The organism is Nonomuraea cavernae (assembly GCF_040655715.1).
Lineage (GTDB): Bacteria > Actinomycetota > Actinomycetes > Streptosporangiales > Streptosporangiaceae > Nonomuraea > Nonomuraea cavernae_A.
Genome location: NZ_JBFAKL010000043.1, coordinates 1 through 54215 on the forward strand (window position 1 = coordinate 1; position 54215 = coordinate 54215).

Annotated in this window: 58 protein-coding genes and 3 pseudogenes (1 of these 61 running past the window's edge); 28 read left to right on the plus strand and 33 right to left on the minus strand. The window is 71.8% G+C overall.

The genetic code is table 11. The features are described from left to right. Window positions 1–507: 507 nt before the first annotated feature. Complete coding sequence (locus AB0I38_RS38350) at window positions 508–1002, plus strand: SigE family RNA polymerase sigma factor (protein WP_358494465.1); 495 nt, start codon at window positions 508–510, stop codon at window positions 1000–1002. Continuing rightward, window positions 999–2087, plus strand: a complete 1089-nt coding sequence (locus AB0I38_RS38355) for a hypothetical protein (protein WP_358494470.1) — start codon at window positions 999–1001, stop codon at window positions 2085–2087. The genes AB0I38_RS38350 and AB0I38_RS38355 overlap by 4 nt, the downstream gene beginning before the upstream one ends. Window positions 2088–2473: 386 nt before the next feature. Here AB0I38_RS38355 and AB0I38_RS40470 read toward each other — a convergent pair. Beyond that, a pseudogene (locus AB0I38_RS40470) lies at window positions 2474–2654 on the minus strand (MerR family transcriptional regulator); the annotation flags it as partial. A gap of 58 nt (window positions 2655–2712) precedes the next feature. Here AB0I38_RS40470 and AB0I38_RS38365 point away from each other — a divergent pair. Next, window positions 2713–3906 (plus strand): MFS transporter, encoded by a 1194-nt coding sequence (locus tag AB0I38_RS38365; RefSeq protein WP_358494480.1) that lies wholly within the window; start codon window positions 2713–2715, stop codon window positions 3904–3906. Here the strand turns inward: AB0I38_RS38365 and AB0I38_RS38370 are convergent. From AB0I38_RS38370 to AB0I38_RS40480, 5 genes are all read right to left on the minus strand, one after another. Then, window positions 3892–4284 carry a DUF4180 domain-containing protein gene (locus AB0I38_RS38370; protein ID WP_358494485.1) on the minus strand — a complete coding sequence of 131 codons (393 nt, stop codon included), beginning with the start codon at window positions 4282–4284 and terminating at the stop codon, window positions 3892–3894. The genes AB0I38_RS38365 and AB0I38_RS38370 overlap by 15 nt on opposite strands. A gap of 2 nt (window positions 4285–4286) precedes the next feature. Next, window positions 4287–4685 carry a helix-turn-helix domain-containing protein gene (locus AB0I38_RS38375; protein ID WP_358494490.1) on the minus strand — a complete coding sequence of 133 codons (399 nt, stop codon included), beginning with the start codon at window positions 4683–4685 and terminating at the stop codon, window positions 4287–4289. 137 nt (window positions 4686–4822) lie between these two features. Beyond that, window positions 4823–5152, minus strand: a complete 330-nt coding sequence (locus tag AB0I38_RS38380; protein WP_436838824.1) for a hypothetical protein — start codon at window positions 5150–5152, stop codon at window positions 4823–4825. Between the two features lie 337 nt (window positions 5153–5489). Next, window positions 5490–5666 (minus strand): hypothetical protein, encoded by a 177-nt coding sequence (locus AB0I38_RS40475; RefSeq protein WP_436838825.1) that lies wholly within the window; start codon window positions 5664–5666, stop codon window positions 5490–5492. 99 nt (window positions 5667–5765) lie between these two features. Further along, on the minus strand, window positions 5766–6080 hold the full coding sequence (locus tag AB0I38_RS40480) for a hypothetical protein (protein ID WP_436838826.1): 315 nt from the start codon (window positions 6078–6080) through the stop codon (window positions 5766–5768). A 9-nt stretch (window positions 6081–6089) separates the two neighbouring features. On the opposite strand from AB0I38_RS40480, the pseudogene AB0I38_RS38390 reads away from it, so the two are divergent. After that, window positions 6090–6362 (plus strand): annotated as a pseudogene (locus AB0I38_RS38390) (TetR family transcriptional regulator); the annotation flags it as partial. A gap of 33 nt (window positions 6363–6395) precedes the next feature. Here AB0I38_RS38390 and AB0I38_RS38395 read toward each other — a convergent pair. Continuing rightward, window positions 6396–7628, minus strand: a complete 1233-nt coding sequence (locus AB0I38_RS38395; protein ID WP_358494494.1) for an RNA polymerase sigma factor — start codon at window positions 7626–7628, stop codon at window positions 6396–6398. Further along, window positions 7625–7975 carry a YciI family protein gene (locus AB0I38_RS38400; protein WP_358494497.1) on the minus strand — a complete coding sequence of 117 codons (351 nt, stop codon included), beginning with the start codon at window positions 7973–7975 and terminating at the stop codon, window positions 7625–7627. The genes AB0I38_RS38395 and AB0I38_RS38400 overlap by 4 nt, the downstream gene beginning before the upstream one ends. A 171-nt stretch (window positions 7976–8146) precedes the next feature. Here AB0I38_RS38400 and add point away from each other — a divergent pair, with 171 nt between their 5' ends. Together add and AB0I38_RS38410 are read left to right on the plus strand one after the other, a co-directional pair. Further along, window positions 8147–9085, plus strand: a complete 939-nt coding sequence (gene add / locus AB0I38_RS38405) for an adenosine deaminase (RefSeq protein ID WP_358494502.1) — start codon at window positions 8147–8149, stop codon at window positions 9083–9085. 92 nt (window positions 9086–9177) lie between these two features. Further along, window positions 9178–9312, plus strand: coding sequence for a hypothetical protein (locus tag AB0I38_RS38410; RefSeq protein WP_358494505.1), 135 nt, complete (start codon window positions 9178–9180; stop codon window positions 9310–9312). A 19-nt stretch (window positions 9313–9331) separates the two neighbouring features. On the opposite strand, the gene AB0I38_RS38415 is transcribed toward AB0I38_RS38410, so the two are convergent. Both AB0I38_RS38415 and AB0I38_RS38420 read right to left on the minus strand, forming a co-directional pair. Further along, entirely contained in the window at window positions 9332–10456 is a 1125-nt protein-coding gene (locus AB0I38_RS38415; protein ID WP_358494510.1) for a winged helix DNA-binding domain-containing protein, read from the minus strand. A gap of 62 nt (window positions 10457–10518) precedes the next feature. Beyond that, window positions 10519–11424 (minus strand): annotated as a pseudogene (locus tag AB0I38_RS38420) (RNA polymerase sigma factor); the annotation flags it as partial. 250 nt (window positions 11425–11674) lie between these two features. Here AB0I38_RS38420 and AB0I38_RS38425 point away from each other — a divergent pair. Further along, entirely contained in the window at window positions 11675–12175 is a 501-nt protein-coding gene (locus AB0I38_RS38425; RefSeq protein WP_358494513.1) for a hypothetical protein, read from the plus strand. Here the strand turns inward: AB0I38_RS38425 and AB0I38_RS38430 are convergent. Next, the gene (locus tag AB0I38_RS38430) at window positions 12156–13220 is read right to left on the minus strand and encodes a winged helix DNA-binding domain-containing protein (RefSeq protein WP_358494516.1); all 1065 of its coding nucleotides are present in this window, start codon (window positions 13218–13220) and stop codon (window positions 12156–12158) included. The two genes, AB0I38_RS38425 and AB0I38_RS38430, sit on opposite strands and share 20 nt — an antisense overlap. Before the next feature lie 16 nt (window positions 13221–13236). After that, window positions 13237–14667 (minus strand): WS/DGAT/MGAT family O-acyltransferase, encoded by a 1431-nt coding sequence (locus AB0I38_RS38435; protein WP_358494520.1) that lies wholly within the window; start codon window positions 14665–14667, stop codon window positions 13237–13239. A 158-nt stretch (window positions 14668–14825) separates the two neighbouring features. Here AB0I38_RS38435 and AB0I38_RS38440 point away from each other — a divergent pair, with 158 nt between their 5' ends. After that, window positions 14826–16013, plus strand: a complete 1188-nt coding sequence (locus AB0I38_RS38440) for a cysteine desulfurase-like protein (RefSeq protein WP_358494524.1) — start codon at window positions 14826–14828, stop codon at window positions 16011–16013. A gap of 116 nt (window positions 16014–16129) precedes the next feature. Here the strand turns inward: AB0I38_RS38440 and AB0I38_RS38445 are convergent, their stop codons facing one another. After that, window positions 16130–16729 (minus strand): TetR family transcriptional regulator, encoded by a 600-nt coding sequence (locus tag AB0I38_RS38445; RefSeq protein ID WP_358494526.1) that lies wholly within the window; start codon window positions 16727–16729, stop codon window positions 16130–16132. Window positions 16730–16797: 68 nt separating this feature from the next. Between AB0I38_RS38445 and AB0I38_RS38450 the strand changes: the two genes are divergently transcribed. Further along, window positions 16798–18753 carry a HelD family protein gene (locus AB0I38_RS38450; RefSeq protein WP_358494529.1) on the plus strand — a complete coding sequence of 652 codons (1956 nt, stop codon included), beginning with the start codon at window positions 16798–16800 and terminating at the stop codon, window positions 18751–18753. Between the two features lie 112 nt (window positions 18754–18865). Continuing rightward, window positions 18866–19198: a hypothetical protein gene (locus AB0I38_RS38455; protein ID WP_358494533.1), complete on the plus strand. Its 333-nt coding sequence runs from the start codon at window positions 18866–18868 to the stop codon at window positions 19196–19198. Between the two features lie 64 nt (window positions 19199–19262). Here AB0I38_RS38455 and AB0I38_RS38460 read toward each other — a convergent pair whose 3' ends face one another. The 4 genes from AB0I38_RS38460 to AB0I38_RS38475 are packed head-to-tail and all read right to left on the minus strand — an operon-like array spanning window position 19263 to window position 22834. Further along, window positions 19263–20462, minus strand: a complete 1200-nt coding sequence (locus tag AB0I38_RS38460) for an ABC transporter permease (RefSeq protein ID WP_358494538.1) — start codon at window positions 20460–20462, stop codon at window positions 19263–19265. After that, window positions 20452–21249 carry an ABC transporter ATP-binding protein gene (locus AB0I38_RS38465; RefSeq protein ID WP_358494542.1) on the minus strand — a complete coding sequence of 266 codons (798 nt, stop codon included), beginning with the start codon at window positions 21247–21249 and terminating at the stop codon, window positions 20452–20454. Before AB0I38_RS38465 ends, AB0I38_RS38460 begins: the two co-directional genes overlap by 11 nt. After that, window positions 21246–22304, minus strand: coding sequence for a peptidoglycan-binding domain-containing protein (locus tag AB0I38_RS38470; RefSeq protein WP_358494547.1), 1059 nt, complete (start codon window positions 22302–22304; stop codon window positions 21246–21248). Before AB0I38_RS38470 ends, AB0I38_RS38465 begins: the two co-directional genes overlap by 4 nt. Next, window positions 22301–22834 carry a hypothetical protein gene (locus AB0I38_RS38475; protein ID WP_358494550.1) on the minus strand — a complete coding sequence of 178 codons (534 nt, stop codon included), beginning with the start codon at window positions 22832–22834 and terminating at the stop codon, window positions 22301–22303. The genes AB0I38_RS38470 and AB0I38_RS38475 overlap by 4 nt, the downstream gene beginning before the upstream one ends. Window positions 22835–22988: 154 nt before the next feature. Here AB0I38_RS38475 and AB0I38_RS38480 point away from each other — a divergent pair, with 154 nt between their 5' ends. The 5 genes from AB0I38_RS38480 to AB0I38_RS38500 all read left to right on the plus strand — a co-directional run bounded on the left by AB0I38_RS38480 (window position 22989) and on the right by AB0I38_RS38500 (window position 28038). Next, window positions 22989–23642, plus strand: a complete 654-nt coding sequence (locus tag AB0I38_RS38480; protein WP_358494554.1) for a response regulator transcription factor — start codon at window positions 22989–22991, stop codon at window positions 23640–23642. Next, complete coding sequence (locus AB0I38_RS38485) at window positions 23639–24820, plus strand: sensor histidine kinase (RefSeq protein WP_358494559.1); 1182 nt, start codon at window positions 23639–23641, stop codon at window positions 24818–24820. The genes AB0I38_RS38480 and AB0I38_RS38485 overlap by 4 nt, the downstream gene beginning before the upstream one ends. A gap of 42 nt (window positions 24821–24862) precedes the next feature. Then, on the plus strand, window positions 24863–25459 hold the full coding sequence (locus AB0I38_RS38490) for an NUDIX hydrolase (protein ID WP_358494567.1): 597 nt from the start codon (window positions 24863–24865) through the stop codon (window positions 25457–25459). A 250-nt stretch (window positions 25460–25709) separates the two neighbouring features. Then, complete coding sequence (locus AB0I38_RS38495; protein WP_358494572.1) at window positions 25710–26372, plus strand: lysophospholipid acyltransferase family protein; 663 nt, start codon at window positions 25710–25712, stop codon at window positions 26370–26372. Between the two features lie 91 nt (window positions 26373–26463). Continuing rightward, on the plus strand, window positions 26464–28038 hold the full coding sequence (locus AB0I38_RS38500; RefSeq protein ID WP_358494577.1) for a penicillin-binding transpeptidase domain-containing protein: 1575 nt from the start codon (window positions 26464–26466) through the stop codon (window positions 28036–28038). Window positions 28039–28131: 93 nt separating this feature from the next. Here the strand turns inward: AB0I38_RS38500 and AB0I38_RS38505 are convergent, their stop codons facing one another. From AB0I38_RS38505 to AB0I38_RS38515, 3 genes are all read right to left on the minus strand, one after another. Next, on the minus strand, window positions 28132–28728 hold the full coding sequence (locus tag AB0I38_RS38505; protein ID WP_358494580.1) for an alpha/beta fold hydrolase: 597 nt from the start codon (window positions 28726–28728) through the stop codon (window positions 28132–28134). Window positions 28729–28911: 183 nt separating this feature from the next. Continuing rightward, window positions 28912–29247, minus strand: coding sequence for a hypothetical protein (locus AB0I38_RS38510; RefSeq protein WP_358494584.1), 336 nt, complete (start codon window positions 29245–29247; stop codon window positions 28912–28914). Between the two features lie 45 nt (window positions 29248–29292). After that, window positions 29293–29565 carry a DUF3040 domain-containing protein gene (locus AB0I38_RS38515; protein WP_358494587.1) on the minus strand — a complete coding sequence of 91 codons (273 nt, stop codon included), beginning with the start codon at window positions 29563–29565 and terminating at the stop codon, window positions 29293–29295. A 133-nt stretch (window positions 29566–29698) separates the two neighbouring features. On the opposite strand from AB0I38_RS38515, the gene AB0I38_RS38520 reads away from it, so the two are divergent. From AB0I38_RS38520 to AB0I38_RS38530, 3 genes are all read left to right on the plus strand, one after another. Further along, window positions 29699–30736: an Rv2578c family radical SAM protein gene (locus AB0I38_RS38520; RefSeq protein WP_358494592.1), complete on the plus strand. Its 1038-nt coding sequence runs from the start codon at window positions 29699–29701 to the stop codon at window positions 30734–30736. Between the two features lie 487 nt (window positions 30737–31223). After that, window positions 31224–32516 (plus strand): glycosyltransferase family 4 protein, encoded by a 1293-nt coding sequence (locus tag AB0I38_RS38525; RefSeq protein ID WP_358494597.1) that lies wholly within the window; start codon window positions 31224–31226, stop codon window positions 32514–32516. Window positions 32517–32747: 231 nt separating this feature from the next. Next, window positions 32748–33461, plus strand: a complete 714-nt coding sequence (locus AB0I38_RS38530; protein WP_358494600.1) for a GmrSD restriction endonuclease domain-containing protein — start codon at window positions 32748–32750, stop codon at window positions 33459–33461. Here AB0I38_RS38530 and AB0I38_RS38535 read toward each other — a convergent pair. Continuing rightward, window positions 33458–34291: an SGNH/GDSL hydrolase family protein gene (locus tag AB0I38_RS38535; RefSeq protein WP_358494605.1), complete on the minus strand. Its 834-nt coding sequence runs from the start codon at window positions 34289–34291 to the stop codon at window positions 33458–33460. The genes AB0I38_RS38530 and AB0I38_RS38535 overlap by 4 nt on opposite strands. 216 nt (window positions 34292–34507) lie before the next feature. Between AB0I38_RS38535 and AB0I38_RS38540 the strand changes: the two genes are divergently transcribed. Further along, window positions 34508–35737 carry an isochorismate synthase gene (locus tag AB0I38_RS38540; RefSeq protein ID WP_358494610.1) on the plus strand — a complete coding sequence of 410 codons (1230 nt, stop codon included), beginning with the start codon at window positions 34508–34510 and terminating at the stop codon, window positions 35735–35737. Between the two features lie 39 nt (window positions 35738–35776). Here AB0I38_RS38540 and AB0I38_RS38545 read toward each other — a convergent pair whose 3' ends face one another. After that, window positions 35777–36403, minus strand: a complete 627-nt coding sequence (locus AB0I38_RS38545; RefSeq protein WP_358494616.1) for an IMPACT family protein — start codon at window positions 36401–36403, stop codon at window positions 35777–35779. Window positions 36404–36575: 172 nt separating this feature from the next. Between AB0I38_RS38545 and AB0I38_RS38550 the strand changes: the two genes are divergently transcribed. Further along, entirely contained in the window at window positions 36576–37718 is a 1143-nt protein-coding gene (locus AB0I38_RS38550) for an epoxide hydrolase family protein (RefSeq protein ID WP_358494619.1), read from the plus strand. A 220-nt stretch (window positions 37719–37938) separates the two neighbouring features. After that, complete coding sequence (locus tag AB0I38_RS38555; RefSeq protein WP_358494624.1) at window positions 37939–38526, plus strand: TetR/AcrR family transcriptional regulator; 588 nt, start codon at window positions 37939–37941, stop codon at window positions 38524–38526. Here AB0I38_RS38555 and AB0I38_RS38560 read toward each other — a convergent pair. The 5 genes from AB0I38_RS38560 to AB0I38_RS38580 all read right to left on the minus strand — a co-directional run bounded on the left by AB0I38_RS38560 (window position 38523) and on the right by AB0I38_RS38580 (window position 43549). Continuing rightward, complete coding sequence (locus AB0I38_RS38560; RefSeq protein ID WP_358494634.1) at window positions 38523–39281, minus strand: ATP-binding cassette domain-containing protein; 759 nt, start codon at window positions 39279–39281, stop codon at window positions 38523–38525. The two genes, AB0I38_RS38555 and AB0I38_RS38560, sit on opposite strands and share 4 nt — an antisense overlap. Next, window positions 39278–40318, minus strand: a complete 1041-nt coding sequence (locus AB0I38_RS38565) for an ABC transporter permease (RefSeq protein ID WP_358494643.1) — start codon at window positions 40316–40318, stop codon at window positions 39278–39280. Before AB0I38_RS38565 ends, AB0I38_RS38560 begins: the two co-directional genes overlap by 4 nt. Before the next feature lie 19 nt (window positions 40319–40337). Next, complete coding sequence (locus AB0I38_RS38570) at window positions 40338–41315, minus strand: sugar ABC transporter substrate-binding protein (protein WP_358494647.1); 978 nt, start codon at window positions 41313–41315, stop codon at window positions 40338–40340. A 201-nt stretch (window positions 41316–41516) separates the two neighbouring features. Then, complete coding sequence (locus AB0I38_RS38575) at window positions 41517–42365, minus strand: HpcH/HpaI aldolase/citrate lyase family protein (RefSeq protein WP_358494651.1); 849 nt, start codon at window positions 42363–42365, stop codon at window positions 41517–41519. After that, the gene (locus AB0I38_RS38580; protein ID WP_358494657.1) at window positions 42362–43549 is read right to left on the minus strand and encodes a CaiB/BaiF CoA transferase family protein; all 1188 of its coding nucleotides are present in this window, start codon (window positions 43547–43549) and stop codon (window positions 42362–42364) included. Before AB0I38_RS38580 ends, AB0I38_RS38575 begins: the two co-directional genes overlap by 4 nt. 63 nt (window positions 43550–43612) lie before the next feature. On the opposite strand from AB0I38_RS38580, the gene AB0I38_RS38585 reads away from it, so the two are divergent. Then, the gene (locus tag AB0I38_RS38585) at window positions 43613–44266 is read left to right on the plus strand and encodes a GntR family transcriptional regulator (protein WP_358494662.1); all 654 of its coding nucleotides are present in this window, start codon (window positions 43613–43615) and stop codon (window positions 44264–44266) included. Window positions 44267–44328: 62 nt separating this feature from the next. Here AB0I38_RS38585 and AB0I38_RS38590 read toward each other — a convergent pair whose 3' ends face one another. After that, complete coding sequence (locus tag AB0I38_RS38590; protein ID WP_358494665.1) at window positions 44329–45171, minus strand: helix-turn-helix domain-containing protein; 843 nt, start codon at window positions 45169–45171, stop codon at window positions 44329–44331. Window positions 45172–45304: 133 nt separating this feature from the next. Here AB0I38_RS38590 and AB0I38_RS38595 point away from each other — a divergent pair, with 133 nt between their 5' ends. Next, window positions 45305–45985, plus strand: a complete 681-nt coding sequence (locus tag AB0I38_RS38595; protein WP_358494669.1) for an HAD family hydrolase — start codon at window positions 45305–45307, stop codon at window positions 45983–45985. A 102-nt stretch (window positions 45986–46087) separates the two neighbouring features. Beyond that, on the plus strand, window positions 46088–46828 hold the full coding sequence (locus AB0I38_RS38600; protein WP_358494676.1) for a GntR family transcriptional regulator: 741 nt from the start codon (window positions 46088–46090) through the stop codon (window positions 46826–46828). On the opposite strand, the gene AB0I38_RS38605 is transcribed toward AB0I38_RS38600, so the two are convergent. From AB0I38_RS38605 to AB0I38_RS38615, 3 genes are all read right to left on the minus strand, one after another. Beyond that, window positions 46772–47704, minus strand: a complete 933-nt coding sequence (locus AB0I38_RS38605; RefSeq protein WP_358494682.1) for a GNAT family N-acetyltransferase — start codon at window positions 47702–47704, stop codon at window positions 46772–46774. The two genes, AB0I38_RS38600 and AB0I38_RS38605, sit on opposite strands and share 57 nt — an antisense overlap. Before the next feature lie 73 nt (window positions 47705–47777). Then, complete coding sequence (gene menD / locus AB0I38_RS38610) at window positions 47778–49436, minus strand: 2-succinyl-5-enolpyruvyl-6-hydroxy-3-cyclohexene-1-carboxylic-acid synthase (RefSeq protein ID WP_358494687.1); 1659 nt, start codon at window positions 49434–49436, stop codon at window positions 47778–47780. Continuing rightward, complete coding sequence (locus AB0I38_RS38615; protein WP_436838827.1) at window positions 49433–50326, minus strand: o-succinylbenzoate synthase; 894 nt, start codon at window positions 50324–50326, stop codon at window positions 49433–49435. The genes menD and AB0I38_RS38615 overlap by 4 nt, the downstream gene beginning before the upstream one ends. A gap of 82 nt (window positions 50327–50408) precedes the next feature. Between AB0I38_RS38615 and AB0I38_RS38620 the strand changes: the two genes are divergently transcribed. The 3 genes from AB0I38_RS38620 to AB0I38_RS38630 all read left to right on the plus strand — a co-directional run bounded on the left by AB0I38_RS38620 (window position 50409) and on the right by AB0I38_RS38630 (window position 53427). Next, the gene (locus tag AB0I38_RS38620; RefSeq protein WP_358494697.1) at window positions 50409–51554 is read left to right on the plus strand and encodes an AMP-binding protein; all 1146 of its coding nucleotides are present in this window, start codon (window positions 50409–50411) and stop codon (window positions 51552–51554) included. A 46-nt stretch (window positions 51555–51600) separates the two neighbouring features. Next, on the plus strand, window positions 51601–51942 hold the full coding sequence (locus AB0I38_RS38625) for a hypothetical protein (protein WP_358494701.1): 342 nt from the start codon (window positions 51601–51603) through the stop codon (window positions 51940–51942). 159 nt (window positions 51943–52101) lie between these two features. Then, complete coding sequence (locus tag AB0I38_RS38630) at window positions 52102–53427, plus strand: RNA polymerase sigma factor (RefSeq protein WP_358494704.1); 1326 nt, start codon at window positions 52102–52104, stop codon at window positions 53425–53427. Between the two features lie 60 nt (window positions 53428–53487). On the opposite strand, the gene AB0I38_RS38635 is transcribed toward AB0I38_RS38630, so the two are convergent. Together AB0I38_RS38635 and AB0I38_RS38640 are read right to left on the minus strand one after the other, a co-directional pair. Next, entirely contained in the window at window positions 53488–53790 is a 303-nt protein-coding gene (locus tag AB0I38_RS38635; protein ID WP_358494724.1) for a hypothetical protein, read from the minus strand. Further along, complete coding sequence (locus tag AB0I38_RS38640; protein WP_358494708.1) at window positions 53691–54125, minus strand: hypothetical protein; 435 nt, start codon at window positions 54123–54125, stop codon at window positions 53691–53693. Before AB0I38_RS38640 ends, AB0I38_RS38635 begins: the two co-directional genes overlap by 100 nt. A 79-nt stretch (window positions 54126–54204) precedes the next feature. On the opposite strand from AB0I38_RS38640, the gene AB0I38_RS38645 reads away from it, so the two are divergent. Then, window positions 54205–54215 carry the start of a TetR/AcrR family transcriptional regulator C-terminal domain-containing protein gene (locus AB0I38_RS38645; RefSeq protein ID WP_358494711.1) on the plus strand. 550 nt of this gene lie beyond the right edge of the window, so only the first 11 of its 561 coding nucleotides appear in the window; it begins with the start codon at window positions 54205–54207; its stop codon lies beyond the right edge, outside the window.

Consider the following 54215-nt stretch of genomic DNA (forward strand, 5'->3'; position numbering starts at 1 on the left):
GCCGGAGTGGCGAAGCCCCAGCCGAAGGTCTTGTCCAGGAACGCCCACAGGAAGACCCAGCCGAGCGAGATCCGGGCGATGGCCCAGACGTAGTCGACGGGGCGGCGGATGGCGATGGCACCGGTCTCCGTGGCGGGGGTGTGGACCATGGTGGCCATGACTGCTTCCTCTCCTTGGGGGTCGTTCTGCTCGCACCCCAAGTACATCGTTTCGCGCACCCCATGATCAGGGCCACAGGACCCCGGCGCGCCGGGACCTTGGTCACTTCAGGGTCCCGGTAGCAATGAAGAAATTTCCGATCCGGCCCGGTGTGCTCATTCTGGCCAGGGCGAGGCGGTCCACTCGTCAAACGTGCGGTGCCCCCTTGGTCTCGTTCCTCTTTCTCTGCCCTTGGTAAGGGTGTCTCTATTCCCTCTCAGCGATCTTGGCGGGAGCCCGAACCCTTGTCTGCTGGGGACTACGTTGGGCATTCCAACCTGGAGCCCCTCGCCGGAGTTAATTCGATACATGGACCGTTACGAGGGGTTCCATGAGTTCGTACGCACACGTCAGCAGTCGCTGATGCGGACGGCGTATCTGCTCACCGGGAACCCCCATCTCGCTGAGGACCTGTTGCAGACGGTCCTCACCCGTGTCGCTTCGCACTGGACGAAGCTCGCCAAGGGCGGCAACCCCGAGGCCTACGCTCGTAAGGCTCTGGTGAATCAGACCATCTCGTGGCGCAGGCGCAAGCAGGTCGAGTTACCGGGGGCCGAGCTGCCGGAGCCGGCCGAGCCGGGGCAGCCACACGACGAGGCGACCGTGCGCCGTCTCGTCCTGCGCACCGCTCTGGCGCAGCTCACGCCGAAGCAGCGGGCCGTGATCGTGCTGCGCTTCTACGAGGACCGCTCAGAGCACGAGACCGCGCAGCTCATGGGCGTCTCGATTGGCACCGTCAAGAGCCAGACCAGCTACGCGCTGTCCAAGCTGCGCGCGCTCGCCCCGAAGGAGGTGTACCGATGAATCGCACGTTGCGCGAGGACCTGCACGCGCTGGCCGAGCAGGCGCCCACCGTCGATCTGGCGGCACAGGCGGTGCGGGGCGCGCGCAGGAGGCGCGCCGCCCGGCGGGCCGTGGTAGCCGCCGCCGTTACCTGCCTGGTCGCGCTCGGCGGCGGAGCCATGCTGCTGCAGGTACGGCCTACGCCCCCGATCGTGCTCGTACCGCCGGAGACCAAGGCCCTCCCGTTGCCCGCGAAGGGAGTCGGGCCGGTGGAGCAGGCCTTCCGACCGGGCTGCGTCGGTAGCTCGTGCACCGGCAGTCCTTGGCAGATCGTGACGCGCCAGGGCGACACCTACCAGCTGGGCAAGGAAGCGACCGGGCCGCTGGAGGTCACGGCAGACGGCCGCAGGATCGCGTACTACAGCTCGAAGCATCGCGGCATCGTCGTACGCGATCTGGCGAGCGGCAAGACGTGGCAGGCGCCGCTGAAGCAGCCCGCGAAAGACTTCGCGGTTGAGTACGCGCTGCGGCTGTCGCCTAACGGGCTGCGGTTCGTCGTCTCGGGGTTGGGCGACCGGCGGGAGCCGAACAAGCTGGTGGACGTGGAGCGCGGGACGGTGACCAACCTCAAGCGGGGATGGTGGCCGGTGAGCGTTTCGGACGGTTCGGGACCCGTCGTGCTGGCCAAGCCCTACGACATGACCAGCCAGGTGTGGGTGCTCGGCCATAACCCGATCACCATCCGGGACTTCACGTACTACTACAGCAGCCTCGCACCTGACGGGCAGACGCTCGCCCGGCTGGGACAGACCGTCGACCGGAATCGGCAACCGATGGTGCAGCGGGACGGGTCTCTCGTGACCTTCAGTGCGATGCGGGCCGATCGGGAGAACCGTACTTCGATCTCCGGGCTGCCGGAAGGGCTCCATCCTTCGAGGCTCGGGAGCTGGTTGAACGCCACAGAGGTAACCGTGCTGGCCGTCCCCGAGTCTCCGGGCGGGACTGGGCCGGTGGTCTACGCAGTGGATGTGCGGACGGGCAAGAGCAGGGAACTGTTCGCAGTGCGCAAGGACGGCCTGAACGTGGTGCCGGGGCTGGTGCGCTGAGCGCGGTCCCGCCCCGCCGCCACGACGACTCGGCCAGTCACATCACCTCCCAGGAGGACGCCCGTGCCCGTCGTGGTCCGCGGTGACGGCGCCATCCCGCGCACCCGGTTGGAGACGCCGTTCACCGACCCTGTGCACGCCCTGCGGGAACGACTGCTGTGGCGGCTCCTCTACGACAGGGCCACCGGGCGGGGGCGGCGCCGGGTCGCCGTCCCGTTGGACGGCGGCGAGGTAGGCGAAGATGGCGTCGCGGTTGCGGCTCAGGCACTCGACGCGTTGCTGGATCCGATCGGCCTCCTCCTTCAGCAGCGCGGCGACCTCGTCGCTCAGACAGCCCGGGTGGATCTCGCCGGGACGGTCGAGGTAGGGCAGGATCCTGCGGATGATCTCCGTGGTGAGGCCGGAGTCGAGCAGCCCGCGGATCTGCTGGACCCGGTAGACCGCGGCGGCGTCGTACAGGCGGTAGCCGTTGGCGGCCCGCTCGGGGTGCAGCAGGTCCTGCTCCTCGTAGTAGCGCAGCATCCTGGCCGGCACACCGGTGCGCCGGGAGAGCTCGCCGATGCGCATGAACACTCCGTCCGGAGGATTTGCCTTCACATCGATGTGAAGGTTTGACCATGGTCGCATGCCTGTCACCTCCACCCCGCCCGCCCCCGCCGCCGAGACCGCCAAGCTGCCGCTGGGCGGGCTGCTGGCCCTGTTCGCCGCCGCGTTCACCGCGGTGATGACCGAGTTGCTCCCGGCCGGACTGCTGCCCCAGATGAGCCAGGCCCTGAGCGTGCCGCAGGGCGCCGTCGGGTTCCTGGTGACCGGCTACGCCGTCGCCTCGTTCCTGGCCGCGATCCCGGTCACCGCGGCGCTGCGCGGCCTGCGCCGCCGCCCGGTGCTGGTCGGCGTACTGACCGGCTTCGCGCTGCTGAACGCCGTCACCGCCCTGTCGTCGTCCTACCCGCTGACGTTCGGGGCCCGGCTGCTGGCCGGCGTCATGGGCGGCACGCTGTGGGCGATGCTCGTCGGCTACGCGGCGCGCATGGTCGCTCCGGAGCGGCGCGGCCGGGCCATCGCCATCGTCTCGGCCGGCATCACGGTCGCGCTCTGCCTGGGCATCCCGGCCGGCACCGCGCTGGCCACCGCCGCCGGCTGGCGGGCCGCGTTCGCCGTTCTGGCCGCCGGGGCGCTCGTCCTGGTGGCCTGGGTGTGCTGGAAGGTGCCCGACTTTCCCGGCGAGCCCGCCGCCGAGCGGCTGCCGCTGCGCCGCGTGACCACGCTGCCCGGCATCCGGACCGTCCTGGCCGTCACCCTGGTCGTGCTGCTCGCCCACCAGGCGGTCTACACCTACCTCGCGCCGCTCGCGGGCGGCGTCGCGCGGACGAGCGTGGTGCTGCTCGTGTTCGGCGTCGCCACGGTGGCCGGCGTCTGGGTCACCGGCGTCCTGGTGGACCGGCGGCCACGGGCGACGCTGCTGGCCGCACTCGTCCTGGTCGCGGCCGCGATGCTCGCCCTGGGCCTGGCCGGGCGCTCCGCCGCGGTGCTGCTCGTGGCGGCGGCCCTGTGGGGAGCCGCCTTCGGCGGGGTGCCGACCCTGCTGCAGTCGGCCCTGATCGGCGCCTCCGGTCCGGCCAACGCGGACGTGGCCACCTCGCTGCAGACCACCGTCTACAACGCCGGCATCGCGGCCGGCTCCCTGACCGGCGGCATCGTGCTGGAGACGGCCGGCGCGGGGGCCCTGCCGTGGACCGCGCTCCCCCTGGCCGCCGCCGCTCTCGTCGTCGTGGCCACGCGCCGGCACGCCTTCCCCACGGTCTCACCGGCCGGGTGAGCGCTCCTCCAGCCGACGGCCCAGCTCGTCCAGGTCGTCGACGAACCAGATCTGGGCGCCCCGGTTGGACTCGCGCACCCAGTCCTGGAGGGCGGTGCTGGCGGCGGTGTGGCGGGATATGTCGCCCACGATGGCCACGCCGATCCGGTAGTTGGCGAACTTCTGCACGAGGTCGCCGGCCACACGGGTGCGCAGCCGGTAGAAGTCGTCGTGCAGCCGCCCGGCCGGGATGGCGACCCAGCGGGCACCCTGGTAGCCGGCATCGCCGATGAGGTCGAGGGCGTCCCTCTCCTCGCGCAGGGGTGTCCCCTCCGGCTCGCAGAGGAGGACCTGTCCATACGTGAGCGCGGCGGGCGGGTCCTCGGGCGGTGGGTTCACGGCTACTCCCTCGTCAACGCGTCGATGATCCTGAGCAACTGGGCGCTCGGCTCCAGATCTCCCAGGATGATGATCTTCAAATGGGCGCGGTCCTCGTCGTACACGATCTGGACGTTCACCCCGTGCGGGCGACTCGCGACGGAGCCGATGACCATGGTGCTCAGCCGGTCCATCTCGGCCCGGCCGATCCCGTCGATCTGCACGATGGAGGACGCCTCCGCGCGGCGGCTCGGCTCCGGCGACTGCGGGAGCCCGGCGAACGCCTCCAGGTCGCGGCGGGCGATCCGGTAGCGCCTGCCGACCTTGACCGCCTTGAGCCGCCCGTCGCGTACGTACGCGCGGACGGTCTTGACGTGCAGGCCCAGCCGCTCGGCCGCCTGATCCACGGTGTATTGCTCCATAACCTTCCCTAGTATGGCGTATCGAGGGAAGCACAGGGAAGTTCGGGCTTCCCTTCGCGGACATGGAGTCGTCGGCCCCTTCGGCGACCGGCGGCGCGCCGGCCAGGGCGCGCCGCCGATCAGCGCTTGGTGAAGCCTCACTTGGATTCGATGCGACCCAGTGGATCGGCGCTCTCCGTCAAGGCCGTGCGCGCCGCCGGCCAGCCGGAGTCCCCGGGATCGAGCGCGGTGCGCAGGTAAGCCGAGGTGAGCCGCTGGATCAGGGCGACTCGTTCGGGGTTCTCGTCCGTCGTTTCCGTGACGGCGTGGCCGGGGATTCCGCCGAGCGAGTGTTCGGCGCCGAACAGCGTGAGCAGGCTCTTGCCGCCCGGACTCAAGACGTACGGGTCGGTGAACCAGTCCGGGCCCCTGACGGACAGGGGGGACTGATCCCGGTCCCCCGCGACCACGAGGGCCAGCGTCGTCATGGTGGCGAAGCTCGGATTCATCGGGACCTCCGAGGAGACCCCCGCCTTCGGGCGGGGGAGGAATCGGACCCCTGCGGAGCAGGGCAGGGGCAGGCGATTCGCCGCCAGGCGGACCGCCGTCAAAACGCCGCACGACACCGCACGGTTCGGTAGTGTGTTCGACGGTGGCGATGACCAAGCCACCGGATGAACGATCGGAAACACCCTCGCCGCAGGGCTTGCGGAGAGGCGAAACGCCTGTGGAGCCGGTGTAAGACCTCAACGAGAGTCCTCTCTCGGGCGGGCGACCGGCAGTGAAGCAGGAAGCCCAACCGGCGACGGTTGGAATCCCGGCCCTTCAGAGCCGGGAGGATGTCAAGAAGGGGAAGTGCTCGGCCGCCGCGAACCGAGTCAGGTCGGCACCATCCAGGCCGGGCGGGGCGAGCAGCACGCCTGCCTTGATCCGAGGGTCGGACAGGTCCTCTCCCGTTCCGCCGTCGGGATCGAGGACCCGCGCGCCCAGCAGCATGCTCACCGTCTGGGCGTCCGGCTGCGGCGATGCGGCTCCGATCGAGGCGCCCGCCGAGGCAGGGAACGGAGGCTTCGACGAGATCGAGCCGGTCGAGGACGCGCTTCAGGTCCTCGACCCGGAAACGCCAGAGCAGGGGGTACGAGGGTCGTCAGGAGGAAGGTTCAGCGTCCTCGAGTCGAGATGAGCGGGTTGGATCAACGCGAAGCCGTGGGCGGCCCAGAAGTCGGCCAACGGGCCGCAGCCGTCCATCGACCAGCCGAAGCCATGCGAGAAAACGATGATCGGCAACTCGCGTCCACGGGTGGGCGCGGACACTCGTACCCGCAGATCCTCACCGCGGCCGGGGGCCGGCAGCACGACCGGCTTCGCCGAGATGACCGGAGTGGGCGCACTCATGATCACGTCCGTGATCGCCAAGGCTGATTCGACTTCCTGGCCACCAAGCACGGACTCGCCGCCGTGCTGCAGTCCGACAACGCCGGCTTCGAGACGTTGCACGCCTGCTTTCTCGACCGGCTCGTTCCCGTGTGCGCCCAGTTGCTCGACGCGGCGGCCGGTTCCGGCGAGATCCGCTCCGACCTAAAGGCCTACGAGCTCATGCGCGGCGTCGGAAACCTCTGCATCGGCGCCGGCCACGATCCCCGCTACGACGCGCGCCGCCTGGTCGGACTCGTCATCGCAGGACTGCGCCTGCCCTGAGCAGAGAGCGAGTGGCGAGGTGATCGGGGGCCGTCACGACAGGCGGGCGGCCCGGCCCTCCAGGTAGCGCTGCTCGGGCAGGCTGGTGGTGAGCCGGGCGGCCTCGCGGTAGCCGGCCACGGCCGCGTCCACGTCGCCGGCCATCTCCAGCAGGTGGGCGCGGACCGACGCCAGCCGGTGGTGCCCGGAGATCCGCGCGTCGCCGGCCAGGGCGTCGAGCAGGTCCAGCCCGGCCCGGGGCCCGCGCACCATGGCGACGGCGACCGCGTGGTTGAGCCTGACGACCGGGTTGTCGTCCAGCCCGGTCAGCACGCCGTACAGGGCGACGATCTGCCGCCAGTCGGTGTCCTCGGCCTTCGCCGCCTCGTCGTGCACGGCCGCGATCGCCGCCTGCAACTGGTACGGCCCTACGGGCGAGGTGGACAGCGCCTCGGTGACGAGCGCCACGCCCTCGGCGATGGCCCGCCGGTCCCACAGCGCCCGGTCCTGCTCGGCGAGCGGGATCAGCCGCCCGCCGGGACCGGTGCGGGCGGGGCGGCGCGCGTCGGTGAGCAGCATGAGCGCCAGCAGCCCGGCCACCTCTCCGTCCGCCGGCAGCAGCCGCCGCAGGGCCCGGGCCAGCCGGATCGCCTCGCGGGTCAGCTCGGTGCGGTGCAACTCGGGGCCGCTCGTGGCGGTGTAGCCCTCGTTGAAGATCAGATACAGCACGTGCAGCACGACCCGCAGCCGGTCGGCCCGCTCGGGCTCGGGCGGCAGCCGGAACGGCACGCCGGTCGCCCTGACGCGCTGCTTGGCCCGGCTGATGCGCTGCGCCATCGTCGCCTCCGGCACCAGGAACGCGCTGGCGATCTGCGCCGTCGTCAGTCCGCCGACGGCCCGCAGGGTGAGCGCCAGCTGCGAGGCCCGCGACAGCGCCGGATGGCAGCACAGGAACAGCAGGGTCAGCGTGTCGTCCTGGTCGGAGGCCCGCTCGTCGCCGGGCGCGGGCAGCACCGACTCGTCGGCGGGCGCGCGGGCCGCCGCCGTCTCCTCCCTGCGCCGGCGGGCGTGCTCGCTGCGCACCAGGTCGGTCATCCTGCGCCCGGCGACCGTGATCAGCCAGGCCCGCGGGCTGTCGGGCAGGCCTTGCTCGGGCCATTGCACGGCCGCGTCGAGCAGCGCCTCCTGCACGGCGTCCTCGCACGCGTCGAACTGGCCGAAGCGGCGGACGAGGACGCCGAGCACCTGAGGCGCCAGCTCGCGCAGCAGTGGCTCGATGGTGTTCACCCGGCGTCGGTGATGATCGGCCGCACCTCCATCGCGCACAGCCGCGCGTCCGGCCAGCGCGCCGCGATCTCGGTCGCCCGCTCGACGCTGTCGCAGTCGACGATCAGGTAGCCGGCCAGGTGCTCCTTCGCCTCCAGGAACGGCCCGTCGGTGACGGCGGGGACGCCGTCGTGCACGCGCACCGTCCTGGAGCTCGCCGGATCGGCCAGCGCCTGCCCGCCGGCCCACTCGCCCGACTCGTTCAGCTCCTTCATCAGCGCGTCGACCTCGGCCATCACCGCGTCGACGTTGGCCGCGACGGCCTCCTGGGAGGCGGGGTTGCTGTAGATCAGCAGCATGTACTTCATCAGATCTCCTTTTGCCGGTCTGTTCCTTGGGGCCGCACACGGGGAGGTCGGTGCCGTCGCCGCTTTCTCGACGTCCCGGGCCTGCCATTTTGTCGTCTCTTTCCGGCCACGCGCCCCTCCCGGCCGAAACCGGGGTGCGCGCGCCGCTCCGGGCTCTCTAGGTTTGAGTACGTGAGAGACATCGCTCAGCTGCCCAAGGCACATCTGCACGTCCACCTGGAGGCGACCGTACGGCCCGAGACCGTGCGCGAGCTGGGCGGGCCGGCCGAGCCGCAGGGGCCGTTCGCGAGCTTCCGCGAGTTCGCCGACCAGCGGGCCCGGGTGCGCGAACGGCTGCGCACGGCGGAGCACTTCAGGCGGATCGCGCTGGAGTTCTGCGAGGACGAGGCCGCGCAGGGCACCCGCTACGCGGAGGTGACGTTCACCGCGGCCTCCCACGGCGAGCGGCTCGGGGCGCTGGAGATGCCGCTGGAGGCGGTCCTCGACGGCCTGGCCGAGGGGGCGAAGTACGGGATCGAGTGCCGGGTGCTGCTCGACCACTCGCGACGGCGGTCCACCGAGCGGCTCTGGCGCACGCTGAAGCTGGCGACCCGCTACGACGCGGTGGTCGGCATCGGCCTGGCCGGCGACGAGAGCCACCCGATGGCGCCGTTCGCCGAGGTGCTCGACCAGGCCCGGGACACCGGCCTGCACCTGGTGCACCACGCCGGCGAGGCGGCGGGGGCGGCCAGCATCCGCGAGGCGCTCACGCTCGGCCACGCCGAGCGGCTCGGCCACGGCATCCGCGTCCTCGACGACGACACGCTGGTGGAGGAGGTGCGGGAGCGCCGGATCCCGCTGGAGGTCTGCCCGACTTCCAATGTCCTGCTTGGGTTCGTCCCCTCGCTGCGCGAGCATCCGCTGCCCCTCCTGCACGCGGCCGGGCTGGTCGTGACGGTCAACACCGACGGGGAGACGGCGCTGGCCGGCGAATACACCCGGTTGCGCGAGGTGTTCGGCTACGGCGACGCGGAGCTGGCCGGGTTCGCCCGGGCCTCGATCGACGCGTCGTTCGCCGACGAGGCGATCAAGGAGCGGCTGCGGGCCGAGGTGGACCGCTGGCTCGACTGACGCACCCTCGCGCCTACCTGCCCGGCCGGCTTCAGGCGCCCGCCGATGACGGGCGCACCGACTCCTACTGCGCCTGCACCGACCTGTCCGGTGTGCGCCTGGCCACCAAGAAGTTCGGGCCGGGCCAGACGCGGGAGTTCTGGGGCCTGTTCGCGCTGCCCGCCGACGCCACCACGCTGAAGGTCAAGATCGCCACCTTCCGCGAGCTGGGAGTGCCCGTCCAGTGATCTCGGCGGGCCGGCCCCGTCAGGCATGGGCGCCCACGGTGACGGGGCCGACGGTCAGCTCCGGCTCGCCTTCCAGGATCTCGCCGACCCGGGCCACCTGCTCGTCGAGCTCGCGCAGCCGGGCCGAGGTGAGCGTGCGCAGCGGCTCGACGGTGACGCGGATCTTCCGGCCGGAGCGGCGCTGGTGCCAGACGCCCGCCACCGTGCCGTCGACCAGCAGCACCGGGAAGTTGCCCGCCTGGCCGCCCGCCAGCGCCCGCGCCGCCGCCTGGCCCGGGTAGAGCAGCTCACGCGGCCTGCCCGCCACGACATAGGCGTCGAAGTACGGCAGCAACCGCACGCCACGCGGCGGGTCGCCGGGTACGCCGGTGTCACCGGCCACGACCCAGGCGGGCTCGCCCTCGAACAGCACCTCCTCCAGGTCCGCCGACTCGAACAGCCGCGCCGCCCAAGCCTTCGGCGCCCCCAGCCACTGGGCGAACTGCCCGGGCGTGGCGGGACCGTAGGCCGTCAGATAGCGCCTGACCAGCTCGGCCCGCCCGTCGACCGGCTGGAACCCGTCCGGCGGGCTGGTGTAGGTGACCTTGCGCCCACGGGCGGGCCCGAAGACGAACGCGCCCCGGTGAGCGGCGGTGGCCATCGCCTGCCGCCAGCGCGGCCACATGGTCTGGAAGGCGGGCATGACCAGATCCCCGGCCCATGAGCCCGTGACGCCGACGACCGCGTCGCCCAGCTCCTCGATGGTCAGCGCGTCGCCGTCGAGCACGGCGCGAATCGCCTCGATCACCTCGTCGGCCTGCGCGGGCGTCAGCCTGACGTCGTCGGGGAAGGCGCTGCGCCCGACCGGCAGCCGCGACATCGCGCCGACCCACATCGCCAGGTCACGGGCGGCCAGCACATGCACGGTGCCGCGCGGGCCGTGGGTCTTGACCAGACTGCGTTCGCCCCACAGCGCCTCGCGCACGCCGGTCCGGGTGACGCCGGCGAGGCGTGATCCGATCGACAGCTCGGCCGCCGACATGACCTGGGCGTGCGCCCCGCACATGGCGCTCGCCATGTCGGCCGGAGTGCCGCCGGCCGGGGCGGCCAGCCCCTGCCTCGCCAGCCGCCTCGCGCTGACCTCAGGCCATGACAACTTGATCACATCGTCCTCCTCGGTGAGTCGGCACCCACGCTAGAGAACCATGCGGAAAGATTCGTTCCGCGTCAGCCGAGATAGTCGCGCAGGGCCATCGCCCGCGACGGGTGACGCAGCTTGGACATGGTCTTGGCCTCGATCTGCCGGATCCGCTCGCGGGTCACGCCGTAGACGCGGCCGATCTCGTCGAGCGTCATCGGCTTGCCGTCCCTGAGGCCGTACCTCATGGAGATCACGCCCGCCTCGCGCTCGGTGAGCTCGTCGAGCAGCGAGCGCAACTGCTGCTGCAGCAGGGTGAAGGAGACCGCCTCCGCCGGGGAGACCGCCTCGGTGTCCTCGATGAGGTCGCCGAACTCGCTGTCGCCCTGCTCGCCGAGCGGGGTGTGCAGGGAGATCGGCTCGCGGCCGTAGGCCTGCACCTCGGCGACCCGTTCGGGCGGCAGGTCGGCCTCGGTGGCGATCTCCTCGGGCGTGGGCTCGCGGCCGAGCTCGGACTGCAGGCGGCGCTGCACCCTGGCGACCTTGTTGATCAGCTCCACCATGTGGACCGGGATGCGGATGGTGCGCGCCTGGTCGGCCATGGCCCTGGTGATTGCCTGCTTGATCCACCAGGTGGCGTAGGTGGAGAACTTGAAGCCGAGACGGTAGTCGAACTTCTCGATGGTGCGAATGAGGCCCAGGTTGCCTTCCTGGATCAGATCGAGGAAGAGCATGCCGCGGCCGGTGTAGCGCTTGGCGATCGAGACCACCAGCCGCAGGTTGGCCTCCAGCATGCGCTGCTTGGCCCGTGTCCCCTCCTCGGCGATCCACGCGAGATCGTCATACAGCTCACGGGGCAGGCCGGGCTCGGTCTCCAGGCGCTCGGCCGCGAACAGCCCGGCCTCGATGCGCTTGGCCAGATCGATCTCCTGCTCGGCCGAGAGCAGCGGCACCCGGCCGATCTCCTTCAGATAGGTCTTGACCGAGTCGGTGCTCATGGCTGGAGAACCGTCGCCGATCTCGTCAAGCTCGAGAACCTCTGCTGCTTGGGACAAGACACCCTCCTCGCAGGCCTGCTCTTAAGCTACCCAACGGTTCGCGCTGCTCGGGTCGGGCGAGACCACGATCTTCAGACCGCGACGGCTGAGACCATCCTGACCGGCTTGTTCCCCCTGGGACGACGACCTACCCCTCGCGCCACCGCAAGCCCTGTCTCCGCCGCGATCCGGATGGGAGGCTCGCCCCGTGACGTACGGAACTCCGGGCGGCCGTCAGGCGAAGAGCAGCCCGACCATCATCCTGCTCTGCTCGGGCCTGGCGGCGGCGCTGGGCTTCCTGGCCTGGCTGGTCGTAGGGATGACGTCCACGGACGAGAGCGTGGCGCGCGCCCCCTTGCCCTCGGTGGCCGCCACCACCGGCGGGACCCTGCCCACCCCCGGCGGCACCGCCGGCGGCACACCGGCGGCGCTGCGTACACAGCCGCGGGCAGAGCCGGGCGACGACTGGTCGGTGCACATGCTCATCGTGGGCGAGGACATCGAGCCCGGTACGTACACGTCGAGATCGAGGGACGGAAATCCCATGGTCAGCTGCTTCTGGGCCCGGTTCAGTTCCACCGCCGGGCTGCCCGCCGACGAGATCGAGTCCAACAAGGTCACCGGCCCGGTGACGGTCACCATCCAGCCCACGGACCGCGGGTTCGCGACCGGCGGTTGCGAGGAGTGGGTCAAGGTCCGATCCAGCTGACGGCGCCCGGGGCGCCGGCGAAGGCGAGCAGCCGGCGGCCCTCGTCGGCCAGCTCGGCCATGACCGGCTCGGGCAGCGGGTCGAACGGCTCGACGACGAGGTCGCCGTCCCTGAGATCCCACCTGCCGGCGACGAAGCCGTCGACCAGGAAGGTCGGGTAGACGATGGCGCCGACGCACACGACCCGGCGCTGCTCGACGGTCATCAGCCGGGTCCGGTCGGCGTAGGCGACGATGAGGTTGTCGTAGTACGGCAGGAAGCGCACGGGCGCGGGCATGTCCTCGGGGGCGAGCGGGGCGTCGGGCAGGTCGTACAGAACCCGCCCCTCCGTATCCTGATATTTCCGTAAAGGCATGGCCGACATCACCGCGCCCAGCCGCGTCAGCCCCGACCACGCCTGCACGTCCATCATCGAGGCCGGGCCGAAGGCGGCCAGATAGCGGGTGATCAGCCGCTCCACCGGCGGCGCCGGGTCCAGCGGCCGCCCCAGCCACTCCTCGGCCAGCGTGAACGGGGTGCCGCCGCCCCGGTTCCAGACGCCGCTCGGCGGCGTGTGGACGACGGGCAGCAGGGTTTGGGCCGACCAGCCGAGGGCGGGAGCCTCCGCCTGAGGCCACCGCTCGGCGAGCAGGTCGCGCAGCTGGGAGCGGGTCAGCGTGCGCCCGGTCAGGTGGCCCCGGGCGAGCATGGCCAGCTCCTCCAGGTCGACACTGCGGGTGCCCCTGCCGAACCCCGCCTGCCGGACCCTGGACAGCGGCGCCTGCATGAGCGGACGCAGCCAAAGGTAGTCGCCGGCCAGGGTGAGGTGCTGGGTGCCGCGCAGCAGCGAACTGCGGACGACCCGCCTGCCGTACAGCAGGGACGTCAGGTCGTCCTGAGTGAAGGAGGCGAGCCGCGACCACAGCCCGAAGTAGGGCGGGTTGGCGTCCTGGCCCTGGAGGGCGACCAGGCGCTCGATCGCCTGCGACGCGGACAGGGCGGCACGGCCGAGCAGGAGCTGGCGGTTGAGCGTCGTGCGGTTGAGAACCCGGAGAGTCAGGCGCATGGCGGCAGGCTAGACGCTATCGCGGCACGTTCCCTTCCGCGTTGAGCAGTTCGTCGAGCGCGTCCCTCAGGTAGCCGGCCAGCTCCCAGGCGTCGGGGACCATGGTCCGGTCGGTGACGACGCCGATGTCGAGCGAGCCGTCGTAGGAGAAGGCGGTGATGTTCACCCCGCCGCTCACGTCGGTGATCACCGAGACCGGGTAGTGACCGAGCAGCCGGGCCCCGCACACGTACAACGGCAGCTGCGGCCCGGGCACGTTGGAGACGGCCACGTTGACGGGCGGCGCGGTCTGCCCGAGCAGCCCGAACGCCGACCGCGAGGCCAGCCCCATGAGCGCGGCCGGCATCGACTCGCTGAGCTCGCTCAGCCACGGCGCGGGGGCGAGCGCGAACCTCTCCTTGATGCGCCGCATGGCGTGGCTCACCTGGCGCAGCCGGACGAGGGGATCGTCCAGGTGCACGCCCAGCGGCGCGGTCATGAACGACACCTGGTTGCCGGTGCCCTCGATCCCGGCGGCCCGCAGCGAGAACGGCACCCCGGCCACCAGCGGCCGGCGCGGCACGCCGCCGTGCGCGGCCAGCCAGTGGCGCAGCGCTCCGGCGCACACGGCCATGACGACGTCGTTGACCGTCACCTCGTGCGCCTTGCGGACCTGCTTGACCTCGTCCAGCGGCAGCGACACGAACGCGAAGCGGCGGTGCTCGGAGACGGGTCCGCTGAACGGCGTCCTCGGCGCGGGCAGCGAGGGCAGTCCGGGCGCCCGTCCCGACCCGGCCAGCCTGCGGGCCAGCCCGGACACCGTGCCGCTGCCCGGGATCCGGGACACGACGGGGATCTCGTCCAGGTGGGGCACCGCGCGGGCGGCGAACCGGACGGCCTGCGCCGGGTTGCCGGCGAGCCGGGCCAGACCGCGGGCGAGCATCTCCACCGCCCCCGGCGGGGCTGGGTCGTGCTCGGGCGGCTCGGCGGGGGGCGGCGCGGGCACCGGCCCGGTGTCGAGCAGCGCGGCCAGTACGTCGGCGCCGCCGATCCCGTCGACGGCCGCGTGATGGATCTTGGTGTAGAGGCCCGTGTGCCCGCCGGCCAGGCCGTGGATCAGGTAGATCTCCCACAGCGGCCGGGCGCGGTCGAGGCGGCGGGAGTGCAGCCGGGAGACCTGCTCGGCCAGCTGCGCGTCGTCACCCGGCGACGGCAGGCCGAGCTCGCGCACGTGGTAGTCGAGGTCGAGCTCGTCCTCCTGCGCCCAGTAGGGGTGGTCCAGGCCGAGCGGGACGCGGGCGAGCCTGCGGCGCAGCGCGGGCACGTACGGCAGCCGGGCCTCCAGCAGGGCCAGCAGGCCGGCGCGGTCGAGCTCGCCTTCGACGATCCCCAGGCCGGCGATGTTGGCGATGTTGGTGGCCGTCTCGAACTGGAGGAACTGCGCGTCCAGGGCGGTCAGCTGCGGCATGACTCATACCTCCGACCCCGAACAAATCAGACTCCGCCCACCACTTCAAGGGAGCGGGGGCGCGTGTCCCGGCCTCACCTCGACGCGTGTCCGCCTCACCCCGATGCGTGTCCGCCTCACCCTGATTGAGGACACGCCCGGTTGAGCATGAACGCATCATGCTCTTCCCTCTCGAAAACGTACGTTCCGCCTATCCCGCGCTGACCGACGGCTACGCCTACCTCGACGGTGCCGCCGGCACCCAGACGCCCCAGGCGGTGATCGACGCCGTCTCCGGCGCCTACCGCACGGGCATCGGCAACGTCGGGGGCGCCTTCCCCGCCAGCCACCGCTCCGACGCCATCGTGGCCGGCTGCCGCGCCGCCGTCGCCGACCTGGTCGGCGGCCACCCCGGCGGCGTGATCCTCGGCCCCAACATGACGACCCTGACCTACCGGCTGTCGGCCGCCCTGGCCAAGGACTGGCGGCCGGGCGACGAGGTGGTGCTGTCGCGGCTGGACCACGACGCGAACGTCCGGCCGTGGACCCAGGTCGGCGCCACGGTCCGCTGGGCCGAGGTGGACCCGGTCACCGGCGAGCTGCCGGTGGAGCAGTACCGGGAGCTGATCGGCGAGCGGACCCGCCTGGTGGCGGTGACCGCGGCCAGCAACGTGCTCGGCACCCGCCCCGACGTGGCCGCGATCTGCGCGCTCGCGCACGAGGCCGGCGCCCTGACGTACGTGGACGGGGTGCACGCCACCGCGCACGGCCCGGTCGACATGCGGGCGCTGGGCGCCGACTTCTACGCCACCAGCGCCTACAAGTGGTCCGGCCCGCACATCGGCGCGGTCGTGGCCGATCCCGCGCTGCTGGAGCGGATCAGGCCGGACAAGCTGGCCTCCTCGGCCGACACCGTCCCCGAGCGGTTCGAGCTCGGCACCGCGGCCTTCGCGGACCTCGCCGGGGTGAGCGCCGCCGTGGACCACCTGGCCGCGATGGTGCCGGGCACGGGCGGCCGCCGCGAGCGGGTGCTGGCCTCGATGGCCGCGGCCGAGGCGCACGAGCTGGAGCTGTTCGCCGTGCTCGTCGAAGGGCTGGAGACGATGCCGCACGTCACCGTCTACGGCAAGCCCGCCAGGCGCACCGCGACCGCCTACTTCACGGTGGCCGGGCTGAGCCCCCAGGAGGTCGCCGAACGGCTGGCCGCGGCCCGGGTCAACGTGTGGAACGGCCACAACTACGCCTGGGAGCTGACCGCCGCGCTGGGCATCCGCGACGCGGGCAGCGCGGTGCGCGCGGGCCTGGTCCACTACAACGACCGTTCCGACGTCGACCGCCTCCTGGAGGGGGTGGCCGCCATGCGGTGATGAGACCGTTTCGCCGATCGGGGCGGCGGAACGTCGCGGTCGTGCGCCGGTTGACGCGGTGAGATGTCGCGGCCGTCAGGATCGGCGCGGTCTCCGACCGCCGGACGCGTAAGCCGCTATCCCCTCAGCAGGGAGAAGGCGTGGTCGGCGGCGCGCACGGCCTCGGCCTCCACCTCGGCGAGCGGGCGCCCGTCGGCGAGGGCCTGCCAGGTGCGCCGGGCGAGGACCCGCTGGACGGCGAGCACCTGGCCGGCCAGGAGGCTCGCGGTCAGCTCGTCGGTGGTCTCGGCCAGCGCCTCGGCGAGCGCCCCCTCGTCCCGCGACATGTAATGGAACACCCGCGCGGCCAGGCTGGGCGTGGAGAACACCATCCGGTGGTAGCCGAGCACCTGGACGTGGTCGTTGAGCCCGGTGACCGGGTCGTGGCGGGCCAGGCCGTCGAGGAAGTGGCGGTGCAGCGCGGTCACCGGGTCCACCTCCGGAGCGCGCTCCCTGACGACCCGCGCCGCCTCGCCCTGGTGGTCGGCGATGCGGTGCAGGACGAGGTCCTCCTTGGTCGGGAAGTACTTGAAGAGCGTCGGCTTCGACACCCGCGCGGCGGCGGCCACCTCCGTCACGGGCACCTCGTCGAAGCCGCGCTCCAGGAAGAGCGAGATGGCCGCGGCCGAGATGGCCTCACGCACGCGCTGCCGTTGCAGTTGTCGCAGTCCCGTCATGAGTCCCACCCTAACAAAGTGTTAACCTGGTCAATACATTGACCGAGTTAACGATTTCAGGGGGTGCCGTGGAAGGGCTCGAGGATGAGCGGGCGTACGTCGAGCGGTGCCGGGCCGGGCTGCGCAGGATGCTCGACTCCGCACGCGACACGGTCATCACCGGCGAGACGGTGGCCGCCGACCGCTACAGCGCCGAGCGGCTCGGGCGCCATCTCAAGAGCCTGGCCAAGGAGCTGAGCGAGATGCCGGAGGGCCCGCCGTTCTTCGGCAGGCTCGACTTCGGCCATGCCTCGGCCGAGCACCCGGGGCGCGCGTACCACATCGGCAGGCGGCACATCTCCGGCGAGCACGGCGGCCCGCCGGTCGTGGTCGACTGGCGGGCGCCCGTCTCGCGCGCCTTCTACCGGGCCAGCGCCCGCGACCCGCAGGACGTCGCGGTACGCCGCCGCTTCGGCTGGTCCGGCAGCACGCTCACCTCGTTCGAGGACGAACGGCTCGCGCTCGGCGAGCAGGGCGAGAGCCGGATCCTGGCCGCCGAGATCGAACGTCCCCGCGTCGGCCCCATGCGCGACATCGTCGCCACCATCCAGCCCGAACAGGACGATCTGGTGCGCGCCGGCCTGGAGGAGTCGATCTGCGTGCAGGGCGCTCCCGGCACCGGCAAGACCGCCGTCGGCCTGCACCGGGCCGCCTACCTGCTGTACGCGCACCGGCAGCGGCTGCGGCGCGGCGGCGTGCTGGTCCTGGGTCCCAACCGGGCCTTCCTCGGCTACATCTCGGCCGTGCTGCCCGCCCTCGGCGAGGTCGACGTCGAGCAGACCACCCTGGAGGGGCTGCTGGGCACCGTGCCCGTGACGGCGGCCGACACCCCGGCCGCCGCCGCCGTCAAGCACGACGCGCGAATGGCCGACGTGCTGCGCGCGGCCCTGTTCCGCCGCGTCCGGCGGCCGGTCGAGCCGGTCGTGGTGACCGACGGCTCCTACCGGTGGCGGGTCGGTGAGAGCGAGCTGCGCCGCGTCGTCGACGACACCCGGCGCGAGGGCCTGCCGTACGCGATCGGGCGCGAACGCGTACGGGCCAGGGTGGTCTCACTGGCCGAACGGCAGGCCGAGGCGCGCGGCCGGACGATCGACGCGGCCTGGACCCGCCGGGCCGGCCGGGCCGTCACTCCCTGCCTGGACGCCGTCTGGCCGGCCGTACGACCCGAGGAGGTGCTGTTCGAGGTGCTGACCGGCAGGGCCGGCGACGGTGTCCTCACCCCCGGCGAGCGGGCCGCCATCACCTGGGCCAGGCCGCCGCGCACCTACAAGAGCGCGAAGTGGTCGCCCGCCGACCTGGTGCTGCTCGACGAGATCGCCGGCCTGCTCGAACGGCCACGCGGCTACGGCCATGTCATCGTCGACGAGGCGCAGGACCTGTCCCCGATGGAGTGCCGGGCGGTCGCCAGGCGCACCGAGCACGGCTCGGTCACCGTGCTGGGCGACCTGGCGCAGGGCACCACCCCCTGGGCCGCCAGCTCCTGGCCCGCGGTGATGGAGCGGCTCGGCAAGCCGGAGGCCCAGGTCGTGGCGTTGACCACGGGTTTCCGGGTGCCCGGCGCGGTGGTCCGGTTGGCCAACCGGCTGCTGGCCACGCTCGACGCCGACGTGCCCGTCACCCGCTCCTACCGCTCAGACGGGCGGCTGCGCGTCACCCCCGTGACCGGCCTGGAGCGGGGCGTCGTCGCGGCGGCGCGCGACGCCCTGACCTTCGAGGGGTCGGTCGGCGTGATCGCGGCCGACGCCGACGCCGAGACGCTGACGGCCGCACTGTGGGACGCCGGCCTCGACGTGGGTGACCGGCTCAGCGTGCTGCCCGCCTCGCTGGCCAAGGGGCTGGAGTACGACCATGTGGTGGTGGCCGAGCCCGCCGCGATCGTCGAGGCCGAGCCGCGCGGGAGGAACCGGCTGTACGTGGCGCTCACCCGGGCGGTCTCCCGGCTGGACGTGGTGCACGCCCGGCCGCTGCCGCCGGGGCTTTCCTGACCGCGATGGGGGTCTTTGCGGCATTCGGTCGACATGGAAGTAGATTCGGTATGTGATGTGAATCACGTGAGGAACGGGCCGCCACCTGGTGCGTTTCGAGAGGAGACAGGTCATGACCTCCCCGCAGAACCCGCCCACAGGCGACGATCCGCGCGCCGGCGACCCCCAGTGGTCGCAGGCACCACCACCGCCGCCTCCGGCCTACAGTTCGCCCTACCCGCAGCCCCAGGCCCGATCGACGCCGATCCTGTCGATCATCGCGTTCGTCTGCGCGGCGGTGGCCCTGCTGTTCATTCCCATCCTGTTCGGCCTGGCCGGCATCGTGCTGGGCATCGTCGGTCACACCCGGGGCGAGTCCCTGGGCAAGTGGGCGGCCATCACCTCCGGCGTGACCATGATCATCGGTTTCATCCTCGGCTGGCTCGTGGTCAGCAACATGATGTGATGACCGTACGCCGCCCCGACCGGAGTGCCTGGCCGGGGCGGCCTGTGGCGGCGGGCCGTCCGGGTCAGGTGGTGGTCAGCGCCACCGTGGGTGACAGCCGGGCGGCGCGCATCGCCGGGTAGATTCCGGCGATGGTGCCGATGAGCAGCGTCGCGCCGATGGCCCCGCCGATCGCCCAAGGCGGCACCACGGGCGGCCAGTCGCGCGCCAGCGCGTAGCCGGTGGTGGCCAGCGCCCCGAAGACCGACCCGACCACGCCCCCCAGCGCCGACAGCAGCAGCGACTCCGACAGGAACTGGACGCGCACCTGCCCCCGCGTGGCGCCCAGTGACCGGCGCAGCCCGATCTCCCGGCACCGCTCCAGCACTGAGATCACCATCGTGTTGGCCACCCCGACCCCGCCGACCAGCAGCGCGACCGCGCCCAGCCCGAGCAGCAGGTTCGTGAACGCGCCCGCGGCCGCCGCCTTGGCGGCCAGCGCGTCCGACGGCCGGCTGACCGTGACCTCCTCCGGGTTCTCCGGGTTGACCGTGCGCGGCAGCACCGCCCGCACCGCCTCCACGGACTCGTCGGCCGACCGCTCGTAGAGCGTCGTGGGATGCCCGTCGAAGCCGAGGAACTCCTCCGCCGCGGGGAAGCCGACCAGCGCCGACCGCTCGATCTCCGGCGCAAGGGGCATCGGGCCGAGGATGCCGATGACGGTGAACCACCGCCCGCCCATCCACACCTGGACCCCGGTGCGGGCCAGGCCGAGCCGCCGGGCGGACTCGGCGCCAAGGACGACGGCGGGCCGGCGTTCGGTGGCGGCGTTCAGCCAGGCGCCCTTCACCACCGCGCCCTCCAGCGTCGAGAGCAGGCCGGTGGTGGTGGCCTGGACGGCGATGCCGCCGGTGACGGCCTCGGGGATGTGCCGGGTGCGCCGGACGGTGGCGTCCGTCCCGCCGGTGGCGGCGGCGGTGCGGACCGGGCCGATGCGCTCGACCATGGCCAGCGCGCTGGTGGGCAGCTTGGCCTCCTCGCCGAACATGGTCTGGCCGGGCGTGACCGTCAGCAGGTTGGTGCCGAGCCGGTCGAGCTGGCGCAGCAGCTGCTCGCGGGAGGAGGACGAGATGCCGACCACCGCGATCATGGTGGCGATGCCGATCGCGATGCCCAGTGCCGACAGCACCACCCGGGTGGGACGCGCGCGCAGCCCCGATGCGCCGACCCGCAGCACGTCGGCGACGGCGAGCCGGGCGGGCGCCGGCCCTCGCTCACGCTTCACGACCGCCCCCCTCACCGATCGTGACACCGGCCTCAGCACGGGCCTCAGCGCCCATCTCGGCGTCCGTCTCGGCGTCCGTCTCGGCGTCCGTCTCGGCGTCCGTCTCGGCGTCCGTCTCGGCGACGATCCGCCCGTCGCGGACGCGGACCTGACGCGGGCACCAGGCGGCGATCTCCGTGTCGTGGGTGATGATCGCGATCGTGGTGCCGGCCGCGTGCAGCTCGCCCAGGATGGCGAGCACCTCCGTGCCCGCGGCCGAGTCCAGGTTGCCGGTGGGCTCGTCGGCCAGCAGCAGGGGCGGGTCCCCGGCGACCGCGCGGGCGACCGCGACCCGCTGCTGCTCGCCCCCGGACAGCTGGGACGGCCTGTGGGTCAGCCGGTGGCCGAGTCCGACCCGTTCCAGCGCCGCGGCGGCGCGCTCGCGGCGGACGCGCCGGCCGGTGCCCGTGTAGAGCAGCCCGTCGGCCACGTTGTCCAGCGCGCTGAGGCCGGGAGCCAGGTGGAACTGCTGGAAGACGAAGCCCAGATGACGGGCGCGCAACGCGGACAGCTCACGGTCGGACAATCCCGCGACGTCGTACCCGGCGATCCGTACGGTGCCACTGGTGGGGCGGTCCAGAGTGCCGATCATGTGCAGCATGGTGGACTTGCCGGACCCCGACGGCCCGACGATGCCCAGCAGCTCGCCCGGCTGCACGGTCAGATCCACCCCGCGCAGCGCGTGCACCCGCCCCGGATACACCTTCGACACCCCGCGCAGCTCCACGACGGGGAAGGGACCGTTCATGAGGCGGGCACCCCGACCTTCATGCCCTCGGCCAGCCCGTCGCCCTCGATCTCGACCAGCCCGCCGCCGAACGCACCGGTCTTCACGGACACGATCCGGGTGGCGGCGCCCTCGACCACCTCGACGCCGAAGCCGCCCTCGCGCAGCGCGAGCAGCGCCTCCACAGGCACCGCCAGCACGTTCTCGTGCCGCTCGCTCTGCATCTCGACCTCCACGGGAGCCTGGTCGAGCTTGGTCTTGGGAGTCTTGCCCAGCGTGATGTCCACGTCGATGGTGGTGGTGCCGTCCCGCTCGTCGCCGGAGCTCTCGGCCACGGTGCCCACCGAGGTGATGGTCCCGGCGGCCCGCTCGCCACCGGGCAGTTCGACGGCCACCTTGGCGCCCCGGCGGGCCATGGCCTGGTCGCCGGTGCCGAGGTCGACGTGCACCAGCCGCCGGACGCCGCTGACCGTGAGGACCGGCCGTCCGGGGCCGGCCTTGCCGCCGACCTTCGCCTTGACGTCGGTCACGCGGGCCACCCCGGGCAGGAAGACCACCTGCGCGGCGTCCAGCCGGCCGGTCTCCGGCAGGCCCCGGTCGTCCTGCCAGCGCTGGACCGCCAGGTGGGTGGCGTAGCTGAAGTGGTCGTCCACCGTCAGGTACTCGCCGTGGCCGAGCGCCTTGAGGTTGCGCTCCAGCTGCTTCACGTCCGGACCGTCGGAGACGCCCTGCCGCAGCTCCCGGTAGAGCGGCAGCTTGCCGTACATGAGGACGACCGGTTTCCGGTCGACCCTGAGCAGCGGGCGCCCGCGGCGGATGAGCGCGCCCTGCGCGGGCACCCACGTGACCGTGCCGGAGGCGTCGGTGCCCACCTCGCGTTCACCGGAGTAGGTGAGCGAGCCGTCGACCGTCTTGGTGTCCACCAGGTCCTGCCGGGTGATCTGCGCCGTGGCCGGGACGGCCGGCGGGGCGGGCTCCGCCGCGCCGGTGCCGGACTCGCCGAGCAGAACCATCCCCGTCCAGGCCGCGGCGACGGCCAGCAGGCCGCCGCCCGCCAGGGTGAGGGCCTTCTTCATCGCGGGCCACCGGCCATCTTGAACTCCTTGCACGCCTCGTGGGCCGCGTTGATCTTCTCCTCCGGCGTTCCGGCCGGGATGTTGATCTTGAACTTGCCGTCGGAGCTCGGGTCCTCCATCTGGATGCCGTGCTCGCGCATGCACTGGGCGAACTTGAGCGCCCGGTCCTGCGCCTTCTGGTCAGGCTTGCCCATGCGGTCGCCGATGGCGGCGTCCATGAAGTGCTTGCACGCCTGCTGGGCCTCGTTGACCTGCTGCTCCATCCCCTCCTTCGCCTTGATCCTGATGGCGCCGTTGGGCTCGGGGTCGTCCATGGGCACGCCGTGCTCGCGCATGCACTGGGCGAACTTGAGCTGGGCCTCCCTCGGATCGGTGGGCGCCGAGGCGCCGGGCGTCGCCGTGGCGGCCGTCGTGGGCATGGCGGAGCCGCTGGCCGCGCTGGCCACCCCGTCCTGCTTCGCGGGAGCACCTCCGCACGCGGCCAGCGCCAGGATCAGGGGCAACGCGGCCAGTACCGGTCGGACGTTCATGACTGTCACTCCTTCGCGCCACGGGTCGTTCGCCCGGGGCGCGATGCACACTTCACCGGTCCTGGTGCTAAAAGCGGATAAGCCGGTGATCTCCTTATTCGCGGCTAACACCTGATCCGCCACGCTCGACAGCGGAACGGGAAAGGGGTGGCCGATGCGGGTGCTCGTCGTGGAGGACGAGGAGGAGCTGGCCGACGCCGTCGCGCGGGGCCTGCGGCTGCACGCCATGGCGGTCGACGTCGTGTACGACGGGCAGGAGGCACTGGACCTGGCCGGCTACGTCGACTACGACGTCGTCGTCCTGGACCGCGACCTGCCCGAGGTGCACGGCGACGACGTGTGCGCCGAGCTGGCCGCCGCCGCGCCGGCCAGCCGGATCCTCATGCTGACGGCGGCCGGGCGGGTGAGCGAGCGGGTCGGCGGGCTGTCGCTGGGCGCGGACGACTATCTGGTCAAGCCGTTCGTGTTCGCCGAACTGGTGGCCCGGATCCGGACGCTGGCCCGCCGTTCCCCCCGGGCGCGGCCGGCCGCGCTGGAGCGGGCCGGGATCAGGCTCGACCCCGGCCGCCGCACGGTGACCCGCGACGGGCGGCAGATCACCCTGAACCGCAAGGAGTTCGACGTGCTGCGCGAGCTGCTGCGCGCCGACGGCGGCCTGGTCGCCGCGGCGGAGCTGCGCAGGAGCGCGTGGGACGAGTACGCCGACCCCGCCAGCGGCGTGCTGCGCGTCACCCTCACCTCACTGCGCAAGAAGCTCGGCGCACCCCCGATGATCGAGAACGTGCCCGGCCGCGGGTACCGGTTGTGAGACGCGCCGCGCCGCCGTGGAAGAGGCTGGGCCTGCGGATGCGGCTCACCCTCCTGTACGGCGGCCTGTTCTTCGTGGCCGGCTCGCTGCTGCTGTGGTCGACCTACCTGCTGACCGGGCGGGCACTCAACGAGCGGTTCGCGGTCAAGTCGACGATGATCGGCCCGGCGGCCACTCCGGGAGCCGGCGGCTCGCCCCTCCAGCACGACGTCATGTTCCGGCGGCTGGAGACGGACGTAAGACAGCGGGCCGACGGCGTGCTCGACGAGATGCTGCGCTCCTCCGTGGTCATCATGATGCTGATCGGGATCGTGGCGGTGGTCCTCGGCTATCTCGTGGCCGACCGGGCGCTGCGCCCCCTCGACCGGGTGACCGAGACGGCGCGGCGGCTGTCGGAGAGCACACTGCACGAGCGGATCGCGCTGAACGGCCCGCCGGACGAGGTCAAACGGCTGGCCGACACGTTCGACGCGATGCTGGACCGGCTGCACCGGGTGTTCGACGGCCAGCGGCGGTTCATCGCCAACGCCTCCCACGAGCTGCGCACCCCGCTGGCGATCAACCGTACGGTGCTGGAGGTGTCGCTGGAGGAGCCCGAGGCCTCGCCGGACCTGAAGGCGCTGGCACGGGCGCTGCTGGGCACCAACGCCCGCTACGAACGGCTCATCGAGGGGCTGCTGCTGCTGGCCGAGTCGGAGCAGGAGCTCGCCGTGCACCGCACCGTCGACGCCGAGCAGGTCGTACGGGCCGCGCTGGAACAACTCGACCTGCATCCCCGCAGACGGCGGGTCACCCTCCGCGACGACCTGCGGCCGGCTCTCGTCGTGGGCGACCCGCTGCTGCTGGAGCGGTGCGTGTTCAACCTGCTGGAGAACGCGGTCAAGTACAACGTGCGCGACGGCGAGGTGGCGGTGAGCCTGCGTGTGGACGGCGACGCCGCGGTCCTGACCGTGGACAACACCGGCCATCCGATCCCGGCGTACGAGGTGGAGGATCTGTTCGAGCCGTTCCGGCGGCTGCAGGGCGACCGGGTGCGGTCGGCGCGCGGCTCCGGGCTCGGCCTGTCGATCGTGCGCGCGATCGTCGACGCGCACGGCGGCACGGTCACCGCCCGGGCACGCCCGGCGGGCGGCCTGAGCGTCGTCGTGCGGCTGCCGGGGGCCGGGCGCGACGGGTGACCGCGTCCCGGCCTGCGGGCGGGCGCATGAGAAGCTGGGCGGGTGCTTCCCCCGATCGACGAGCTGCGCGAGCTGATCAGCGCCAACCTGGCCGCCTTCGACCGCAGGCAGGTGCCGCCCGCCGAGGGGATCCGCCGCGCGGCCGTCACCGTGTGCGTGCTCGAGGACACCGACCACCGGCCCTACACGATCCTCATCAGGCGCGCGCCGCACGGCCGCAACCCCGGGCAGTGGGCGCTGCCCGGCGGCCGGCTCGACGACGGAGAGCAGCCGGTCGAGGCGGCGCTACGGGAGCTGGCCGAGGAGACCGCGGTCACCGGGGTCGAGGTGGCGGGGCTGCTCGACGACTTCGTCACCGACTCGGGGTTCGTCATCACGCCGGTGGTGGCCTTCGGCGGCAGGCAGCAGCCGGTGCCCGACCCGCGAGAGGTGGCCTCCGTGCACGACGTGCCGCTGGAGTGGTTCCTGGCGCCGGGGGTGCCGCGCTGGCGGGGCGAGCTGCTGCAGATGCCGCTGGGGCCGTCGATCGTCATCCACGCGCCGACCGGGGCGATTTTGTGGCAGTTCGCCGAGGTCGCGTTGCGTGGCCGTGAGCTGCGGGTCTTCGACGTGGTCCAGCCGCACTGGACCAGAACGTGACCGATTCTTTGGGGCAGGTGGAATACGCCCTGCCGGATGTCCGTTAGAGTCGAATGGCCGATGTGGTCTGTGTCCCCCGGGCCGCAAATTACCGCCTTCACGGAATACCGTTCGGCTGGAGCCGTGTTGTGCATCTCGCCGAGGAGGCGACCGCCACATCGGCCTTAACGTGTTTTTTTGCAGGCGCTCCGGTCCCAGCCGGGGCGCCTGCTTTATGGTGGGGTGGCCGACCGACGATCATCAGGAGCGCATGTTGCTGTACCAAGTGGTCAAGTTCGCCGCCACGCCGCTCGCGCATGTGATGTGCCGCCCGCACATCTCCGGCGCGACGCACGTGCCTCGGACGGGGCCGGCGATCCTGGCCGCCAACCACCTGTCGGTGCTCGACTCGTTCCTGCTTCCCGCGCTGTTGCCACGGCACGTCACGTTCGCCGCCAAGAACGAGTACTTCTCCGGCAACCCGGTCTCCAGCTGGTTCATGCGGCTCGGCGGCAGCCTGCCCACCGACCGCGACAGCGCGCACGCCGCGCAGGCGCTGCTGGACGCCGCGGCCGACCTGCTGGAGCGGGGCGAGCTGTTCGGCATCCATCCCGAGGGCACCCGCTCCCCCGACGGCCGCCTCTACCGCGGCAAGATCGGCGTGGCCTGGCTGGCGCTCAAGACCGGCGCGCCGGTGCTGCCGGTCGCGCTCTCCGGCACCGAGAAGGTGCTGCCCGTGGGCGCCAAGGTGCCGCGCCCGGCCAGCATCGGCATCCGGATCGGCGCGCCGCTGACGTTCAAGGGCGACCATGCCAACGCTCGCGACCGCCGGCGCGTCACCGACGAGATCATGTCGGCGATCCAGAAGGAGTCCGGGCAGGAGTACGTGCCCACTTACGCCGCCAGTTTCAAAGCCGCCAGCGGTATGTCCTGATTCATCCCCACTAAGCTCGGGGACCCATCCGAGGAAACGCTGCCGACGACCAGGGGGCTGACCAGTGGCGCGTGGCCGCACCATCGCAATCGTGTCCGGCGTCTCCCTGCTGGCGGCGGGCGCCGCCGGCGGGGGCGCCTACTACCTGCTGCACACCCGGGGCACTCCCGCCGAGACCGCGCAGCGGTTCGTCGCCGCCTGGCAGGCGGGTGACAAGACGGCCATGACCGCCGAGCTCGCCACCCCCCAGCCGCTGACCGCCTACGACCAGATGAGCACCGGCCTGGGCGTCGAGTCGACCACCGTCGAGCTCGGCCAGGTCAGCCCGGGCGACGACCGGGCCACCGTCCCCTACACCGCCACCGTCAAGCTGAAGAACGTCGGGGAGTGGACCTACCAGGGCCGGCTCGACCTGACCGTGGCCGACCGTGCCTGGAAGGTCGCCTGGACTCCCGCGACCCTGCACCCGTCGCTGACCTCGGGCGCGTCGTTCGCCCTGAAGACACGCTGGCCGGACCGGGCCGAGATCACCGACGCCGGCGGCGAGCGCATCGACACCGGCGCCGTCGGCGGGTCCGTCCAGCAGCTCGTCGGCTACCTCGACAAGGCGACCAAGAAGGACGTGGGCAAGCTCGGCGCCGCCTACAAGACCGGCCAGGCGGTCGGGCGCGGCGGGCTGCAGGAGACGTTCGAGAAGCGGCTGGCGGGCACCCCGACCACCGAGATCCAGGTCGGCGGCAAGAAACTCGCGACCATCGACGGCACCGACGGCGAACCCGTGCGCACCACCCTCGACGCCGCCACCCAGGCCGCCGCGGTCGCCGCCGTCAAGGACGTCGACAAGCCCACCTCCCTGGTCGCCATCAGGCCGAGCACCGGCGAGATCCTGTCCGTCGTCAACAACCAGGGCGGCTTCAACCGGGCGCTGGACGGCCGCTACCCGCCCGGGTCGACCTTCAAGGCCGTCACCGCCGTCGGGCTGCTGGCCGCCGGGCTGTCGCCCAAGGACACGGTCACCTGCCCGCAGTACGCGACCGTGGGCGGCCTGAAGATCCGCAACTCCGAGAAGGAGCACTTCGGGTCGCTGTCGTTCCTCGACTCCTTCGCCCACTCGTGCAACACCACGTTCGCCCCGCTGGCCAAGCAGCACCTCGGCGCCGCCAAGCTGCTGGAGACGGCTGAGCAGGTCGGCTTCAACCAGCCACTGAACATCGGCGTGCCCGCCACCAAGGCGAGCTTCCCCCGCGCCCAGTCCGACGCCGAGCTGGCCGCCGAGGCGTTCGGGCAGGCCCGGATCACCGCCAGCCCGCTGTCGATGGCGTCGGTCGCCGCGGCCATCGCCGACGGCACCTGGCGGCCGCCCACCCTGGTGCCCGACCTGAAGCAGAAGGCCACCCAGCAGCCGCTGCCCGACGGCGTCAAGTCCCAGTTGCACGCCATGATGGCCGCCGTCGTGACCAAGGGCACCGCCAAGTCCGCCGGCCTGCCGGCCGGCACCCGCGGCAAGACGGGCACCGCCGAGTACGGCACGGGCGAGAAGCTCGACTCGCACGCCTGGTTCATGGGCTTCAAGGGGGACGTCGCGTTCGCGGTCGTGGTGGAAGGCGGCGGCGGGGGCGGCAAGGTGGCCGCCCCCATCGCGGCCGCCTTCCTCCGCGGCCTCTGACCCTTCATCGCATGCCCGCGGTCTCCGCCCCTCCCCGCGGCCTCGGGCATCCAGGCTCGGGCACGCGGCGCCAGGGTCAGGACAGGAAGCGCCTCACCTCGTCGGCCGCCACAGCGGGCCGGCCGCCCATGGCGGCGTTACAGGTGACCTGATGGTCCGCGCCGGGCAGCTCGACCCGGCGAGCGGAGGGCAGGACGGGCTCCAGGGCGGCCAGCGCGCCCTTGAGGTGGGCGGGACTCCGTGAGCCGCCCAGCAGCAGCACCTCGGCGCGCACCGCCCGATACGCGTCCAGTGCCCCGGCCGTCTCGGCCACCAGCAGCGCGTCCTGGTGCAGCGTGGGCGCCAGCGCCCGGAACGTCGGCTCCTCCCCCTCCGGGCGATGATGGCGCCCGAGCTGATCCCGATCACGTCACGGGCGCCGGTCGCGGTGAGCAGGGCGTCGAGGTCCTCGACCTCCTTGCGGACGCCGTAGTCGTCACCGCCGGGGGCACTGCTGCCCCGGCCGCGCCGGTCGGGCACGTAGCAGGTGTGCTCCTTGGACAGTTCCCGGGCGAACTCGATGTTGCTGTACCCGGACTGCATGGCGCCGTGCAGCAGCACGAGACCCGGCCCCTCGCCCAGACGGCGGTAGGCGATGGTGGTGCCGTCTTCGGACGTCACGGTCGCGGTGGTGGTCCGCAGATCTGTCATGGTCGTTCTCCTGTGGGCGGATCGGCCCGCGGCGGAGAACCCCGGCTATCCTTGCGAGTGCCATCTCGTGGCCGGAGCCCGTTCCCGCGGGTGTCGGTTCGAGGTCGAGGCCCCTGGCGACGGTGTTCCCGCACCTGCGCCGGGGGCCTTTTCAGTGGGTTTCCCTTGTCAGGGACTTCGCTTTCAGAGGGTGTCGGTGCCCCTCTCGGCGATGGCCGCCACGTCCGGGGGGACGTGGCCCGTCTCGTGGAAGTCGCGCCACTGCTCCAGTCCGGGGAAGGCACCGGTGACCAGCTCGTCGAACAGCGACCTGGTCCAGGCGGTCTCGGCCTCCCCGGCGGCCAGGGCGTACTCCGACTCGACGAGGAACAGGCGCGGAACCTCGGCGCGCTCGCGCTCCAGTGCCTCACGCTGACCGGCGAGCCGGCGCTCCAGGCTTTCGAGCCGTTCGCGGAGCAGGGCTATCACCTCGTCCGGCGGCAGGCCGGCCATCACCGACAGCCCCAAATAACCGGCCACAAGGCGGATGGAAAATCAGCCGCGAGGACGAAGAGCGGCAGGCCGTCAGAGGGTGGCGGCCAGGGTGGCCGCCTCGTGCTGGAGAACCATGATCAGGAGCGTGGCGACCAAGGTCGCGATGAGCAGCCAGCTGATCAGGATGATGATCGTGGAGCGGCGCGGCCCTCGCCTGCCGCCGCCGTCGGCGCCGTCCTTCGCCTCGCTGCGGCGCACTCGCTCGTTGAACGACTCCAGCCGGGCGACGAGCCGGGGGTCGTCATCGACCAGATGCCGCTCGATCTGCGCGAGCATCCGCTCCTCATCCTGCGACCAGGCCATAGGCGCACCTCCGGAACGCAAGCTCTGTCAGGGTTTCCTGCCCAACCCTGAAGATCATTAGCCCCGGCCTGGGCAGGTAATTGCCGTCACTTTGCGTTTGCGATCACTGTCGAATCTTTGTTCTAATCATGGGATGCGCTGGGACAACCTGCGCCTGACCGCCACGGACGGTCAGGACGATCCGGCCGTGCCGCTGTTCGCCGGTGGCGCGGTCACCCGTACCTTCGACACCCCCGAGTTCAGGGGCAGCACCTTCTACGAGATCCGGGCTCGCTCGATCATCAACCGGGTTCCGGCGGCCAGCCGGGTCCCGTTCACCCACACGATCAATCCCTACCGGGGCTGCGGGCACCGGTGCGTCTACTGTTTTGCCCGCAAAACGCATGAATACCTCGACCTCGACGCCGGAGCCGACTTCGACTCCAAGATCGTCGTCAAGGTCAACGCGGCCGAGCTGGCCCGCAAGGAGCTGACCGCGCCGAGCTGGCACGGCGGGCACGTGGCGATGGGCACCAACGTCGACTGCTACCAGCGCGCCGAGGGCCGCTACCAGCTGATGCGCGGCATCCTGGCCGCGCTGCGCGACGCCGCCAACCCGTTCTCCGTCCTCACCAAGGGCACGCTCATCCTGCGCGACCTCGACCTGCTCACCGAGGCGGCCGACGTCACCGAGGTCGGCGCCAACGTGTCGGCCGGTTTCCTCGACCCCGACGTCTGGCGCGCGGTCGAGCCCGGCACTCCCGCCCCGCACCGGCGGCTGGAGGTGTGCGCCACGCTCAACGACCACGGCATCGGCTGCGGCGTGCTGATGGCGCCGATCCTGCCCTACCTCACCGACTCCCCCGCCCAGTTGGAGCGCACGGTCAGGGAGATCGCCGCGTCCGGCGCCACCCATATCGCGCCGATCGTGCTGCACCTGCGTCCGGGGGCGCGCGAGTGGTGGCTGACGTGGCTCTCACGCGAGCACCCGCGACTGGTGCCGCGCTATCTCGAGCTGTACGGCAGAGGCGCCTACGCCCCCAAGGCCTATCAGCAGCGCGTCACCGGCCAGGTCAAGGAGCTGGCCGCGCGCCACGGGGTCGGCCGGGCGACCCCGGCCCGGGCCCGCCGGCCGCCGTCCCGGCCCACCGGTCAGCCACGGCCTCAGCCGCAACAGCTGACCCTGCTGTGACATTCCGGAGTGGTTATTGATGCTATGTCGGGTTTCAGTGCCAAACGGGTATTAAGCGACTTAGTGTGCCAATCGGCACCAGAATCCACAGGGGGAAACCATGGCAGAGATCAAGAAGAAACCGTCCGCCAAGTCCGGCAAGGCCAAGAAGCAGGCGATGAAGGCGGATCGCCAGGCCAAAGAGATCAAGAAGGAAACCAGGAAGCCCGACGAGGCGTGACCCGGTGACATGACCGGACGGCCGGGCCGGCGTCCCGGCCGTCTGGTTCACCCTGTTCGTCCCACGCTCTCCTCGCCCTGGGACCCCGCATCTGTCGCGCATGCAACCTTAAGACCCTTTGTGGCGTCTAATGATCATAGGTGGGGATAGTGCCACGGGGACTGATGGCGCACTCCACCGCAGCCAATACGAAGCGCCGGTGGCGAGCACGTCTCGCCACCGGCCACGTGTGTTGTGACGCTCTCACGAGAAGGAGGGACCCCACAGGTGCGCGCACTGGCACGCAAGGGCAAGTCAGCGATGGTCCGGCTGTACAGGGGATACAACCGGCGCAAGAAGCGCGACGCGCCGCCTGCGTCGACCGACCGGGTCCGCATCCTCCTCCTGCACGCCAACGGCATGGGCGGCACGATCAGGACCGTGTTCAACGTCGCCGGCTACCTGGCGCGCGAACACGACGTCGAGATCGTCAGCGTTTTGAAGGAGGCCGAGGAGCCGTTCTTCCCCGTCGATCCGCGGGTCAAGTTCCGCTATCTGGACGACCGGGTCAGTCCGGGTCTCGACCCGATGCGCGCGATGCTGTCCAAGCTGCCCAGCAAGCTGATCCCCCCGGATGAGTCGGCGTACCACCGCTTCTCCCTGTGGACCGACCTCAAGCTGGCCCGCTACATTCGCTCGCTCGACACCGGCGTGCTCATGGCCACCCGGCCCGGGCTCAACCTCGCCATGGCCCAGTTAGCCCTGCCCGGCGTCATCACCATCGGCCAGGAGCACGTCGCCCTGCGCACCCAGCCCGACTCCATGCAGGCGCTCATCAAGTGGCGCTACCGCCGCCTCGACGCGCTCGTCACCCTCACCAAGGCCGACCTGCGCGACTACCGCGCCACCCTGACCAAGAAGCCCAGGAAGCTGACCCGCATCCCCAACGCCGTGCCGCCCCTGACCGGTGACGTGGCCAAGCTCGACGCCAAGGTCGTCATCGCCGTCGGCCGGCTGACCCGGCTCAAGGGCTTCCACCGGCTCATCACCGCCTGGGAAGAGGTCGCCCGGAGCCATCCCGACTGGAAACTGCGCATCTTCGGCGCCGGGCCCCAGGAGGACAACCTGCGCGCCCAGATCACCGAAGCCGGCCTCGACGGCAAGGTCGAGATGCCGGGAGCCACCTCCGACATCGGCGCCGAGTTGGAGAAGGCCTCCGTCTTCGTGCTCAGCTCCCGCCACGAGGGCTTCCCCATGACCATCCTCGAAGCCATGGCCAAGGGGCTCGCGATCGTCAGCTTCAACAGCCCTCACGGCCCCAAGGAAATGATCACCCACGAGGCCGATGGGCTGCTGGTCAAGCCGCGCACCAACGCCAACCTCGCGGCCGCCATCCTGCGGGTCATCGAGGACGAGCCGCTGCGACGCAGACTCGCCGCCGGCGGCTTGGAGACCGCACGCGGCTACGACGCCGACGTCATCGGCGCCCAGTGGGAGGAACTGCTGCGCGAGCTGCTCGCCCGCCGTGACGGCACCTGGGTCAAACCCCCGGCCCCCTCAGCTCCACAGGCTCAGCTCTGACCTTCTCACCTCGGTCGACCTCTCCATCGTGAACCTCCCCCTCGTCAACCTCTTCTTATGAACGAGGGGGATCCCATGTGAGGTTTTCGAGCCCTTGAGGCAGAGGAAGGCTTCGCCAGACGAAACGGTCACATCCTCCTCCCCTCACCGCCCACAAGGCCTTACCGTGTCAAAGCAGACCATGCCGGGGAAATCTCTCTAGAGAACCTCCCCCACCCCCCGGAGGCGTGCTTGAGCACCAAGGACGCGGTCGCCATCCTGGCGGGAGCCGCACTCGTCGCAGCGATTCTCGGCTCCGGAAAATCCACCGCCGCCACCGCGGCCAGCCCGCTCGGCAACGCCAGCGGCACCCTGCCCGGCCTGGCGCCCATCACCACCGCCGCCGACAAGGCCACCGCCCGCCGGCTCATCCAGCGGTTACGCGTCAAGGGCCGCGGTCCCGCCACCGGCTACACCCGCACCCGCTACGGCGCCAACTGGGCCGACGACGCCACCGGAGTCCCCTACGCCCGCAACGGCTGCCGCACCCGCGACGACCTGCTCGCCCGCGACGGACAGGACATCAGATACCGCGACGGCTCCCGCTGCGTGGTCGTCGCGATGCGCCTGGCCGACCCCTACACCGGCCGGACCATCCACTGGCACAAGGAGCGTGCCGACGAGGTCCAGGTCGACCACGTCGTGCCGCTCGGCTACGGCTGGCGCATGGGCGCGCCCCGCTGGCCGATGTCCAAACGCCTCGACTTCGCCAACGACCCGCTCAACCTGCTGCCGGTCGACGGCGCGGCCAACGAGCAGAAGGACGCCTCCGGCCCGGCCGGCTGGCTCCCGCCGCAACGCCGCGTCCGCTGCGCCTACGTCACCCGCTTCGCCCAGGTGGCGCTCAAGTACGGCCTGCCCGTGACCAGGGCCGACAAGACCGCCATGCTCGCCCAGTGCCGCTAACGCGGATCCAGCCAGTCGAACCCTCGCTTGAACGTCTGCTCCGCCAGCACCCGCTGCCCCGCCGCGTTCGGATGGAAGTAGTCCCACCGGCTGATCTGGTCCAGCGTGTAGCGGTAGGAGAACACCGCGCCCCCGTCCGTACGGCAGGACTCTCCCAGGGACGCGCAGGCCTCGGCCGCCTCCCGGTTGTAGGCCATCACCCGCGCCCGCACCCGCGCCCGCCGCTCCACGTCCGCCCGCTTGACCGACGTCGGCTCGGCCAGCATGGCCGGGCAGATCCGCCCCAGCGCCCAGAACGTGCGCGCGATCGCGTTGTCCTTGCCCACCTGCCACAGCCGCCGCAGGTCGGGGACGCTCGACACGAACACCCGCACCCCCGGCACCCCTTCGTGCAACGCCGTCAACGCCTGGTCCAGCCGCTGCCGGTAGACGGCCACCGGCGTCATCTCCCGCTCGGTGCGCACGCACGCGTCCTGGGCGCCGATCAGCACCGTCACGTAGCCGGGCTTGAGGTCGATGGCCCGCCGCACCTGCCCCATCAGGTCGGCACTCGTCGCACCCGGCGCCGCCAGGTTGCTGTTGTGCCCCTTGATGTCGCGGTCCATCCGCAGCAACCGCAGGTAGTGGCTGGATACCTCGAGGTTGTCCCCGGCCGACCACGAACGCGAGGTGCACGACACGTACCAGCCGCACGCGTTGAAGCCCGACGAGATGGAATCGCCCAGGGCCACCATCGTCGCCGGCACCGGAGGGGCCGACGTGGCCTGCGCCGCTCCGGAACCGAGAACCACCACCACAGCGCCGAGCAACGGCGACAGACGACCGATCATGGGCTCAAGGTAGGGAGCCGGCCAACGGCCCACCATGACCTCACGGCAAGGACTGCCATCTCAGGACCGACTTCATATCGCGGCTTGACAGTGCCGCCCTGGCCGCGTGCGCCCGAAACCCTGCCGGATGCGCACCTTTCCCTGTCGAACGACCGTAACCCGTCATTAGCCGGGGTCCCAGTCGAACGTGTTCAGTTCACGCATAGAGTGTCTCGGGTGAGTGTCGCGCTCGGAACCACCCGCCCACTACCGGTTCGCACCACCCCCGTTGGCGACCCGGGTGACCTGCTGGCGTCCCTGCCCAGGTCCGCGCCCTACGCGTGGATCAGGCACGGCGAGGGGCTCGTGGGCTGGGGAGAGGCCGCTCGCGTCGCGGTGCCTCCCGGCCCCCACCGGTTCGCGTGGGCCCGCGAATGGCTCGCGGACATCCTGGGCGAGGCCCACGTCGACGACGCGGTCAACACTCCCGGCTCCGGTCCCGTCGCCTTCGGCAGTTTCACCTTCGACGAGAATTCCCCCGGCTCCGTGCTCACCGTCCCGCAGGCGATCCTCGCCCGCCGCGGTGGCCGCGCCTGGCTCACCACCATCGGTGACACGCCCCTGGAGACCTTCACCCCGGTCCGCGATCCCGGCCGCGTCAGCTATGGCGACGGCAGCCTGACCGCTCCCGAGTGGGAGCACGTGGTGGCCCACGCCGCCAAGCGCATCCGCGAAGGCGAGCTGGAGAAGGTCGTCCTCGCCCGCGATCTGCTCGCCACGGCCGAGCACCCCATCGACATCCGCCTGCTGCTCACCCGGCTGGCGCACCGCTACCCCGACTGCTACACGTTCTCCGTCGCCGGCCTCGTCGGCGCCACCCCCGAGCTGCTCATCCGCCGCACCGGCCAGGAGATCGAGTCGCTCGTCCTGGCCGGCACCACCCCGCGCGGCACCAGCGCCGCCGACGATCTCGCCCGGGGCGCCGCCCTGTTCGCCTCCGAGAAGGACCGCCACGAGCACGAGTGCGCCATCGCCTCCGTGCGCCAGACCCTGGCGCCGCTCTGCTCCTCCCTGCACACCCCCGACGAGCCCGAACTGCTGGTCCTGCCCAACGTCCAGCACCTGGCCAGCCACGTCGTCGGCCGCCTGGCCGACGGAGCCTCCGTCCTCGACGTCGTCGCCGCCATGCATCCCACCGCCGCCGTCGGCGGCACCCCCACCCCCACCGCCATCGACGTCATCCGCGAGCTCGAGGGCATGGACCGCGCCGGTTACGCCGGGCCCGTCGGCTGGATCGACGCCCACGGCGACGGCGAGTGGGGCATCGCGCTGCGTTCCGGGCTGATCAGCGGCCGGCGCGCCCGGCTGTTCGCCGGCGGCGGCATCATGGGCAACTCCGACCCGGCGTCCGAGCTGGCCGAGGCCCAGGCGAAGTTCCGGGTCATGCAGTACGCGCTCGAAGGCTGATCCCGCTAAGGCTGATCCCGCTAAGGCTGCCCCCGCCGGTCACACGGGCTCGGGCACATGAATGTCGGCGGCGACCACGACCGTGGCCCGGCCTGAGGTCAGGGTCGCCACCCAGTCCGCGAAGGCGTCGAGCTCGTCGTCGGCCACCGCGACCGAGAAGTCCACGGCCTGGCCGTAGCCGACCTCGTGGACGGGGTGGCGGGAGGCGCGCAGGTCGTTCTCCACCCGGCCGGCCTGGTCGTGGTCCACCGAGACGCGCACCAGCTTGGCCGGGACCATCCGCACCGGGTCGGCCCGGTCCAGGGTCTCGGTCACCGCCGAGCCGTAGGCCCGCACCAGGCCGCCCGCCCCGAGCAGGATGCCGCCGAAGTAGCGGGTGACCACGGCCACCACGTCATCGAACCCCCTGCCTGCCAGGGCCTGAACCATCGGCGTGCCGGCGGTGCCGCCCGGCTCGCCGTCGTCGTCGCCCTTCCGCAGGCGCTGCCCGATCAGGTAGGCCGTGCAGTTGTGGGTGGCGCCCGGGTGCAGGCGGCGCCGCTCGGCGATGAAGGCCGCCGCCTCCTCGACGGTCCGGGCGGGCGCCACCGCGCAGATGAAGCGCGACCGCCGCGCCTCCGTCTCGTGCTCGATGCCGGTGGTGAGGGTGAGGAACGAGGCGGCCATGTCTCACAAGCTACCGCCTTTACATCGTAGATCAACGGTCGGGCCGCTTTCGCGATCGCCCGCGCCCGCTCGGAGCCTCAAGCTCCGCTCATCGCCGGTTCGGAACCAGGTTGGTACGCATGAACCGTATGCTGTACGGTACAGCGTACCGAACCGAGCTGGAGGCATACCCTTGACCGCGAACGACATCCGGCCCTTCCGCTTCGAAGCGTCCCCGAGCGACCTCGACGACCTGCGCGACCGGCTCGACCGGGTGCGCTGGCCGGACGAGGTGCCCGGCCTCGGCTGGCGCCACGGCGTCCCGCTCGCCCATCTCAAGGAGCTGGTCCACCACTGGCGCACCGGCTACGACTGGCACCGCGCCCAGGCCGAGCTCGACCGGCACGACCAGTTCGTCACCGAGATCGACGGCCAGAACATCCACTTCCTGCACGTCCGCTCCGCCCGCCGGGACGCGTTGCCGCTGCTCATCACGCACGGCTGGCCCAGCTCCCCCGTCGAGTACCTCGACGTGATCGGCCCGCTCAGCGAGGACTTCCATCTGGTCATCCCGTCGCTGCCCGGCTACGGCCTGTCCGGCCCCACCCGCGAGCTCGGCTGGGGCTCGACCCGCGTCGCCAGGGCCTGGCTGGAGCTGATGACCAGGCTCGGCTACGACCGCTTCGGCACCCAGGGCGGCGACTGGGGCACCTGGATCTCCCGCGAGGTCGGGGTGCTCGCCCCCGAACGCGTCGTCGGCATGCACGGCAACGGCATCATCTGCTTTCCCATCGGCGCCCCCGGCGAACTCGACGACCTCTCGGAGGTCGAACAGGACCGGATGGCCTTCCGCGAGCGTTACCTGACCGAGCAGTACGGCTACAAGCTCATCCAGTCGGCCCGGCCGCAGACCTTCGCCTACGGAATGGCCGACTCCCCCGTCGCGCTGCTCGCCTGGTTCGCCGGGGTCTTCCACGAGTGGAGCGACGACGCCGTGGACACCGACCGGCTGCTCACCACCGTCATGCTCTACTGGCTCACCAACACCGCCGGCTCGGCCGCCCGCTCCTTCGTCGAGACCCCCGACACCGACCAGGACACCAGCGTCGAGTGGGAGCTCGAACCGGCCACCGTGCCCACGTCCATCTCGGTGTTCCCCAAGGACATCCTGCGGCCGATCCGCCGCTTCGCCGAGCGCGACAACAACATCGTCGGCTGGGTGGAGCACGAGCGCGGCGGCACGTTCGCCGCCCTGGAACAGCCCGGCACCTTCGTCACCGACATCCGCGCGTTCTTCACCTCCTTGACGTCACTTCCGTCAGCTTCTCAGCCCTGAAGGGCTGAGCTTGCAGGTCCTCGCCGTCGGTGGTTTCGACGGTCCGGTCCGCGTCAGGCAGCGTGACTCACCGCCCAGCTGATGACACCGCGTGCGGGCCGCCTTGTAAGCGTCTTTACTATGTAGATTCAGCACAGCAGCCAATTTCGGTCCTCCCTTACCGTGGAGATTCACGGCATACCTTCACAAAAGAACCGCTCTGAGGCTTACTCTGGAAGTCATGTCGGTGACGCCCCTGCGAGGAGGGGCCGCGCGTGAGGCGGAGTTGCTCGGCGCGGTGCTCGACGTGCTGCGCGAAAGCGGCTACGACCGGTTGACCGTCGACGCCGTCGCGGCACGCGCCAAGGCCGGCCGCCAGACCGTCTACCGCCGCTGGCCGACCAAGGCCGACCTGGTGGTGGCCGCGTTCGTCAACGCCGTGTCGGCGCCGCCGAGCGTGCCCGACACCGGGGAGCTGCGCGGCGACCTGCTGGTCCTGATGGAGTCGCTGCTCGACGAGGTCGTACGCCTCGGCGACGTCATCGCCGGCCTGCTCGGCGAGATCCGGCACAATCCCGAGCTGGCGGTCGCGATGGAGCAGCACTACGTCGCGACCCGCCGCCGCGCCGTCCTGGCCGTCTTCGAACGGGCGTGGGAGCGGGGTGAGCTGTCCGGCAGCGCCGACACCGACCTGCTCTGGGAGGTGGGCCCGGCCACGCTGTTCTTCCGGGCGGTGGCCAGCGGCGAGACCGTCGACTCCGAGCTGACCCGGCGGATCGTCGACCACATCGTGCTGCCGCTCGCCACCGCCGGCCGGCAGACCGGCTAGAGCTCGCGTCCCAGCTCGTGCGCGAGCTCGTCCAGCTCCGCGCCCCCGGCCATCAGCGTGGTGAGCTCCTCCCTGGTGATGTCGGCCTTGCCGTACTCGCCGAGGCTCGTCCCCCGGTTGAGCAGCAGGAACCGGTCGCCCACCGGGTAGGCGTGATGCGGGTTGTGGGTGATGAACACGACCCCGAGGCCGCGGTCGCGGGCCCTGGCGATGTAGCGCAGCACCACGCCCGCCTGCTTGACGCCCAGCGCCGAGGTGGGCTCGTCGAGGATCAGCACACGGGCGCCGAAATGGACGGCTCGCGCGATCGCCACCGACTGCCGTTCGCCGCCTGACAGCGTGCCGACCGGCTGGTCGACGTCGCGGATGTCGATGCCCATCGCCCGCAGCTCCTCGCGGGCCACCTTCTTGGCCTTGGCCACGTCGAAGGACAGGCCCTTGCGCGGCTCGGAACCGAGGAAGAAGTTACGCCACACCGACATCAGCGGGATCATCGCCAGGTCCTGGTAGACCGTGGCGATCCCGCGGTCCAGCGCCTCGCGGGGGCTGGCGAACCTCACCTCGGCGCCGTCGACCAGGAACGTGCCGGCGTCGTGCTGGTGCACTCCGGACAGGATCTTGATGAGGGTCGACTTGCCCGCGCCGTTGTCGCCGAGCACGCAGGTGACCTGGCCCTGCTCGACGCCCATCGACACCTCACGCAACGCCAGCACCGAACCGAACGTCTTGCCGATGCCCCGCGTTTCGATGATCAATGCTTCACCTCCTCCGCGTAGCGCCGCACCAGCCGGTTGGCGAGCGTGGCCAGCAGCAGCATGGCGCCCAGGAAGAACTTGAACCAGTCGGCGTCCCAGCCGAGGAACACGATGCCCTTGTCTGCCATGCCGAAGATGACCGCGCCGATCGCGGCCCCGATGGCGGAGCCGTACCCGCCAGTGAGCAGGCAGCCGCCGATGACGGCGGCGATGATGTAGATGAACTCCTGCCCGATGCCGATGTTGGCCTGCACGGACGTGTAGCGCAGCGCCAGGATCGAGCCGACCAGCCAGGCCGCGAACGCGGTCGTCATGAACAGCGCGATCTTCGTGCGGGCGGCGGGCACGCCGACCGCGCGGGCCGCCTGCTCGTTGCCGCCGACGGCGAAGATCCAGTTGCCGGCCCGCGAGCGCATCAGCACCCAGGTGGCCACGGCGGTGACCAGCAGCCACCACAGGATCGCCACCCGGAACGAGGTGCCCCCGATCTGCACGCTGCCCGCGAAGATCGTGCGGGCGCCCTCGTAGCCCGCGGCCTGACGCAGGCCGCTGACCTGCACCGTGCCGGTCAGCGCCTTGGTGACGCCGAGGTTGAGGCCCTGCAGCATGAGGAACGTGCCGAGCGTGACGATGAAGCTCGGCAGCTTGGTCCTGGTCACGATCAGGCCGTTGAGGAATCCGACGGCCAGCGCCACGACGAGCCCGACGAGCATCGCGGTCCACACGTCGAAGCCGTAGCGGGTGGCCAGCGTGACCAGGATGAGCCCGGTGGTGCCGGTGAGCACGCCGGCCGACAGGTCGAACTCCCCGCCGATCATCAGCAGCGCGATGGCGACCGCCATGATGCCGAGCGTGGCGGCCGGGTCGAGCCAGTTGGCGACGCCGTCGAGCGAGCGGAAGACCGCCGACTGGCTCGCGAAGAACGTGAAGACCACGACCATCCCGACGACCGCGCCCAGTTCGGGACGGATGAGCAGCCGGCGCAGCAGGCCGACTCCGGCCACCCGTTCGTCGGCCCGCTCGGCGACGCCGGTCACGCCGCCTCTCCGGCGCCGCTCATCGGGTGCCCGCCTCGGCCAGCTTGGCCACCTGGTCGGCGGTCTCTTTGGTGACGAAGCCGGGCCCGGTGTTGACCGGCAGGCCGCCGCCGACGGTGTTGAGGTTGGTCCTGTACAGGTTCAGGAACGTGATGGGCAGCCAGCCCTGCAGGTACTGCTGCTGGTCCACGGCGAACAGGATGTCGCCGTCCTTGATCGCGGTCACCACGTCGGCCGACAGGTCGAAGGTGGCGAGCTTGGCCTGCGACCCCGAGTCCTTGATGGCGTCCCTGGCGGCCACGGCGATCGCCGGGTTGAGCGCGAGCACGCCGTTGACCTGCTTGTCCGTCTGCAGCTTGGCGGTGACCTTGGAGGTCACGTCCGCCAGGTTGCTGACGTCGACCTGGAGCCGCTCGACCGTGCCGCCGAGGCCCTCCTCGGCGCCCTTGCACCGCTGGTCGAGGCCGATGTTGCCGGCCTCGTGGATCACGCACAGCAGCTTGGTGACGCCTCCGGCCTTGAGCTGCTCGCCCGCGCCCCGCCCGGCCACGTCCTCGGACTGGCCCACGTGGGTGATCGCGCCGAGCTCCTTGGAGGAGTCGGCACCGGAGTTGATCGTCACCACGGGGATCTTCGCGGCGACGGCCTTGCCGATGGCCTCCTTCAGGGCGTCGGGGTTGGCCAGGGAGACCACGATGCCGCCCACCTTCTCCGACACTGCCTGGTCGATGAGCTGCGACTGCTTGCCCGGGTCGCCGTCGCCCTGGTAGGTGACCGTGGCGCCGTACTGCTTGCCCGCGGCCTCCGCGCCGTTCTTGACCACGTCCCAGAAGGCGTCGCCAGGCGCGCCGTGGGTGATGACGGCAAAGGTGGCCGCGCCTGCCGAGGCCGGACCGGCGGCCGGCGCGCTCTCGGTTCCCGGCTCTCCTGAGGAGGAGGAGCAGCCGCCCAGGGTCAGGGCGCCCAGCAGGGCCAGCACGATCGGGGTTCGTCTCATCGGGATACCTCCAAGGCCGACGGGCTCGCCCCAGGTTTACCCCACATGAGTATTATTTGTATAGACATACGGACCAATGCCGGAGATCTCGATCGGGTTGCGCGTCAGGACATGGCTACGTCCAGGTGTCGCGCCACAGAACTCCGGCAGGGCCGCCGAGCTCGCCGAGGAGCCGCAGGCCCGCTGGGTTCCGTGACCCGGCTATCCGGCGCCGAGCTGATCGGCAAGGGCCACGGTGCGCCGGGCCCTGGCGACGATCGGCGCGTCCACGAAGCGCCCGTCGGGCAGGGCGACGACTCCCCTGCCGGCCTTCTCGGCCTCCTCGGCGGCCTCGACGATCTCGGCGGCCCGGGCCGCCTCCTCCGCCGTGGGGGTGAACGCCCGCCTGATCGCCGGAAGCTGACGGGGGTGGATCGCGGTCCGGCCGAACATACCGAGCCCCCGGCCCGCCTGGCACGAGGCGATCAGCCCCTCCTCGTCCCTCAGGTCCGGGTAGACCGACATGGGCACCGGCGGCAGGCCCGCGGCGGCCGCGGCGAGCACGACGTCCAGCCTGATCTGGTTCATCGCCGACTCGGCGCTGATCGACAGCTCGGCCACCAGGTCCTGCTCGCCCAGCGCGACGCCGGCGACGCTCGGATGCGCGGCGATCTCGGCCACGGCGACGACGCCCGCGGCCGACTCCAGCAACGCGTGCACCGGGACCCGCAGCCCTTCCAGCACGCCGAGGCCCGCGGCGGACTCGACCTTCGGCAGGCGGACCGCGTCGAGACCGGGCAGCCCGCCGAGTTCGGCCACGTCCGCCAGACCCCGCGGTGTGGCCAGATCGTTGACCCGCACGTGCACCGCCACCCCCTCCCGGTCCGTACGCTCGCGCAGGAAGGCGGCCGCGTTGGCCCGGGCCTCGTCCTTGCGGGCGGGCACCACCGCGTCCTCCAGGTCGATGATCACCACGTCCGCGCCGGAGCCGGCGGCCTTGGCGAACCGCTCGGGCCGATCGCCGGGAACGTAGAGCCAGGTGACGGGCACCCGGGTGACGGTCGCCGTCATGCCACGACTCCCTTCTCGCGCAGCGCGGCGATCTCCGCCGGGCCGTAGGACAGCTCAGCGAGCACCTCGTCGGTGTCGCGGCCGAGGGCGCGGCCGGGCCAGCGCACCTCCCCGGGCGTGTCCGACAGGCGGAACAGCACGTTCTGCATGGTGACCTCACCGAGTTCCTCGTCGGGCACCTCGACGAAGGTGCCCAGAGCGGCGTACTGCGGGTCCTGGGCGATGTCGCGCACGTCGTAGATGGGGGCGACCGCGGCCTGGACCTCCTCGAAGCGGGCGATGACCTCCGCGGCGTCGCGTTCGGCGATCCAGGTGGCGACCGCCTCGTCGAGCTCGTCGACGTGCCGCACGCGGCCGGCGCCGGTGCCGAACCAGGGCTGCTCGACCAGGTCGGGGCGGCCGACGAGGGTGACCACCCGCTCGGCGATGGGCTGGGCGCTGGTGGAGATGGCCAGCCAGCGGCCGTCACGGGTGCGGTAGGTGTTGCGGGGCGCGTTGCTGCTCGACCGGTTGCCGGTGCGCTCGGGCACCACGCCGAGCGCCCGGTAGGCGGTCATCTGCGGGCCGAGCAGGCCGAGAATGGGCTCGATGATCGCCATGTCGACGACCTGGCCGCGTCCGGTCGCCTCACGGGCCCGCAGCGCCACCATGATCGCGTACGACATCGCCAGTCCGGCGATGCCGTCGGCCAGGGCGAGCGGCGGCAGCGTCGGCGGCCCGTCGGGCTGACCGGTCATGGCCGCGAACCCGCTCATGGCCTCGGCCAGCGTGCCGAACCCCGGCTGCCCGGACATCGGGCCGAACTGCCCGAACCCCGTCATCCGCGCCACGATCAGCCGGGGATTGAGCTCCAGCAGGTCCTCGGGCGCCAGATCCCACCGTTCCAGGGTGCCGGGGCGGAAGTTCTCGATCAGCACGTCGGAGCGCCCGGCCAGGCGGCGCAGGACGTCCTGCCCCTCGGCGCGCGACAGGTCGACCGCGGCGGCGCGCTTGTTACGGCTCAGCGTCTTCCACCACAGGCCCACCCCGTCGGCGGCGGCGCCGTGGCCGCGCGAGGGGTCGCCGCGCCTGGGATGCTCGATCTTGACGACGTCGGCGCCGAAGTCGCCGAGCATCATCGCGGCGGAGGGGCCGGCGAACAGCGTCGCGGCGTCGATGACGCGAAGGCCGGCGAGACTCATCATGAGTATGTAACTTATAAGAAATATGTCATAGGTCAATCCCGGACATACGGAACATTGGACGACATGCCGACCAACGAGCCCAGGCCGCCGATGAGCAAGGCCGACTACGTCTACACCGTGCTGCTCGACGAGATCCGCACGGCCCGGATCCCCGGCGGGACGGCGCTGCGGGCCGGCGCGGTCGCCCGCAGGCTCGGGGTCTCGGTGACGCCGGTCCGCGAGGCGCTGCGCCGGCTGGAGAAGGACCGCCTGATCAGCTACGAGGCCCACCACGGCGCGACCGTGATCGATCTCGGCGACGACGCGCTGGAGGAGTTCTACGGCCTGCGCGCCGTGGTCGAGGGCCTGGCCGCCCGGCTGGCCGCCGCCCGCGTCACCGCCGCCGACCTCGACTGGCTGCGCGAGCTGCACGCCTCGATGGCCGAGGACGCCCGGCAGGGCAGGTACGACCGGCTCGCCGAGCAGAGCAGGCACTTCCACCTGCGCATCGCCGACATCGGCGGCCCCGCCTTCCTCGGCCAGCACGCCAGAGCGGTGCGCAACAGCGTCCCGGTGCCCCCCACGGCCTCACTCTGGCTCGACGGCGAGCAGGCCCGGCTGCAGTTGGAGGCCCACGAGCGCATCCTCGCCGCGCTGGCGGACTCCGACGGCCCCGCCGCCGAACGCCTCATGATCGAGCACGTCCGCCGAGCCGGTGAGCACCGCAGAACCCACTGATCGCGTACACCTCCCCTGGCAGAGGCACACGTCCTCGTCACCGATCGGGGGGATCCAGCCGCTCAGGCGCGGAGGCTCGCCCGGACGTCGCTCAGGACGTCTGAGGTGAAGTCGATCCGGAAGGACGCCAGCGCCAGCCGCGCGAACGCCTGATGGTGCTCCTCGGCCAGGCGGGGATCAGCGACCAGCACCGGCTCCTGGAGCAGGTCAAGCACCAGCAGGTCGGGCCGGTCGCGCTCGGGGAAGCGCAGCAGCGTGAACGGCGGTCCGTGGTAGAGGAAGCCGGTCTCGGCGGCGGGCCGGGCCACCTGCACGGCGACGTTCGGCTGCCTGGCGGCCAGGGTGAGCGCGTCGAGCTGCTCCAGCCGGTCCTCCGTCCGGGGCAGTGGCGGGTCCTCGATCGCCCCCCGGTCGAGCACCGCCCACAGGCGCGGCCCGCCCGCCCGGCCGAGCAGCCGTTGCCTGCGCATGACGAGGCCGGCGCCGCCGGCGACCTGTTCGGGTGTGGCTCTGGGCCCCCGGGACGCGCGCACGGCGGCCTCGGCGTAGGCGCGGGTCTGCAGCAGCGCGGGGACGCCTCGGGGACGGTAGGTGTAGATGACCTCGGCGTCGTCCTCCTGCGCGAGGAACCCGGCCAGCGTCAGCGGCACCTCGGGCGCGTCGAACCAGCCCGGGTCCCGTTCGCCCCGCAACAGGGAGAGCACGTGCGCCTGCTGCGCCCGCTCGCGCACGCCGTACAGCTCCAGCAGGGCCCGCGCGGTCGACTCGCGCGCCGCGACGAGGCCGTGCTCGATGCGGTAGATCGTCGACGTGTTGAGCCCGGCTGCCCGCGCGGCCGCCTGCATGGACAGGCCGCGGGCCCGCCGCAGGGCCGCGAGCCGGGCCGCCACCGAGATCGTATGCATACGCGCGCCCACCATGGTGAATGAAAGAAAACTCCGCCTTGACCAGGAATGTCGCAAGTTATTGACCAGTGATGCACGATGTCATCTTGCGATCCAGAAAGCTTAGTGCAGACGCGGCTGGCAGTATGGAACGGTGATCAGAGGCATCCTGTTCGACCTCGACGGCACCCTGCTCGACCACCGCTCGGCCGCCGACGGCGCGATCACCGCCTGGGTGTCCGGGCGGGCTCCGGGCCATCCCCGGCTGGCTGAGGCGGCCCGGTTGTGGAGGGAGCTGGAGGAGCCCCATCTGGGGGCGTGGCAGCGCGGCGAGTGCTCGCTGGAGGAGCAGCGCCGCCGCCGCATCCACGCACTGTGCCTGGAGCTCGCGATCGCCGTGCCCGGTGACCTCGACACGGCGTTCGACGCCTTCGCCGAACACTACCAGCGCGGCTGGGTCGCCTACCCCGACGCGGCGCGGGCGGTGAAGACCCTCGACGGGTTCCGGCTGGGGGTGCTGACCAACGGCACCCAGGAGATGCAGGAGGCGAAGGTCGCGGCGATCGGCCTCGGCGGGCTGGTCGGGCCGGTGCTGACCGGCGAGCTGCTCGGCTCCTACAAGCCGGCGGCCGCCTGCTACACGAGAGCGGCCGAGGCCCTCGGCCTCGCACCCGGCGAGGTGCTGCTGGTGGGCGACGACGTGGACAAGGACGTGACGGGCCCGGCCGTGACCGGGATGCGCTCGGTCTGGCTCGACCGCCTCGGCGTCGATCCGGCCCCGGCCGGCTTCCCCCGGATCACCTCGCTCACCCAGTTGCCCGCGCTCGTCGCCTGAGCGAGCAACCCCGCACTGGTCAACCGCCGTCACCCCGTCAAGGAAGTCACGATCGGCGGTCATATTTGTCAGGACATTCTGACCTCGGTTAATCTGATCAGCATGACCGCGAACCTGGCGATCGACCTGGACCGATCCAGTCCCGTACCGCTCTACTTCCAGGTGGCCGAGCAGATCGCCGAGGCGATCCGGCGAGGCGACCTGGCGCCGGGCTCCCGGCTGGACAACGAGATCCTGCTGGCCGACAAGCTCGGCCTGTCACGGCCCACGATCCGCCAGGCCATCCAGTACCTCGTCGACAAAGGGCTGCTGGTGCGCAAGCGGGGGGTCGGCACCCAGGTGGTGCACGGCCAGGTGAAGCGCTCGGTCGAGCTGACGAGCCTCTACGACGACCTGCGCCGCGCCGGCCAGGAGCCCGCCACCCAGGTGCTCACCCTGGAGGCGCGCCCCGTCGAGGAGGAGATCGCCCCCATCCTCGGCGTCGAGCCCGGCACCGAGGTGCTCCACCTCGAACGCCTCCGCTTCGCGGCCGGCGAGCCGCTGGCTCTGCTGCACAACTGGCTGCCGCTCGGGCTCGCCCAGCTCACCGCCGCCGACCTTGAGGGCCGCGGCCTGTACGAACTGCTGCGCGGCGCGGGCGTACGGATGCGGGTCGCCAACCAGCGCATCGGCGCCCGGGCGGCCAGCCAGGCGGAGGCCAGGCTGCTGGACGAGCGGCGCGGCGCCCCTCTGCTCACCATGATCCGCACCACTTACGACGACCAGGGCCGGGCGGTCGAGCACGGCTCACATGTCTACCGGGCCTCCCACTACTCCCTGGAAGTCACCCTCATCGAGCGCTGAGATCCACATCGCGCTCCGGGTCACCTCGCCGAACCCGATGGACCGGTAGAGCCGGCGCGGCACCGGATGACCGTCGTCGCCGCGCGCGCAGACCACCGCCCGGGTGGCGCCCGCGTCCCGGGCCGCGCGCAGGGCCGCCAGGCACACCGCCCGGCCCAGCCCCCGCCGCCGGTGGGCCGGTATGGTGCCCGTCGGCTCGATCTCCGCCGCCCGCCGGGCCGGATCCAGCCACACCAGGCAGTAGGCGGCCACCTCACCGTCCGGCGCCTCCGCGATCCAGTCCAGCCCGCCGTCGTACGGCCAGGCGGCGCGCACCGCGTGATAGCTCTCCACGGTCACCCGCGACGGGTGGAAGGCCGCGCGGTGCGCCGCGACCCGGCCCGGCAGGTCACCGGCGCCGACGGGACGCAGCCGGTACCCGGGCGGCGGCTCCGGCTCCGGCAGCCCGTCCAGGTCGCGGGTGAGCTGGACGAAGAACGGCCCGTCGCCGGAGCGCAGGTAGCCGGCCCGCCGCAGCGCCGGCCACAGGTGCGTCTCGGAGTCGAGCACGGAGACCGAGCGCCGGACCCCGGGCGCCGTCTCGGCGAACCAGGCCAGCACCTCGTCCGCCAGGTGCGCGCGGGCCGGGTCGACCGCCAGGTCGAGATGGCCGGGCAGCTTGATCCAGCCCCAGGCCACGGTCGTGTCTCCGGCGCGCCACAGCCGGGTGGGCCACTCGGCCTCCCGCCCGGTGTGCTGGAACCGCCCCCACGCCAGCTCGCCGGCGTGCCACCGCGATGCCGGCGACCAGATGCGGCTGCTGAGCTCCTGCATGGCCCGCAGGTCGCCGCCGCCCGTGTAGGCGGCGGTGGTGATGACGGGCGAGGGGACGGCCATGGCCGCCAGTCTGTCCGCAAGGACGCCCGGCTCGCACCTGAATATCCCGGCCTGCCCGCCAGGTCGCCGGGGGTCAGGCCACCGCCGCGCGGACCGCCTCCAAGGCGGCGTCGCGCAGGCGGGCGTGCAGCTCGGCGTTCGCCTCGCGGTCGGTGCGGACCTCCACCACCCGTGTCCCCTCGCCCCGCAGCGCCTTGGGCAGCTCCGTGATCTCCTCCACCAGGGTGTACGGGGTGCCGGTCGAGGCGGCCACATAGCCGAGGTCCACCCCGTGCGGCGTGCCGAAGACCCGTTCGAACGGGTCGCGGACCGCCGCCTGGGGCAGCAGCGAGAAGATCCCGCCGCCGTCGTTGTTGACCACCACCAGGCACAGGTCCGGGCGCGGCTCACGGGGGCCGAGGATCAGGCCGTTCTGGTCGTGCAGGAACGACAGGTCGCCGATGAGCGCGTAGGACGGCCCGTTGTGCGCGAGCGCCGCCCCCATGGCCGTGGAGACCACGCCGTCGATGCCCGACGCGCCCCGGTTGGCCAGCAGCCGCAGCCCGCGACGCGGACGCATCGCCTGGTCCAGGTCGCGAATGGGCATCGAGGAGCCGGCGATCAGCAGGGCCCCGTTGGGCAGCGCGTCGACCAGGTCGCGGGCGAGCCGGGGCTCGCTCGTCCCCGACATGTCGAGCAGCTCGTCCACGGCCGTGCGGGCGGCGGCGTCGGCCTGCCGCCAGGCGTGCAGCCAGCTGTCGTCGCCCGAGGCCACGGGGATCTCCACGGCCTGTGCCACCTGGGTGGCCGAGCGGGTGGGGTCGGGCCAGCGGTCGAGGTCGGCGGCCACCACAATGTGCTCGCCGGCCCGCCTGAGCCACGACAGCAGCGGCCGCGACAGCCCGGGCCGGCCGAGCGTGACGACCACGTCGGGCTCGTGGGCGTCGGCGAACTCGGGGGTGCTCAGCAGGTAGTGGTAGGTGGAGATGGCGTGGTCGCCGTAACGGCCGCCGCCGTTGGGCTCCGACAGCACCGGCCAGCCGGCCATCCCGGCGGCGGCGACGTAGCGGCGCACGTTGACCGCGCCGTCGCCGACCACGAGCACGCCGCGCCGGGTCGGCGGGAGGTGCAGGGCGACGGGCGGCGGCGCGACCCGGGTGCGCACCCAGGGGCCGCTCTCGGCGCCGTCGAGCGGCTCGCACCACTTGGTGTCGCCGTCGGGGATCAACGGCTCACGGAAGGCCAGGTTGAGGTGCACGGGACCGGCTCCGGCGGGGCCCTGGGCGCGCTGGTAGGCGCGGCAGGCCAGCGAACGCCAGTAGGCCACCTGGCCGGGGCGCTCCTCGGGCACGCCGACCTCGGCGAACCAGCGGGCGGCCGGGCCGTACATCTTGATCTGGTCGATGGTCTGGTTGGCGCCGGTGCCGCGCAGCTCGGGCGGGCGGTCGGCGGTCAGCACGAGCAGCGGCACGCCCGACTCGCTCGCCTCGACGACGGCGGGATGGAAGTTGGCGGCGGCCGTGCCGGAGGAGCAGATGAGCGCGACGGGCCGCTCGGAGCGCCGGGCCAGCCCGACGGCCAGGTACGAGGCCGACCGCTCGTCGACGCGCACGTGCAGCCGCACCCGCGACTCGGCGTGCAGGGCCAGTGCGAGCGGCGCCGAGCGCGAGCCGGGCGCCAGGACCACGTCGGTCAGGCCGCATCGCACCAGCTCGTCGACCAGAACGGTGGCCAGCGCGGTAGCGGGGTTCACAGTGACGCCTCCTGCATCCGGCGAAGCCACGAGGGGGATTCGATTTCAAATGCCGACAAATGCTCATAATTTACGTCAGGACGCCGTACTTCCAGCCGGCCGTCCACCGGCACCAGCGAGTCGGCCACGACGTCCCCCGACAGCAGCGACATGGTGCCGAGCCCGCACGCGTAGGGCAGCTCGGGCAGCGCGGCGGCCAGCGCGAGCCCCGCGGCCAGCCCCACCGAGGTCTCCACGGCGCTCGACACCACGGCGGGCAGCCCGCACGCCTCGACCACGCGCAGCGCCTCGCGCACCCCGCCGAGCGGCTGCACCTTGACCACCGCGATGTCGGCCGCCTCAGCGGCCCTGACCCGCAGGGGGTCCTCGGCCCGCCGGATGGACTCGTCGGCGGCGACCGGCACGTCGCAGGCCCGACGCACCGCGGCCAGTTCGTCGAGCGTGGCGCACGGCTGCTCGACGTACTCGAGGCCGAACCGGTCGAGCTCCTTCAGCCGCGACACCGCCTGGCCGACGTCCCACGCGCCGTTGACGTCGACGCGGAGCGCGCCCGAGGGGCCGAGCGCGTCGCGCACCGCCTCCACCCTGGCCAGGTCGTCGGCGAAGCTCTGGCCCGGCTCGGCCACCTTGACCTTGGCCGTGCCGCAGCCGGAGTCTCGCACCAGCTGGAAGGCCCGCTCGGGGCCGACGGCGGGCACGGTCGTGTTGACCGGGACACTGTCGCGCACCGGCTCCGGCCAGCCCTCGAAGGCGGCCTCGCGGGCGCACGCCAGCCAGCGCGCGCATTCGCGCGGACCGTACTCGGGGAACGGCGAGAACTCGCCCCACCCGGCCGGACCGTACAGCAGGAGCCCTTCCCTGACGATCTGCCCGCGGAAGCGTGTCCGCATGGGAATCCGGAAGACCACGGGAGAACGCGTCACGACCCTCCCAGCGCCTCTGTCCGACCTTGTCGCCACTAACCTTACGAGCATGCCGAGCAAGCCGTCGCATCCGGATCGTCCGTTGCGTGCTGTTGTGCAGCCGCCTGGTCCCGAGCTGTTCGAGGCGATTCGCGATGCTTTGTCCGGCGAAGGTCCGGCGATCCTGCCTCTCTCCCCCGACCACGCCGAGGCGGCGCTCGCCGGGCTGCGCCCCACCCACGTCGACGACGTCCGCCAAGCCGGCGGCGAGGGCGTGCCCGCCGACGTGGCCGTGGTGATCGCCACCAGCGGCAGCACGGGCGCCCCCAAGGGCGTGCTGCTCTCGGCGACCGCGCTGCGCGCCTCGGCCGCGGCGTCGCTGCGGCGGCTTGAGGCGTCCAAGGGCGAGCGCTGGCTGTGCTGCCTGCCGCCGTCCCATGTGTCCGGGCTGCAGGTGCTGGTCCGCGCCCTGCTGAGCGAGACCGAGCCGATCATCCACCCGCGCTTCGACCCCCGCGGGGTGCTCGACTCGGGCGCCGACCACGTGTCGCTGGTGCCCACTCAGCTGCACCGGCTGGTCGAGCTGGGCGCCGACCTGTCGGTGTTCCGCACGATCCTGCTCGGCGGCGCCGCCCCGCGTCCCGGTCTGCTGGCCGAGGCTCGCGATCTCGGCGCCCGGGTGGTCACGACGTACGGGATGAGCGAGACCTGCGGCGGCTGCGTGTACGACGGCCAGCCCCTTTACAACGTAGATCTGAAAATCGGCGACGACGGGCTGATCCGCGTCTCCGGGCCCGTGCTGTTCTCCGGCTACCGGTCCGGCGAGCCGGCCCCCCTCGACGGCGGCTGGTTCGTCACCTCCGACCTGGGCGAGCTGCACGCGGGCCGGCTGCGGGTGCTCGGGCGCGCCGACGACGTCATCAACACCGGCGGCGAGAAGGTGGCGGCCGGCGCGGTCGCGGGCGTCCTCGGCGAGCATCCCGCGATCGCCGACGTGGCCGTGGTCGGGCGGCCCCACCCCGAGTGGGGCGAGGTCGTGGTCGCCGTCGTGGTGCCCGCCGATCCCGCGAGCCCGCCCACGCTCTCCCAGCTCCGCGCCTACTCCAGCGACCGCCTGCCGGCCTACGCCGCGCCGCGCGAACTGCGGCTGACGTCCCGGTTGCCCCTGTTGCCCAACGGCAAGACCGATCTCGTACGACTAAGGTCAGGAACCTGACGGATCGCGCATGCGTCATAGTGGGCAGAGCACGAAAGGAGCCTCCATGAATCCGTCCCGCAGGATGTTGGCATCCGCGGCGGTCGTCGGCGTGATCGTCGTCGGCGGCGTCTCGATCGCGGCCGCCGCCTCGGCGGGCAGGCTCCAACAGGTCGGCGAGGAGACCGAAGTGGTGGTGGAGAAGGCGTCACCCTCCGGCGAGCCCATGTCCGACCAGATGACGGAGCTGACCTCGTCCCCCGAGCCGAGCGACGACGTCGTCGTGTCGAAGGAGATCAACCCCGACCCCGACGCGGTCGACGACTACTGGACCGAGCATCGCATGGAGGACGCCGAGCCCATGCCGATGCCCGAGGTCAAGCCAGGCGAGATCATCGTCGGGGGGTAGCCCTGGTGGGGTGGGTCGCCTTCGGGGGTCCGCCCCTTTTCCTTCCTACGGGAACAAATCAGGCTATATGGCGTTATTGATACTGGTGCGCTGAGCGGCCGGGCCGCCCCACCACAACCTGCCTGACTCGCTTCTACTCCGTATGGAGGAGGTGTCCTCATGCCCCGAACCGCCGTGGCGACCCCGCCCGCGACCCTCGACCAGCTCCTTGACCGAGGGCGAGCACAGGGTCACCTCTCCCTGGCGGAGCTGCGTGGAGCGTTCGCCGAAGCCGGGATCAGCCCCGCCGACGGACGGTCGATCCTGCGCGAACTCACCGACGCCGGCGTCAGCCTGGCCGCGGAGGACGAGCCACCCCTGGGCACGCCCACCAGAAAGACCACCAAGAAGACCACCACCAAGCGGGCGACCAAGGCGAAGTCTACCGGCTCCCGCACCGCCGACGCCAAGACCGACCCCGAGGCCGCTCCCGAGGCCACCGGCCACGAGGACGAGCCCGAGCCCGACGTGATCGCCATGAACACCGAGGAGGCCGAGCTGGAGAGCGAGGTCGCAGACCTCGACGACGCCCAGTCGGTCATGGGCGACTCCGTGCACACCTACCTCAAGTCCATCGGCCGCCGGAGCCTGCTGACCGCCGCCCAGGAGGTCGACCTGGCCAGGCGGATCGAGGCCGGCCTGTACGCCGAGTACAAGCTCGAGACCGCCGACGACCTCTCGCCCGACGACCGCGAGGATCTGCTGATGGTCGCCGAGGACGGCAAGGAGGCCAAGAACCACATGCTGGAGGCCAACCTCCGGCTCGTGGTCTCGGTCGCCAAGAAGTACACCGACCGCGGCATGTCCCTGCTCGACGTGGTCCAGGAAGGCAACCTGGGCCTGATCCGGGCCGTGGAGAAGTTCGACTACAGCAAGGGCTTCAAGTTCTCCACCTACGCCATGTGGTGGATCAGGCAGGCCATCCAGCGCGGCTTCGCCGACTCCGCCCGCACCATCCGGCTGCCGGTGCACGTGCTGGAGATGCTGTCCAAGCTGTCGCGCATCGAGCGTGACATGCACCAGCGCCTGGGCCGCGAGCCCACTCCGGAGGAGCTGGCCGTCGAGCTGGACAAGACACCCGACCAGATCGAGGAGCTGCTGCGGACCAGCCGCCAGCCCATCTCGCTCAACGCCACCATCGGCGAGGACGGCGAGACCACGATCGGCGACCTCATCGAGGACGTCGACTCGCCCGAGGCGTCGGAGATCGTCGACCGCCAGCTGCTGGGCGACCAGCTGCGCGGCGTCCTCGAGAACCTCTCGCCGCGCGAGTCGAAGATCATGGCTCTGCGCTTCGGCCTGGTGGACGGCAAGCCGCACACGCTCGACGAGATCGGCAAGTATCTCGGCCTGACCCGCGAGCGCATCCGCCAGCTCGAGAAGGAGTCGCTCTCCAAGCTGCGCCACCCGAGCAACACCCGCCCGCTGCTCGACTGGGCCAGCTGACCCGCGAGAAAAAGCCCCGGCCGATGTGGCCGGGGCTTTCTTCGTCGCCTTCGGGAGCCGCTAGAAGGCCGGCACCAGGCGCGGCACGCGCGGGATGCCCGACAGCCGGTTGTCCTCGCGCAGCGTGCGCAGCCGCTCCACCTCGGCGGTCCACATGGCCCCGGCCGGCGTCGCCCTGGCCTTACGGCGGGCGATGCGGTCGTCGTAGGACGTGACGCCGAACGTGGCCCGCTGCCCCGCCTCGGCCGCCCGCAGCGCCTCGGTCAGCGCCCGGTCGAACGCCAGCCCCGCGGCACGCGCGGGATGCCCGACAGCCGGTTGTCCTCGCGCAGCGTGCGCAGCCGCTCCACCTCGGCGGTCCACATGGCCCCGGCCGGCGTCGCCCTGGCCTTACGGCGGGCGATGCGGTCGTCGTAGGACGTGACGCCGAACGTGGCCCGCTGCCCCGCCTCGGCCGCCCGCAGCGCCTCGGTCAGCGCCCGGTCGAACGCCAGCCCCGCGCCACGCAGCTCGACCTCGTCGGCGTCGCCGGCCCGCAGCTCGCGCACGACCTGCTCAGCCTGCCTGGCCTTCTCCAGCAGCTGAGGGTAGCTCTTGGAGATCTCCAGGTCCGCGTGGTAGCGGACCTCGGCCTCGCGGCTCACCCGCGGACGGAAAAACGCCATCGACTCTGCCCTTTCGCCCAACGGCTCGTTCATCGCGACCAGGGTACGCGGTCCGGCGACACGCGGCGTCATCGGACCGGCGCGGCGCCCTTTACATAGTAAGATGATCTCCATGCCCGCCAA

Bases quoted from the DNA above. Each gene is read 5' to 3' on its own strand.
- AB0I38_RS38615 (WP_436838827.1), bottom strand. From the start codon at position 50,326: ATGCGGACACGCTTCCGCGGGCAGATCGTCAGGGAAGGGCTCCTGCTG.
- AB0I38_RS38515 (WP_358494587.1), bottom strand. From the start codon at position 29,565: ATGGCCTGGTCGCAGGATGAGGAGCGGATGCTCGCGCAGATCGAGCGG.
- AB0I38_RS38585 (WP_358494662.1), top strand. From the start codon at position 43,613: ATGCCGACCAACGAGCCCAGGCCGCCGATGAGCAAGGCCGACTACGTC.
- AB0I38_RS38630 (WP_358494704.1), top strand. From the start codon at position 52,102: ATGCCCCGAACCGCCGTGGCGACCCCGCCCGCGACCCTCGACCAGCTC.
- AB0I38_RS38505 (WP_358494580.1), bottom strand. From the start codon at position 28,728: ATGACAGATCTGCGGACCACCACCGCGACCGTGACGTCCGAAGACGGC.
- AB0I38_RS38605 (WP_358494682.1), bottom strand. From the start codon at position 47,704: ATGGCCGTCCCCTCGCCCGTCATCACCACCGCCGCCTACACGGGCGGC.
- AB0I38_RS38435 (WP_358494520.1), bottom strand. From the start codon at position 14,667: ATGCCGCAGCTGACCGCCCTGGACGCGCAGTTCCTCCAGTTCGAGACG.
- AB0I38_RS38400 (WP_358494497.1), bottom strand. From the start codon at position 7,975: ATGAAGTACATGCTGCTGATCTACAGCAACCCCGCCTCCCAGGAGGCC.
- AB0I38_RS38535 (WP_358494605.1), bottom strand. From the start codon at position 34,291: ATGATCGGTCGTCTGTCGCCGTTGCTCGGCGCTGTGGTGGTGGTTCTC.
- AB0I38_RS38440 (WP_358494524.1), top strand. From the start codon at position 14,826: ATGCTCTTCCCTCTCGAAAACGTACGTTCCGCCTATCCCGCGCTGACC.
- AB0I38_RS38375 (WP_358494490.1), bottom strand. From the start codon at position 4,685: ATGGAGCAATACACCGTGGATCAGGCGGCCGAGCGGCTGGGCCTGCAC.
- AB0I38_RS38445 (WP_358494526.1), bottom strand. From the start codon at position 16,729: ATGACGGGACTGCGACAACTGCAACGGCAGCGCGTGCGTGAGGCCATC.
- AB0I38_RS38350 (WP_358494465.1), top strand. From the start codon at position 508: ATGGACCGTTACGAGGGGTTCCATGAGTTCGTACGCACACGTCAGCAG.
- AB0I38_RS38555 (WP_358494624.1), top strand. From the start codon at position 37,939: ATGTCGGTGACGCCCCTGCGAGGAGGGGCCGCGCGTGAGGCGGAGTTG.
- AB0I38_RS38620 (WP_358494697.1), top strand. From the start codon at position 50,409: ATGCCGAGCAAGCCGTCGCATCCGGATCGTCCGTTGCGTGCTGTTGTG.
- AB0I38_RS38580 (WP_358494657.1), bottom strand. From the start codon at position 43,549: ATGATGAGTCTCGCCGGCCTTCGCGTCATCGACGCCGCGACGCTGTTC.
- AB0I38_RS38495 (WP_358494572.1), top strand. From the start codon at position 25,710: ATGTTGCTGTACCAAGTGGTCAAGTTCGCCGCCACGCCGCTCGCGCAT.
- AB0I38_RS38520 (WP_358494592.1), top strand. From the start codon at position 29,699: ATGCGCTGGGACAACCTGCGCCTGACCGCCACGGACGGTCAGGACGAT.
- AB0I38_RS38455 (WP_358494533.1), top strand. From the start codon at position 18,866: ATGACCTCCCCGCAGAACCCGCCCACAGGCGACGATCCGCGCGCCGGC.
- AB0I38_RS38355 (WP_358494470.1), top strand. From the start codon at position 999: ATGAATCGCACGTTGCGCGAGGACCTGCACGCGCTGGCCGAGCAGGCG.
- AB0I38_RS38480 (WP_358494554.1), top strand. From the start codon at position 22,989: ATGCGGGTGCTCGTCGTGGAGGACGAGGAGGAGCTGGCCGACGCCGTC.
- AB0I38_RS38625 (WP_358494701.1), top strand. From the start codon at position 51,601: ATGAATCCGTCCCGCAGGATGTTGGCATCCGCGGCGGTCGTCGGCGTG.
- AB0I38_RS38475 (WP_358494550.1), bottom strand. From the start codon at position 22,834: ATGAACGTCCGACCGGTACTGGCCGCGTTGCCCCTGATCCTGGCGCTG.
- AB0I38_RS38365 (WP_358494480.1), top strand. From the start codon at position 2,713: ATGCCTGTCACCTCCACCCCGCCCGCCCCCGCCGCCGAGACCGCCAAG.
- AB0I38_RS38590 (WP_358494665.1), bottom strand. From the start codon at position 45,171: ATGCATACGATCTCGGTGGCGGCCCGGCTCGCGGCCCTGCGGCGGGCC.
- AB0I38_RS38640 (WP_358494708.1), bottom strand. From the start codon at position 54,125: ATGAACGAGCCGTTGGGCGAAAGGGCAGAGTCGATGGCGTTTTTCCGT.
- AB0I38_RS38430 (WP_358494516.1), bottom strand. From the start codon at position 13,220: ATGCGCCTGACTCTCCGGGTTCTCAACCGCACGACGCTCAACCGCCAG.
- AB0I38_RS38380 (WP_436838824.1), bottom strand. From the start codon at position 5,152: ATGACGACGCTGGCCCTCGTGGTCGCGGGGGACCGGGATCAGTCCCCC.
- AB0I38_RS38570 (WP_358494647.1), bottom strand. From the start codon at position 41,315: ATGAGACGAACCCCGATCGTGCTGGCCCTGCTGGGCGCCCTGACCCTG.
- AB0I38_RS38465 (WP_358494542.1), bottom strand. From the start codon at position 21,249: ATGAACGGTCCCTTCCCCGTCGTGGAGCTGCGCGGGGTGTCGAAGGTG.
- AB0I38_RS38545 (WP_358494616.1), bottom strand. From the start codon at position 36,403: ATGGCCGCCTCGTTCCTCACCCTCACCACCGGCATCGAGCACGAGACG.
- AB0I38_RS38575 (WP_358494651.1), bottom strand. From the start codon at position 42,365: ATGACGGCGACCGTCACCCGGGTGCCCGTCACCTGGCTCTACGTTCCC.
- AB0I38_RS38470 (WP_358494547.1), bottom strand. From the start codon at position 22,304: ATGAAGAAGGCCCTCACCCTGGCGGGCGGCGGCCTGCTGGCCGTCGCC.
- AB0I38_RS38600 (WP_358494676.1), top strand. From the start codon at position 46,088: ATGACCGCGAACCTGGCGATCGACCTGGACCGATCCAGTCCCGTACCG.